The organism is Nocardiopsis eucommiae (genome assembly GCF_965344335.1).
Lineage (GTDB): Bacteria > Actinomycetota > Actinomycetes > Streptosporangiales > Streptosporangiaceae > Nocardiopsis > Nocardiopsis eucommiae.
In genome coordinates, this window is sequence record NZ_CBDRIY010000038.1 from 1 (window position 1) to 57,671 (window position 57,671).

The window sequence follows — 57,671 nt, forward strand, 5'->3', positions numbered from 1 at the left end:
CCCCCCCCCCCCACGGCCCCTTCCTTCTCCATGTCCGAAAAACCGCCGGGAGGGGAAGGCAGGCCTCGGTTAGGAGGGGGGACAGGGCCGCCGCTGAGGGAGGGGGAGACAGCGGTGGTCGGCCCTTGGGTGGTATGGAGTTGTGGCGGATTCCAGGGCCTCGCAGGCCGGGGTCCCGCCGCACAGGTCTACATAAGCAGTGACCGACCGATTTGGCAAGAGGTCCGGTCAAGCCATGGCACTACCCCCAGCCCGCGACAAAGCCCCCTCCTGTCCAGTCGGAGGGGGCTTCCGTACGTTTTCGTCTGCCCGAGCGGGTCAGCGCCCGGCGGCGTACCCTTGCGCGCCCCGGGGATCGGCCGCCGCGCGCAGTTCGCCGCTCTCCGGGTCCCGGGCGACCGCTGCCAGACGGCCCAGTGACCACTCCTGGGCGACCTGCACCCGGTGCCCGCGGCGCCGGAGGTCGTCGACGACCTCTTCGCCCACGCCCGGCTCCACGACCAGGTCGCCCGGGACGGTCTCGCGCGGGTGGAAGGAGCTGGGGAAGGCGTTGGTGTGGAACATGGGGGTGTCCAGGGCCTCCTGGAGGTCGTCCACGCCGTTGAGGACCCGCAGAAGGGCCGTGGTGGTCCACTGGTCCTGCTGGTCACCACCGGGGGTGCCGATGGCCAGGACCGCCTCGCCGTCCTCCCGGGTCACCAGGGTGGGGGAGAGGGTGGTGCGGGGGCGGCGGCGCGGAGCCAGGGCGTTGGGCGAGGCCGGGTCGAGCCAGAACATCTGCGCCCGCGTGCCCAGGGGGAACCCGAGCTCGGGGATGAGCGGCGAGCTGCTGAACCAACCGCCGCTGGGCGTCGCGGAGACCATGGTGCCGTCGGCGTCCACCACGTCCACGTGACAGGTGTCCCCACGCAGGTCGGTGGGGGTCCGCCCGGCGGCGTCGCGGACGGTGGGCTCTCCCGTGGTGCGGTCGCCCGGGGTCTCCCCGGCCAGGTACACGGGCGCCTCGAAGGGGGCGCGACCGCCCGGGGCGCCCGGGTGCGGTTCCAGGCTGGCGCGCTCTCCACTGATCCCGCGCACCCGCTCGGCGGCGTAGTCGGAGCCGAGCAGGTCCTTGAGCGGGACGTCGACGAACTCGGGGTCGCCGTACCACCCCTCGCGGTCCGCGAAGGCGAGCTTGGCGATCTCGGTGCTCCAGTGCACGAAGTCCGAACTCACGCCCTGACGGGCGTCGGTCCCGACCCCGGCCGCCTCGGCCATGCGCAGCTGCTGGAGCATGACGGGACCCTGACCCCAGGGGCCGGTCTTGTGCACGGTGTGGGAACCGTAGGCCGTGCTGACGGTGTCCTCGTAGGTCGCGCTCCAGTCGGCCATGTCCTGCGCGGTCAGCAGGGCCCGCTGGGGCTCGCCGTGACCGTTGGGGACGGGCTCGGAGAGGAAGGCGCCGATCGCCTCCGCGACGAAGCCCTGGTACCAGGAACGGCGGGCCGCCTCGATCTGGGCCTCACGGTCGCCGCCCGCCGCCTCGGCCTCGGAGACCACGCGTCGGTAGGTGGCGGCGAGGGCGGGGTTGCGCAGCCGGGTTCCGGCCGCCGGGGCGGAGCCGTGCGGCAGGTAGACGGCGGCCGAGCCCGCCCAGTGCTGGGAGAACACCGGGGCGAGCGTCTCCAGGGCGGTCGCGATCCTGCCCAGGACGGGGTAGCCGCGTTCGGCCAGGCCGATGGCGTGGTCCAGGACCTCTCGGACGGACATGGTGCCGTGGTCGCGCAGGAGCTGCATCCAGGCGTCGAAGGCACCGGGGACGGTGGCCGCGAGGACGCCGCTGCCGGGGACCCGGTCCAGCCCGAGTCCCTCGAAGGCCCCGATGGTGGCGGCGGCGGGGGAGACGCCCTGGCCGCAGAGCACGCGCGGAGACCCGCCCGGGGCCTGGAAGATGACGGGGACCTCGCCGCCGGGACCGTTCAGGTGGGGCTCGACGACCTGGAGGGTGAAGCCCGCGGCGACCGCCGCGTCGAAGGCGTTGCCACCGCGTTCCAGGACGGACATGCCGGTGGCGCTGGCCAGCCAGTGGGTGGAGGCGACCATGCCGAAGTCGCCGCGGAGCTGGGGTCGGGTGGTGAATCCGGACATGAGCGCAGACCTCCTGCGGACGGGGGAGGGCGGGTTCGCCGCCCGTCTGGGGGTGTCGCTCCGGGGAGGGAGGACGGGGCGCCGACCGGTCCTCGGTGGAAACCGGCCGATCGAGGGTGACGGTACAGCATGAATTGGCACGGATGTCGGGTCATCGGGGGTTCGGGACCTTGGTTGTCGGCCTCGACCCGCAAGGTGTCGGGGGCCGGGGCCCGGGCATGACCGAAGCCCGGCCGTGAACGCGTTCGGCTCACGACCGGGCTTCGGTCGGCACGGGTCGGAAGGTGAGGTCAGGAGTTCTCCACCGGGATGGACCACGGCAGGGAGTCCCAGAGTTCGGCCCATTCCTCGGCGCCCACCGGGTCCGTCACCGCTCCGGCCTCGGCGGCGTCGTGCGTCCTCCGGACCTCGTCCATCGAGCTGGAGACGCTCTGGTCGCGCTCCTGGGCGAGCTCACCGATGAGCCCGGAGACCTCCGCGAGGACCTCCTCCACCTCGGCGGGCTCCATACCGAACCGGTGCGCGCAGTCGTTGGTGGCGGTTTCCTTGGCGGCCTCGTCGCCGTAGTACCAGACCGTGGCCAGCAGGCGGTCGCGCTGGGCGTCGTCGAGGTCGGCGCCGGACAGCGCCCGCTCGACGAGCGCGCCGCTGGTCCCGCTCATTCGCGCGGTGTCGAGCTCGGACTCACCGGAGCCGAAGTCCACGAAGTGCTCGGTGAGGCAGGTCTTGATCTCGCGCGAGGAGACGTTCTCGGGGAGGTCGGCCTGGTCCGGGGACGCGGTGTTCCCGGCCGGGGCCTCGTCGGCGACCGGAGCGGCCTCGGCGGGAGTCTCCTCCGCGGGGGCCTCCTCGATCGGGGTGATCTCGTCGAGCTCGGCGCCGTCGACCACCTCCTCGTCCACGGGGGCCTCCTCGGCGGGAGCCTCCGCGCTGGGGGCTTCCTCGGCCGGGGCCTCCTCGACCGGCGTCTCCACGGGTGCCTCTTCAGCAGGGGCTTCCTCCACCGGAGTCTCCTCGGTGGGAGCCTCGGCGGCCGGGGCTTCCTCGGCGGGTGCTTCCTCGACCGGGGCCTCCTGGGCGGGCGCCTCTTCAGCCGGGGCTTCTTCAGCCGGAGCTTCCTCGGCGGGGGCCTCCTCCACCGGAGCCTCCTCCACCGGAGCCTCCTCCACGGGGGTCTCCGCAGGAGCCTCCTCGGCGGTCGCCACGTCGGCGGCGTCCCCGGCCGGGGGGTCCTCCTCGACCACGACCACGCTCGCGTCCTCGGCCGCCGGTGCCTCCGTCTCGGCCTGCGGTGCCGTCTCCTCGGTGACGCCCTCCGCGAGCCGCACCAGCTCCGCGCGCTCCCAGCGCTCCGGCTGGAGGTGGGTGGCGACGGCGACGCCCGGGCTCTCCACCCAGAAGAGGTCGCCGGTCTCCTCGGACAGGTACGCGCCGTGCCCGAAGGACTCGCCCGCCGGTACCTCCTCCAGGGAGCTCTGCGCGAGGTGGCTGTACCGGCTCTCGCGAACGTCCTCCAGGTCCTGGAGGCGTTCCGAGCGCAGGACGGAGACCCGGCCGTACAACTGGTCCGGGCCCTGCACCCACGAGATCTGGGACTGGCTGTTGCCCTGACGGTCCGTCGTGGACGTGGCGTTGATGCCGTAGCGCTCCAGCCCGTCGGGCAGGTAGGTGATCTCGAACCCGTCGATGCTGAAGGTGGACACCCCCTGTCGCACGACCGGCCAGCTGAGCGCCTTCGCGTCCTCGTCGTCCGCCGCGGCGGGCCCGGCGAGGCCGACCAGCCCCGTCGTGGAGATCGCGGCGGCACTGAAGAGCGCGACCCACCTCGTGTGGTGCTTGCGCATGAGAGTTCCTTCCCATCGACTACTACTCGTGATGTCTACAGGACTCTCCGTGATTATGGAGGGGCCTTACAGTCAAAAACCGGACATGAAGCGATCAATTGCCTACATAGGGTGAGATTGACGGGTGGGGCTCCCGTGGCCCGAGGGGTACGGACCCACCAGAAGATGGGCGTCGGATCACCGGCTGCTCCGCGCGTGGTCACCGTCCGGTCACCAAGCGCACTCACCCTGAGGTAGCAGTCGGCCAGTCCACGCGTACTTGGGAGGCCCGGTGCACCAGCGCATCGGATTCGTAGTCGGAGCCGTATCACTCATGTTGGCCCTGGGATCGAGCTCCGCGCTCGCGGTCCCCGCCAGCGCGTCCTCGGAGGCGGTCGCGGTCACCAAGGCCGCGACGGCGCAGCGGGTGACCCCCGGCGCCAGTGTTCTTCCGTCCCAGCAGTCGTCACGGAACCGCCCCCTCATCGCCGTCGCCCACCGGGGCGCCTCCGGACACGCGCCCGAGAACACCCTCGCGGCGATCGACGAGGCCCACCGCCTCGGCGCGGAGACCGTGGAGGTGGACGTCCAGCTCACCTCCGACGACCAGTTGATCCTCATGCACGACACGCGACTCGACCGCACCACCGACGTCGAGGAGGTCTTCCCGAACCGCGCGCCCTACGACGTCGGTGACTTCACGCTGGCGGAGATCCGCCGCCTCGACGCCGGTTCGTCCTTCGACGACGCGTTCGCCGGGGAACCCGTACCGCTCCTCAGCCAGGCCCTGAACCGCCTGAAGAAGCACCGGATGAACCTCCTCCTGGAGGTCAAGGAGCCGTCCCGGTACCCGGGCATCGAGAACCGGATCGCGGACGAGCTGGCCCGGCACCCGTACTGGCTCATGCCCAACGCGCCCGACCAGCCCTCCCGGCTCGTGGTGCAGAGTTTCGACTGGGAGTCCACGGAACTCTCGAAGGGGATCCTGCCCGCGGTGCCGCACGCGCTGCTCGGCCGGGTCCCCGAAGAGCGGATCCCCGAGTTCGACTGGGCCCACATGATCAACCCGAACCACACGACCGTCGACGCCGACTACGTCGACCGGGTGCACGACGCGGGCCTGGAGATCATGCCCTACACGATCAACGACACCCAGGTGATGGGGCGGGTCCTGGAGATGGGCGTGGACGGCTTCATCACGGACTACCCGGACCGGGGCCAGAAGGCCATCGAGGAGTTCCTCGACTCCACGACCGCGGCCAGGGAACCCGAGTCGGAGTCGGTCGGGGCGCCCGCGGGCGACTGACCCCCACCGCAGCGGCGGACCCGCCCGGCGTGCCGGGCGGGTCCGGCCGTGTCCGTACGCGCGAACCCCGCCCCGGAGGGAGGCGCCCCGACGCCCCCAGTGGGAGGATCGGAGCGAGAACACCCCCATCAGGAAGTGGAGGCCACGTGAGCGAACGGCTGTGCATCCCCCGGGAACACGTCGACTGGCGTACCAAGGGCCTGTGGTGGCCGGGCGAGCCCGTCACCCTGACCGAGTTCGCCGCGCGTGGGGACCACCTGTTCAGCGGCCCCTTCACCTGGCCGCTCATGGTGCTCCGCGCCTCCTCGCTGGACCGCAACATCGCCGCGCTGGCCGAGTTCACGCGCGGCCACGGACTCCTGTTCGCGCCCCACGGCAAGACCGCGATGTCCCCCGTGCTCACCCAGCGCCAGCTCGACGCGGGCGCCTGGGGGATCACCGCCGCCACCGCCAACCAGGTCCTGGACTTCCGCCGGTTCGGGGTGGACCGCGTCCTGCTGGCCAACGAGCTCCTGGACCCCCGGGTCCTGCGCTGGGTGGCGGCGGAGCAGGACGCCGACCCCGACTTCGCGTTCCTCTTCTACGTCGACTCCTCCGAGGGGGTCGCCCTGGCTTCGGAGGCGTCGGGCGACGGCGGCCGACCCCTCCGGGTGATGGTGGAGCGCGGCACGCCGGGCGGTCGCACGGGCTGCCGCACGCGGGAGGCGGTGCTGGCCGTGGCCCGGGAGGTCGTACGGGCTCCGGGCCTGGAGCTGGCCGGAGTGGCCGGGTACGAGGGTTCGCTCAGCGACGCCGAGGGGGTCCGGGGCTTCCTGGGGGACCTCCTCGGGGACGCCGCCGCCCTGGCCTCCGAACACGGCCTGGAGCGTCCGGTTCTCTCGGTGGGTGGCAGCGCGTGGTTCGACGTGGTCGCCCAGGAGATCGGCGGCCGGGAGGACGTCACGCCGATCCTGCGCAGCGGGGCCTACGTCGCCCACGACGACGGCCTGTACCGGCGGACCACGCCGTACAACCGGCTGCCCGAGGGCGGCGACGCGCTGTCCGGGGCCCTGGAGCTGTGGGCGCAGGTCACGTCCACCCCGGAGCGGGGGCGGGCGATCGCCGGGATGGGCCGCCGCGAGGCCAACTTCGACCAGGGATTCCCCGTCCCGCGCGTCCTGCGCAGGCGCGACGGGTCGGTGGTCCCGGCCGAAGGTGTCGAGGTCACCGGCCTCAACGACCACCACGCCTACCTCGACGTGCCCGAGGGTCTGGGAGTGCGCCCCGGCGACCTGGTCTCCTTCGGGATCTCCCACCCGTGCACGGCCTTCGACCGCTGGCAGGTCATTCCGGTGGTGGACGACGACCACCGCGTGGTCGACGCGATCGCCACCTACTTCTGAGGCCGTGCGGCCGTCGGGGCCGACCCCACACGGGACCGGCCCCGACGGGTCGTCTACGCTCCGGCGTGGCCCTGCTCCGGGGCCTCCTGGCCGGGCTGGTAGCCCCAGCCGTAGACGCCGGGGCGGGTCTGCCAGGGGCGCGGGCCGTCGAGCGGACGGTACTCCACGCCCGCCGCGTCGAGCCTGCGCAGGTGGTGGCGCAGACGCGGCTCGAACTCGGTGAAGTCGCGCTCCCCCTCGGACCAGATCTTCTCGGCGAAGGCGGTCAGGCGCGGGAAGACCATGAAGTCGAGCCTGCGCGCGTTGTCGACGTGCTCGCTCCAGAGGTTCACCTGCCCGCCGAGGACGTGCCGGGCCTCCTCTACGGTGAGGTCGGCGGGGACCGGCTCGCCCGCGTACACGTCCTCCACCCGCAGGAGCGTGCCCACCGGAACCGGCTCGTCCGGCCGCTCGGACTGCTTGTAGTCCAGGTAGGACGTGGCGGTGGGGGCCATGATCACGTCGTGTCCGGCGCGGGCCGCCGCGATGCCGCCCTCCTCGCCGCGCCACGACATCACCGTCGCGCCCGACGCGAGGCCGCCCTCCAGGATCTCGTCCCAGCCGAGCAGGCGACGGCCGCGCTGGGTGAGGTGGTCGTCGAGCTGGCGGATGAACCAGCTCTGGAGCTCGTCCTCGTCGGCCAGTCCCTCGTCCCTGATCCGCTTCTGGGCGGAGGCGCTGTTCTTCCACTGGGTCTTGGGGACCTCGTCCCCGCCCACGTGGACGTAGGTGCTCGGGAAGAGCTCGATGATCTCGTCGAAGACGTTCTTGTAGAACTCCAGGACGTTGTCGGTGACGGCGAGGATCTCCTCGAAGACGCCCCACTGGGTGCCCACCGGGATCTGCCCGACCTCACCCAGCTCGGGGTAGGCGTGGATGGCCGCCTGGGAGTGGCCGGGGACGTCGATCTCCGGGACCACCGCGACGTGTCGGGCGTCCGCGTAGGCGACGATCTCGCGGATGTCGTCCTGCGTGAGGAAGCCGCCGTGCGGTCGGTCGTCGAAGGTCGCGGGCTTGGTGGCGCCCAGTTGACTCTCGGTGCGCCAGGAGGCGACCTCGGTCAGTTTCGGGTAGCGGCGGATCTCGACCCGCCAGCCCTGGTCGTCGGTCAGGTGCAGGTGCAGCACGTTGAGCTTGTGCAGCGCGAGCAGGTCGATGAAGCGCAGGATCTCGCGCTTGGGCTGGAAGTGGCGGGCGATGTCCAGCATCGCGCCGCGCCACTGGAAGCGCGGGGCGTCGGTGATGCTCACTGCGGGCAGACGCCACTCGGCGCCGCTCAGGGGGCTGGAGCGGTAGGCGTCGACGGGCAGCAGCTGGCGCAGGGTCTGCACCCCGTAGAACACCCCGGCGGGTTCGTTGCCCACCACGATCGCGCCCTCGGAGTCGATGATCAGGCGGTAGCCCTCCCGGCCGAGTCCCGCGCCCGGATCGACGCTCAGCCGGATCTGGGCGTCCTCCTCGTCGCCGGTGGCCAGGGGCAGGCCGGTGGCCGCGCCGAGCTCGCGCTGGAGCCAGGCCAGCGTGCCCTGGGCTTCGTGGTCCGCGGAGACACGGGTGGCGGAGGTCAGGGTGAGTCCGCCGGAACCGTCGGTGGTCAGCTCCCGGGGCCGGGGAAGCAGGGAAAGGGGATCGGGGTGGGGGTTCTCAGGCACGCGGCACTGCTCCTGTCCGGTCTAGACCAATACCCGGACATAGTGTCACGTCCGGCTACGGCGGCACAGGGTCCCGGGGCAATCGGTCCGGGCGGGCTCCGCTATTCGGGACCACCCAATACCCACTCTTGACCCGCGAGGACTCTTGACGCCCCGGCTTTTGCGGGAGACGTAGGGGAGGGGGACCCGGGCCCGGGCGGTGCCGAAACCGGGGTGGAACCCCGACACGCGTGTGGGTGTGTGCCCGTCCCCGCGAGGTGGGGACGACACTACGAGAAAGACGGGGGGTGGCGTTATCGCCGTAGCACGCCGTCCCTCCGTACTGTTTTGCCCGTGCCCGGTTGCCGGGCGCGGGGAGAACCGAGTGGCGGGGGATGCGGTGATGCGCGGAGCACCGGGGACGACGGGTTCGGCCTCGACGGGGTGGTTCGCCTGATGCCGTTGCACGTACTCATGGCCGTGGCGGGGGCCTTCGCCCTGGCTCTGGGCTCGGCTCTCCAGGAACGCGACGCGGTGCGCGCCCCCGGGCGGAAGGTCGCGCGGGCGGGCTTCCTCCTGCACCTGCTGCGCCAGCCCCGCTGGCTCCTCGGCACCGGGGCGGCGGTGCTGGGGGCCTGCCTCCACCTGCTCGCCCTGAGCGGGGCGCCACTGACCATCATCCAGCCGATCGGCGTCACCGGGCTGCTGTTCGCGATCGTGCTGTCCGCCGTGTTCAACCGGCAGCGGGTCCGCGTCGCGCAGATCCTGGCCGGGGTCGCGGTGATGGTCGGCCTGGTCGGCCTCCTGACGACCTTCCCGCACAGCTCCCATCCGCCGGTCATGTCGACCCAGACCGCGCTGTGGCTGTCCGGCGGGATGATCGCGGCCGGCGGCCTCGTGTACCTGACCGCCCACTGGCTGCCCAGCGGGGTGCGCGCCCTGCTGCTCGCGGCCGCGGGTGGCGCCGCCCTCGGCACCACGTCGGGTCTGGCCCGGGTGATCACCTCCCGCGCCGTGGAGGACCCGGTCAACCTCGTCAGCTGGCTCACCGTCATGGCGGGGGCCACCGCGGTCTTCGGCGCCCTCCTGCTCCAGAACGCCTATCGGACCGGGCACTTCGCCGCCGCGTACGCCACCCTGCTGATCGCCGACCCGGTGGTCGGCGTGGGCATCGGCGCGCTGCTGCTCGGTGAGGGGGTGCCGGACACCCCCGTCGAACAGGTCGGGGCGGTGCTGTTCGCCCTCGTCGCCTTCGCGGGCACCGTCACCCTGGCCCGGTCCCGGCACCGCAACCCGGAGGCGGACAGCGACCCCGGTCCCTCCGCCGCCCCCCAGTAGCCGCACTCGTTGAAACAGGGAGATCCCAGATGGCACAGCCGAACCGTCCACTGCGCGTCCTGATCGCCTCGGACACCTACCCGCCCGACGTCAACGGCGCTGGCTACTTCACGTTCCGCCTGGCGGAGGGGCTGGCCGGACGCGGGCACCGGGTGCACGTCGTGTGCCCCTCCGAGGGGGGCGAACCCCACGTCACGGTCAACGGGAACGTCACCGAGCACCGGCTGCGCTCGGCCCCGATCCCCTTCCAGAGCGCGATGCGGGCGGCCGTCCCCCTGGGGATGGGCGGGCACATCGCCCGGGTCCTGCGGCGACTGGACCCCGACGTCCTCCACGTGCAGAGCCACTTCCCCCTCAGCCGTTCGGCCCTGCGTCGGGGGCGGGCGGAGGGCGTGCCCGTGGTCCTGACCAACCACTTCATGCCGGACAACCTGTACGCGCACGCCCGCGTGCCGCGACCGATGCAGCACGCGGCGGGCTCGCTGGCCTGGCGGGACATGGTCCGCGTGGCCGGGGAGGCCGACCACGTGACCACCCCGACCCCGCGCGCGGCAGAACTCCTGCGCGAGCGGGGGTTCGCCCGGGAGATCGAGGCGATCTCCTGCGGGATCGACCTCGACCGCTTCCACCCCCGGGCCGGGGACCGCGCGGCGGCCAGGGACCGTTTCGGCCTGCCCGAGCGGGACACGGTGGTCTTCGTGGGGCGGCTGGACGAGGAGAAGCGGATCGACGACACGATCCGGGCGCTGGCGATGATCGTCCCCGAGCGCGACGCGCAGCTGGTGCTGGCCGGGACCGGGCAGCGTGAGGCGGAGCTGCGCGCGATCGCCGCCCGGCTCGGCGTGGCGGACCGGGTGTTCTTCCTGGGTTTCGTGCCGGACGAGGACCTGCCGATGGTCTACGCGGCGGCGGACGTCTTCGCCATCGCGAGCGTGGCCGAGCTCCAGAGCATCGCCACGCTGGAGGCGATGTCCACGGGTCTGCCCGTGGTGGCCGCCGACGCGATGGCGCTGCCCCACCTGGTGGAGGAGGGGCGCAACGGCTTCCTGTTCCCGCCGGGCGACCACGTGCGCCTGGCCGACCGTCTGCTGTCGGTGCTCGGCTCGGAAGGGCGACGCGGGGAGCTGGGACGGGCGAGTCGCGAGATCGCCCAGGAGCACGACCACCACCGGTCGCTGGACCGGTTCGAGGCGGTCTACACGCGGCTCCGGGGGAGCGGTCAGGGCCGCTCGGCGTCCGAGCGGGTCATGGTGGCCTAGCCGAGGTTCCGTGTCCAGACATCGGCTCCCAAAAAGTCCGCTTTGAACACTTTCTGCATTCTTTGCGTAGCGATCGGTGATCTCGGGCCGCCACAGGAAAGACCAGAACTGTGTGGTTCGAAGGCATCAGCGGACAGGCCGGCGTCAGCCGGATCGCCAAGGGTGGAAACGTCACCGAAGGTCTCACGGATCGGCTGGTCAGCGCCGAGCGCGAGGCCGGTTTCCACGAACGCGACATGTCGTCGTTCGAACGAGAACGCATCGACCTGGAGCACCGGGTGAACCGGATGGAGGCCGAGCTGGACTCCCTGCGCAAGAGAAGACTGGAAGCCTACGCGCGCTGGTGGAACGCCCGCGACGACCGCGACCGAGCTCGCCACGTCTGTCGCAAGCTCCGCCGCAGGATCGACAAGGCGCGCCGAAGGAGCAACGACGCGTGACCGGTACCCGTACAGGCCACCGGAAGCGACCGACAGAACACCGAACACGGCCCGTCCCCTGAAGGGGCGGGCCGTGTGCGCGCCCGCGCCGTCACCTCGGCCCCTGGACGCGCGGGGAGACCGGGCTGAGCTCCCGCTCCACGCTGCGGGCGGCGTCCCGGAGCGCCGACAGGGTCACCTGCACGGCCGGGCGCCGCAGCGACGCCGGACGCAGCACCGCGTACACGTGCCGCTCCGGTGACGAGGGGAACCGCCGGTACACCAGACCCGCCGGGGCACCCACCATGGCCAGGGCCGGGACCGCCGCGATCCCGATGCCCCGCGAGACCAGGCTGAGGATCGTGCCCAGCCCCTCGAACTCCCACGTCGCCGCGGGCAACCCGCCCACCTCGGCGAACAGCTTCTCCGTGCCGTGCCGCGAGCGCTCGCCCTCCGGCGCCACGATCCACGACTCACCCAGCATCTGGTCCAGCACCAGCGGGACCTCCGGGTCGGCCAGCCGGTGGCCCTCCGGGACCGCCAGCACCATCGGGTCCCGCAGCAGGTGCACGTGGCGCAGGCCGCTGTCGGGGCCCCGGCCCGGGTGCTGCCCCGTCCAGTCGTCCACCAGGGCGATGTCCACCTCGCGGGAGCGCACCTTCTGGGTGCCGGTGGCCAGGAGGGTCTGCCTCAGGACCAGCTGCATGCCCTCGTAGCCGCGCAGCGGCGGCGCCAACAGCGGAGCGAACGCCACGGCGGCGGTCGGGAAGGCCGTGACCGTCACCACCCCCAGGGCGATGTTCGACTGCTCGGCCAGCACGGACTCGGCCGCCTCGACCAGGGCCAGGATCTCCTCGGCCTGGTTCACGAGCAGTTGTCCGGCGTCGGTCAGTTCGGCGCCGCGCGGCGACCGGTCCAGCAGCGCCACCCCCGTCTCGCGTTCGAGCGTGGCGAGCTGTTGGGACACCGCCGAAGGCGTGTATCCCAGGGCGTGCGCGGTCGCGGCGATGGTCCCGCGCGTACTGAACTCGCGGAGGAGCTGGAGTCGTCGAAGGTCAAGCATTAGGTCATCTTATGCTCAGCATCGAAAAGACTCGCTTGTACTGATGGCGGGATCTGGGCAGGCTGGGGTGTGAGAGGCCACCAGCTGGACGAGAGCCCAGCTCAACCGGTGGTCAGCGCCTAACGACAAGCCGGAGATGAGTCATCCATGACCGTCACTGTGTCCGCCACCCTCGCCGTGAACGAAGCCCTCAACGACAAGCGCCGCCAAGGGCTGCGCGTGCTTCCGCTCGGGTTCGGTGAGGCCGGTCTGCCGGTGCACCCGGTCATGCGGGACCAGCTCACGGCGAGCAACGCGGCCAACTCCTACGGGCCCGTCGCCGGTTCCAGCGACCTGCGTGAGGCCGCCGCCGGGTACTGGAACCGCCGGGGCCTGCCCACCGACCCCGACCTGGTCATCGCCGGTCCGGGCAGCAAGCCCCTGCTCTACAGCCTGCTCCTGGAGATCGGCGGGGACACCGCCATCGCCGCGCCCAGCTGGGTCAGCTACGCCGCGCAGAGCCGCCTCGTGGGCCAGCGTCCGGTGATGGTGCCGACCGCCACCGGGCAGGGCGGGGTACCGCAGCCGGACCTGCTGCACGCCGCCGTCACCGCCGCCCGGGAGGAGGGACGCACGGTCAACGCGGTGGTCGTCACCGTCCCGGACAACCCGACCGGCACCGTCGCGCGGGCGGAGACCGTGCGCCGCCTGGCCGAGGTCGCCCGCGAACTCGACCTCGTGATCATCTCCGACGAGATCTACCGGGACCTCGTCCACGTGGACGAGCACGGTCGGGAACGCGCGGAGGTCCACAGCCCGGCCGAGTACGCGCCCGAGCGCACCGTCATCTCCACCGGGCTCAGCAAGAACCTGGCCCTCGGCGGCTGGCGGATCGGCGTCCTGCGCCTGCCCGACTCCGAGATCGGCCACCGCCTGCGCGGCGGCCTCCTGGGTGTGGCCAGCGAGATCTGGTCCAGCCCGGCCGCGCCCGTCCAGCAGGCGGCCGCGTACGCCTTCGGTGAACCGGCCGAGCTGCGTGACCACGTGGACCGCAGCCGTCGCCTGCACGGCGTCGTGGCCCGCGCCGTCGCCGACGTCTTCTCCCGGGCCGGGGCGCTCGTCTCGCCCCCGACGGCGGCCTTCTACCTCTACCCGGACTTCGAACCGGTCCGTGAGCGGCTGTCCGCGCTGCACGGAGTGACCACGGGTCCGGAGCTGACCGGGCACCTCCTGGAGCACTTCGGCATGGGGGTGCTGCCCGCCGTCGAGTTCGGCGAGAGCTCCGCCGCCCTGCGGATGCGGGTGGCCACCAGCCTCCTGTACGGGGACTCCGAGGACAAGCGGTACGCGGCGCTGTCCGCCGAGGACCCCCTGTCCCTGCCGTGGATCCGCTCCCACCTGGACCGGCTCACCGAGGTCCTCGGGGCGCTGCTCTCCGACACCGCGGCCTCCGGCACCCCGTCGCCCAGCACGGTGATCCCGGCTCCGGCGGCGATCGCGCAGCCGGTCCACTGACCGCGCGTCCGCGCCCAGATCGTGCCCGCCTCTCTTATACGGGGTGAGGCGGTCACCACCGACGGGACCCTCCCTCTCTCTCCCAGGGAGGGTCCCGTCACGCCCTTCCCGGCCGATCCGCGCCGCAGTCACACGCCTCCGGCCGTCATCCGCTCCCGGCGGGCGGCCAGCTCGTGGCTCGGGGCGATCACCGCTCTGTAGTGCTCCACCAGCTCCTCGTTGACCGACCGCCACGTGCGGTGCGCCACCGAGGGCCGGGCCCGGGCCGCCATCCGGGCCCGCACCTCCCGGTTGTGGGCCAGCCGCCCCACCGCCACCCGCAGCTCACGGACCGAGTCCGGCCGGTACAGCAGGCCGTTGTGCCCCTCCGTCACCAGGTCCACGGGGCCGCCCGCCGCCGGGACGACCACCGGTACGCCCGAGGCCAGCGCCTCCTGCACGGTCTGGCAGAAGGTCTCGTCCGCACCGGTGTGCACGAACACGTCCAGTGACGCGTACAGCCGTGAGAGGTCCGGGCCGGTCCGCTGCCCCGTGAAGACGGCGTCCGGCAGCAGGCGGCGCAGCCGGGCGCGGTCCGGGCCGTCCCCGACCACCACCAGGCGCATCCCCCGCAGCCTCGCCAGATGGCCCAGCAGGTGCACCCGCTTGTCGCGGGACAGACGGCCCACGTACCCCACGATCACCTCACCGTTCGGTGCCAGCTCGCGACGTAGTTCCTCGGACCGGTGGTCGGGGGAGAAGCGCGCGGCGTCCACACCCCGGCGCCACAGGTCCAGCCGGGGGAACCCCCGACCGGAGAGCGCCTCCAGGGTGGCCGAGGACGGCACCAGCGTGCGGTCCACCGCCGAGTGGACGCGGTGGAGCAGCGACCACAGCGTCCCGGACCCGGGCAGGCCGTAGCGTCCGGCGAACCCGGGCAGGTCGGTCTGGAACGCTGCCACCGTCGGCAGCGCCCACCGGCGGGCCACGTCCACCGCCGTCGCGCCGAACAGCGCGGGGGAGGCCAGGTGCAGCACGTCGGGCGCGAACGCGCGGATCGCGGCGGTCATCGTCCGCCGGGCGGGCAGCCCCATGGAGAAGTCGCGGTACACGGGCAGGGGCAGCGCGGGCGTCCGGACGACCGGGAAGCCGGCGTACGAGGTCGGGCCGTGGCCGGGAGCGAGGACGAGTGCCTGGTGTCCCTCGGCCGCCAGGTGCTCGCTGATCCGGCACACGGAGTTGGTGACCCCGTTGACCTGCGGAAGGAAGGACTCGGTCACGATGGCCACGCGCAGGGGCGGCCGGTGGACGGAGGGCGGGGGTGTGGGGGACATGCGGGGCTCCCAACGCCGAGGTGTCACGCCGAGTGGTGGGTGCCTCCGACGCTAGGGTCGGGGAGTGAACCCGGATCGCCGGGCGGGAGAACCTCGCCCGAAGCGCCGACACGGGTTGGCCGATCAGGTGGTGACGCCGTCCGCACGGTCGACTGACCGGCGGATGACCCCGGTGTGGCCGTGATCGCCGAACGAAACCCGAACGAACACCCAAGGAGCCGTGTGGTGACACTCGTGGAATGGTCCGAACTGGTCCGCGCCGAACTGGAGCTGACCGGGACCGACCCCCTCCGGAAACCCGACGTGGACCGCGTGCTCGACCTCGCGCGCGACGCCGCTCACTCCGTGGCCCGCCCGGCGGCCCCGCTCACGACCTACCTGCTCGGCGTGGCCGTGGGACAGGGGGCGGACCCGGACGAGGCGGCCGAGCTCCTCAGCAGACTCGCCCTGGCCCAGGTGAAGGAGGAGGACGGAAAGGACGGCGAGGGGTAGCCGGGAAGCCCGGGCCCCGGAGTCGGGAGACGCGAGAAGACACGAAAAGATTCCGTAACACGCATTCTGACCTCGCGTGATTTGTTTGTTACGCGTCAGTGCCATTCTTTCCCGATACCGAACAGTATCCACCGGTACCAACGTGTTTCCGAGGGTCCTGGTTCCCCCCAATGACACCGCTGGTTCCCCCCCCACCCCACGTAATCACCGAAAGAGAGGTCCTCCGTGGACCACCTCCTAGAGATGGCCGGCGTCCTGTCGGAGATCATCTGGGGACCGTTCGTCCTCATTCCCCTGCTGTTCCTGACCGGTGTCTACCTCACCGTCCGGCTGCGCCTGATCCAGCTGTTCCGACTGCCGCACGCCCTGTGGCTGGCCTTCGTCCGCCGGAAGGAGGACGAGACGGTCGAGGGCGACATCTCCCACTACCAGGCGTTGAGCACCGCGCTCGCCGCGACGGTCGGCGTCGGCAACATCGCCGGAGCGGCCCTGGCCATCGGGATCGGTGGTCCGGGCGCGCTGTTCTGGATGTGGGTCATGGGCATCTTCGGGATGGCCACCAAGTACAGCGAAGCCCTGATGGGCGTGAAGTACCGCCGCACCGACGCCAAGGGTGAGCAGAGCGGCGGCCCGATGTACTACCTGAAGTACGGGGTCGGCGGGCGCTTCGGGGCCTTCCTCGGCATCTCCTTCGCGGTCTTCGGTGCCATCGCCGCCTTCGGCATCGGCAACGGAACCCAGGCCAACACGGTCGCCCAGCAGATGAACAGCGTCACCGGCGTGGAGACGTGGGTCATCGGGCTGATCCTGATGGTGGGCTCGGGCGCCGTCATCCTCGGCGGTATCAAGAGCATCGGACGCGTCACCTCCGCCCTCGTGCCCGTCATGATCATCGGCTACGTCGGCATCTGCCTCGTGGTCCTGATCGCCAACTGGCAGGCGCTGCTCCCCGCCTTCCAGCTGGTCGTCACCTCGGCGTTCACGGGGACCGCGGCGACCGGCGGATTCGCGGGCGCCGGTGTGCTGCTCGCCATCCAGCTGGGCTTCGCGCGCGGCATCTTCTCCAACGAGTCCGGGCTGGGCACCGGCGGTATCGCGGCCGCTGCGGCCAAGACCACCCAGCCGGTCCGTCAGGCCATGGTCTCCATGACCCAGACCTTCATCGACACCATCATCGTGGTCAGCATGACCTGTCTGGTCATCATCGTGACCGGGGTGTGGCAGGTGGAGGGCGCCGAGGACGGCTCCCTGCTCACCTCGCAGGCCATGACGGAGGGGCTGGGAGCGATCAGCCCCGCGATGGGCTCGGCCGGTGCCGTGATCGTGGCGGTCTCCGTGACGGTGTTCGCCTTCAGCACCCTGCTCGGCTGGTCGTACTACGGTGAGCGTTGCGTGGAGTTCCTGGGCGGCCGCCGCATGGTGCTGCCCTACCGTCTGCTCTTCATCGTGGTCGTCTTCGTGGGCTCGGTCGCCGACCTGGACTCGGTGTGGCTCTTCAGCGACATCGCGAACGGTCTCATGGCGCTGCCCAACCTGGTGGGTCTGATCCTGCTGTCGGGGGTGATCAGCTCGGAGACGCGCAAGTTCTTCGACCACCCGGACTGGCGGAACCCGGACGTGATCATGAAGGACGTCAGCCAGTAGTACACGAGCGGCCGGAGGACCAGTCCCTCGGCCGACGACGAGGGGGGACCGGCCACCGTGGCCGGTCCCCCCTTCGCGTGGTGTCGTCCGTTCACCACCAGGCGTGGAAGTGGTGCACCGGTCCCTGGCCGCCGCCCGCGTGGATCTCGTCGGCGCGGCGCAGGGCCTCGGTGAGGTAGGTCTTGGCGTCGGCCACGGCGGCCACCGTGTCCGGGCGCTGGGGGAGGAGGGCGGCGATCGAGGAGGAGAGCGTGCAGCCCGTGCCGTGGGTGTTGCGGGTGCCCACCCGCCCGGCACGGAACTCGACCGGCTCCGAGACACCGTCGACCAGCAGGTCGACGCTCTCCTCACCGGGCAGGTGCCCGCCCTTGAGCAGGACGCGACGCGGACCGAGTTCGAGGAGGCGTTCGGCCTGTCCCCGCATCTCCTTGAGGCTGGTCGCCTCGGTCTCGCCGAGCAGGTCGGCGGCCTCGGGGAGGTTGGGGGTGAGCAGGTCGGCGCGCGGCAGCAGGACGGTGCGCAGGGCCTCGATCGCGGACCGCTCCAGGAGGCGGTCACCGCTCTTGGCCACCATCACCGGGTCCACGACCACGTTCGGCAGCGCGTAGCGGTCCACAGCGGCCGCGACCGCCTCGGTGACCTCCGACGTGGACAGCATCCCCACCTTGACCGCGTGCACGGTCGCGTCGGTGAACAGGGTGTCCATCTGATCGGTGACGAAGGACGCGGGGACACCGTGCACCCCGGTGACCCCGCGTGTGGACTGGGCGGTCAACGCCGTCACCACGGTCATTCCGAAGACCCCGTGGGCGGAGAACGACTTCAGGTCGGCCTGGACGCCAGCGCCCCCGCTGGGGTCGCTTCCGGCGATGGACACGACGTTGTACGCGCTCATTGGCGTTCCTTCGCTAGTACGAACTAGGGCAGGTTCGACGGGTGTGCTCTCAGCCGGGAGGACTCTCTCCGGCACCCCGCGCCGCCGGGGCCTCGCGGCCCCGGCATCTGTGTTGGTCTGTGGTGGTTCCGACTGTAGTGGACGGTCCGCCGGGGCGGACCGCCCCCTCCGCGCGGTCAGACGGTGACGTTGTGGCGGGTTTCCACCTGCTCCTGCTGGGCGTGCTTGCGCCGCTCCCAGACGATCATGCCGACGACCACCACGAAGCCGCCGACCGCGAAGGCGAGCGTGACGGGGACGTCGGTCATCGGCAGCAGGTCGCGGTTCTCGTCCTGCCACGGCCACAGGGCGCGCAGCGAACCGGCCATCAGCCCGGTGAGCACCACGAGGGTGATGTGGTGGTGGTTCTCCAGCAGGAACTGGAGCACCTTCACGAACAGGGCCAGACCGGTGATCATGCCCAGGACGAAGACGGTGATGTAGGGCAGGTCCGCCGCGCGCAGGGCCGCCATGGTCGGCTCGTACAGGCCGAGGGTCAGCAGGATGAAGGAGCCCGACAGGCCCGGCAGCACCAGGGCGCAGATGGCGACGGCGGCCGCGAGGAAGACCACCACGGGGTGGGTGGGCAGGTTGGCGCCGGGCAGGCCGGTGAGCGTGAACGCGAGCGCGGCGAAGACCAGGGCCACCGCGTAGTGCCAGGCCTTCCACTTCTTGCCCGCACCGGTGTAGGGGATCCAGAGGCAGGCCAGGACCAGGCCGAAGAACAGCGCGTACGCGTACTGCGCGTAGACCTCCACCAGCGGGGCGAGGAAGACGGCGGCCAGGATGAGCGCGACGGCCATGCCGATGAGGGCGGGGACGAGCACCGACCAGTCCACCTGGCGGAACTGCTCCTGGGCGCGCTCCTTGCCGCGGCCCCGGGGCACGTCCGTGACGTAGCGCTTGATGCCGCTGACCACGTGGCCCGCGCCACCGATCAGCTTGTCGTAGAGGCCGACCATCAGTGCGACCGTGCCGCCGCTGATGCCGGGCAGTGCCTCGGAGGTGCCGACGGCCCCGCCGCGCACCGCGTTGAAGATGTAGGAGCCTACTGACTTGGCCATGTTGTCGGGCGCTGGCCCGGGAGGTTCCCGGGAGAGGGCGCCGTCCTCCGTCCTGATGGGGTCGCCGGTCCCGTGCGAACGGTCGACCGGCGGGTCAAAGGGGTGCTGTACCACGCGGGTCATGGAGGCGACCTCCACCGGTTCGATGCTCCGGCCCGCGCGGGATGTGTGCCGCCCGGGCCGTGCGAGGGGGAGGAGAGCCGTCAGGCCCCGGGCCGGGCAGTGCTGATTCTAGCGGCGCCGGACGGGGTGAAGGCGTCTGATCGCCCGGAGAATCCGGGTTTTGGTCAGGTATCAGTCCGCGAGGTCCTTGGTCCGAAAACGGATCGTGACGACGACGGCGTGGAACCCGGTCTCAGATCCGGCGCGAACCGGACAGTGGCGAGGTGGGAACGGCGGGCGCGTCCGGGTCCTCCCCGGCCACCGAGGCGGCCCACCGGTAGTCCTGCTTGCCCACCGCCGTACGCCGCACCCGGTCCACGAAGTGCACCGTCCGAGGCACCTTGAACCCGGCCAGGCGCACCCGGCAGTGCGCCCGCAGCGCGCCCTCGTCCCGAGCCGAACCGGAGGCCAGCGACACCAGGGCCGTCACCTTCTGGCCCAGCCTCTCGTCCGGGGAGGGCACCACGATCACGTCCTCCACCGAGGGGTGCGCCTTGAGCACGGCCTCCACCTCCTCGGGGTAGACCTTCTCCCCGGCGGTGTTGATCACCACGCTGCCCCGGCCCAGCAGCACGATCGAACCGTCACCGGCCCTCGTGCCGTAGTCGCCCGACAGCGCCCAGCGCCGCCCGTCACCGTCCGTGGGGAACGTGCGCGCGGTGGCGATCGGATCGTTGTAGTAGCCCAGCGGGATCCGGCCGGTCCGGGCGATCCGGCCGACCTCGACCGACCCCGGCGGGAGCGGCCGCAGGGAGTCGTCCAGCACGGAGATGCTGCCGCCCATCGTGAAGCTGCGCCGGTCGGCGGAGTCCGCGACACTCGTGTGCTCGTCGGGCGCGGTGGCCGACCCGCACACGCCCGTCTCCGAACCGCCGTAGGCGTCGGCCAGGGCCACGTCCTCGCGCCAGGCCCGCCACAGCCCGCGTACCGAGGGGGTGAGCGGGGTGCCGCCGGAACGCACCGAGGTGAGCTCCGGGCACAGGTCGGGTTCGGTCAACAGGTGCCTGGCCAGCGGACGCGCCATCGCGTCGCCCACCAGCTGCACCGCGTGCACACCCTCGCGGTGCGCCAGCTCCAGCACCCGGTCCGCGCGGAAGCTGCGGTCCGTGGACAGCACCACGCGTTTGCCGCACAGCAGCATGCTCAGCGCGTTCCACTGCCCGGCGGCGTGCATGAGCGGCCCCAGCACCAGCATGCGCAGCGGGAAGCAGCGCGCGGCGCGTTCGGCCACGTCCCGTGTGGACCCGGCGCGCGGGGCGCCCGGGTCGCGTCGCTCCACGGCCGCGCGGAACACGTCGGCCTGGCGCCACAGCACCCCCTTGGGATAGCCGGTGGTGCCGCCGGTGTACAGCAGGTAGTGGTCGTCGCCACTGGTCACGGGCAGTTCGACCGCACCGTCTCCGGAGTCCGGTCCGTGCGCCGCGAGCGCCTCCTCGTAGTCGACGCCGTGCAGCGAGGCGTCGCGCTCGGAGCCGTCCTCCAGCAGGAGCACGTGCCGCAGGCGCGGCAGGTCGGAGCGGACCGCCGCCACCGTCGTGGCCAGGGAGTCCTCCGCGATCAGGGCCACCGCGTGCGCGTCCGAGAGCACGTGTCGGAGCTCGCCCGCCACGTACCGGTAGTTGACGTTGACCGGCACGGCGCCCGCGCGCAGCACGCCCAGGAACGACTCCACCCACTCGGCGCGGTTGAAGGACAGGATCGCGACGTTCTCCCCGGGGCGCACACCGGCCGTGGCCAGGTGCCGGGCCAGCCGGGTGGACCGGTCGTCCAGGGCGCGGTAGGTGAGGCGGCGCGGACCGGCGACCAGCGCGATCCGGTCCGGGACGGCGTCGGCCACCGCCGTCATGAGGTTGGCGAGGGAGAAGGGGGTGTCCGGGGACGCGTGTTGGGGCACGTCGATGACCTCCCTGACGGTCGTGGGCGCCGTCCTCGGCGCGGGGCGCTCGCGGCGGCTGTGGCTGGTTAGAGCGAACGTACCCGTCGGGGCGGCGGCCGATCGCTGTGGGCGCTGTGTACCGCGTCACCTGCGTAACCGTCCCCCGTCACCCTCGTCGGAGGCCCCGCCGGGGGCGTTCAAGCTCAGCGGGGGTGCCGGGGCCGGAGGTGTCGGGGTTTCGGGCCCGGGGGCCGGGCCGGTGATCTTCACCACCCCTTGTGGGCTCACCGGATCATCTGCTCAACTCTTGGAGATCCCGCCGCCGGGCTCTACAGGGCCCCACGGTGGGTATCTACTGTCTGACCATCGGTCAAAGGTGATCGGAGCGGCTAGATGACCACCCAGAATCTGGGACAGCAGGACTCCGTCGGAAACCCCGGCGGACAGGGACTCTCCAGCGCGGACCACATCGAACTCGCACAGTCGAGGTCCGCACACAACTACTCACCCCTGCCCGTCGTGATCGCCGAAGGCCGTGGTGCCTGGGTGACCGACGTGGAGGGCAAGCGCTACCTCGACTGTCTGGCCGGGTACTCGGCCATGAACTTCGGCCACCACAACCCCGACCTCCTGGCCGCCGCGCACGCCCAGATCGACCGGGTGACGCTGACCAGCCGGGCCTTCTACAACGACCAGTTCGGCCCGTGGGTGAGCTCCCTCGCGGACATGGTCGGCAAGGAGAAGGTCCTGCCGATGAACACCGGTGCCGAGGCGGTGGAGACCGGCATCAAGGTGGCCCGCAAGTGGGGCTACGAGGTCAAGGGCGTCCCGGAGAACCAGGCGACCATCGTCGTCGCCGGGGCCAACTTCCACGGCCGGACCACCACGATCATCTCCTTCTCCTCCGACCCCGAGGCGAAGACGGGTTTCGGCCCCTACACGCCCGGCTTCCGCTCGGTGGCCTACGGAGACGCGCGGGCCATCGAGGAGGCCATCGACGACACCACCGTGGCGGTCCTCATCGAGCCGGTGCAGGGCGAGGCCGGCGTGATCGTGCCGTCCGCGGACTACCTGCCCCGCGTCCGGGAGATCTGCGACGCCAACCGGGTGCTGTTCATCGCGGACGAGGTGCAGTCGGGTCTGGGCCGCACGGGCACGATCCGGGCCTGTGAGCACACCGGCGTCGTCCCCGACGCCTACCTGTTCGGCAAGGCGCTGGGCGGCGGAATCCTGCCGGTGTCCGCGATGGTGGCCGACGAGGACGTCCTCGGCGTCATCCAGCCCGGACAGCACGGGAGCACCTTCGGCGGGAACCCGCTCGCCGGGGCGGTGGGCCAGACGGTCGTCCGGATGCTGACCGAGGGGCCCTACCTGGAGAACGCCCGGAAACTGGGCGAGGTGCTCCGGCGCAGGTTGGACGCGTTCGTCGGTGACGGGGTGGTGTCGGCGCGCAGCATCGGCCTGTGGGCGGGCGTGGACGTCGACCCCGCGCTGGCCTCGGGCAAGGAGCTGTGCAAGCGGCTCGCGGAGCACGGTGTCCTGGTCAAGGACACCCACGGTTCGACCGTGCGGATGTCGCCGCCGCTGGTGATCAGTGAGGACGACCTCAACTGGGGCCTGGACCGGTTCGCCGAGGTCATCGCGGAGCTCAGGGCGGAGCGCGGGTAGACGCGACGCCCGTCTCCCGCCCCGGGTGAGGGCGGACCGACGGTGCCCCGTCCCGGACTCCTCCGGGCCGGGGCACCGTGGCCTTCGGCCGCGCGGCCGGGGGAGGGGTCAGGAACCGGCACCGGCCTCGGTGGCGCCGTTCCCCTCCTCGTCCGCTTCCTCCTCGTCGGTGTCGTCGGAGCCGGGAACGGCGTTGACCGGGTCCAGCGGGCCGCCGAGTTCGGTGTGGAGCACCTCGGCGTCGACCTTGTCCAGGGTCTCCCGGGACGTGAACAGCACCCGCTCGGGGCCCTCCTCGATCTGGAGGCGTACGCGCTCGGCGATGGAGCGCTGCCCCTCGGCCGTGGGGTGGAAGCTGGCCCGGTCCACGCGCAGGCCCTCACCCAGCTGCCCGAGGACGATCCCGTTGAGCCAGGCGTCGTCCTCGCTGACCTCGTGGCCCTTCAACGCGGTGAAGACGTTGACGAACTCCACGCTTCCCACCTGGCGGGCTCCGTACACGTCGCCGTCCACCTGGTACGCCGTGTCCCGGATTCGGTCGTTGAACCGCTGGGCCACCGTGTTCAGCCACAGCTGGTCGCTCTGGGAGAGCGTGTAGTACATGCCGGGCGGCTGCTCGGGGAACAGCCGGGGGTAGCCCAGGACCAGCACGCGGGCGTCCGGGGCGCGGTCGCGGATCTCGGTGAGCACCTCGGTGAGGGTGTCCTCGAACGCGTCCATCCGCTCGGTGACCTCCTCCTCCTGGTCCGTGCAGGCGGTCCGCTCCAGCAGCGGCATCCGCATGATGCAGGTGCGCAGGACGGGGATGAAACCGAGGTCGTTGCCGCCGATCCCGACCGTGACCAGCGAGGTGTGCTCGGTGACGCGCTCGATCTGCGACTCGGGGGTGCCGACCTGGCTGAGCATGTCGGAGCCCTTGTGGCTGCTGCACGCGTAGAAGCCCAGCGCGCCGTCGAAGGAGAACTCCTCCTCGATGACCCTGGGGTAGGCGTGCTCGGAGCGCCAGCACTCACCGGGCTCGGCGGTGCCCTCCTCGTACTCGCCCGCGCCGTCTCCGGAGGAGTAGGAGTCGCCCAGGGACACGTAGTTGCCCCACAGCGCGGCGTCCTTCGGGTCCATCCGGACCCGCCAGTCCTCCTCCTCGTCCTCGGTGATGGGAGGCAGTGGTTCGCCGGGGCACACGCCGCCGGTGGCGTCGCACCACAGCCGCAGGAGGGCGTCGCGGCTGGTGGGCACGGCCAGGACCGCCACCAGGGCCAGGACGAGGACGGACACGGTGACGAGGCTGACGCGGCGGCGACGGACCCGACGGGCGCGGACCCCCGCGTCGCCGTCGTCGGGGGCGGTGGACCCGGACGCGTCCGGGTCGGAGGCCTCGGAGGTCTCGGGGGACTCGGCGGTCCCGGAGACCTCGGTCCGGTCCTGTCCGGAGGCCTCGGACGTCTCGGTCCGGTCCTGCTCGGGGCCGCTCACGGGCTCGCCGGAGGCGGAGGTCGCGGCGGGGTCCTCCGGGCCCTCCGGTTCCCGGGGCTCCCGGGGGTCACCATCACGCGCTGACACGATCTCCTACCGCCTCCCAGTTCCGCGGGGCGTGCGGGGTGCGTTCGGAAGGCGCACCCCTGATCCAGTGGCCAGACTACCCGGGGCGGTTTGTCGCGATGACGTCGAGAACACGGCGGATATCGGCGTTGTCCAAGGTGGCGCGGGCGGTCAGCCGGAGCCGGGAGCGGCCGTCCGGCACCGAGGGCGGTCGGAAACAGCCCACCCGGACCCCCGCCTCGTGACAGGCGGCCCGCCAGGCCAGCGCCTCCTCGGGAGAACGGGCCACCACCGACACTACGGCCGCGTCCGGTTCGCTCACCTCCAAGCCGCGTTGGCGGAGCCCCTCGGCCAGCTCCCGGGCGCGGGCCCGGACGGCCTCGGCGCGCTCGGGCTCGGCACGGAGCACGCGCAGGGCCGCCAGGGCCGCTCCCACCGAGGCGGGGGCCAGCCCGGTGTCGAACACGAACGTGCGCGCCGTCTCCACCAGGTGGCGGATCACCCGGCGTGACCCCAGGACGGCGCCGCCCTGGGCTCCGAGCGACTTGGACAGGGTCACCGACACCACCACGTCGTCGGCGGCGGCCAGTTCCGTGCCGCCCACGGCGCCGCGTCCGCCCCGGCCGAGCACCCCGAGCCCGTGGGCGTCGTCCAACAGCAGCGCCGCCCGGTGGTCGCGTGCCGTCCGGGCGAGGGAGGGGAGGTCGGTGAGGTCGCCGTCCACGGAGAACACGGTGTCGCTGAGCAGCAGGCGTCGCCCCGGTGCCTCGGAGAGGAGCGCGTCGGCGTGCCCGGTGTCGCGGTGGCGGAAGACCGCGACGCGGGCGCCGGCGGCACGCGCCAGCCGGGTCGCGTCGATGAGGGAGGCGTGGTTGTACTGGTCGCACACCACCAGTGGCGGTTCGACGTCGTCGGCGGCCGGGGCGACCAGCGACGCCACCATCGCGAGGTTGGCCGCGTACCCGGAGGAGAACACCAGGGCGGCCTCGGCGCCGTGGAAGTCGGCCAGCTCGCGTTCCAGTTCGGCGTGGAGTTCGGTGTCCCCGGTGACCAGCCGCGAACCCCCGGCGCCCGCGCCCCAGGTGTGGACGGCGTCGGCGGCGGCCGCCAGTACGGCGGGGTGCCGCATGAGCCCGAGGTAGTCGTTGCCCGCCAGGTCCAGCAGTCCGTCCGAGGGGGAGCGGGGCACCGTCCGGCGGCTGAGTCCGGCCCGGGCGCGGCGCTCGGCGGCCCGGTCCAGCCAGGCGAGGGGATGGCCCGAGGGCAGCGGGGCGGGCCCCGGACGGGTCGCGCGCAGGGTCCAGGGACGGCGTGTGCGGCGGACGGCGGTGTCGAGGCGTTCCATGCGGAGGGCTCCTCGGGGATCGGTGGTGGGTGCGGTCGCTGGTGCGGCTCCGTGCGTGAGGGGGCGGGGAGGGGCCACGTGTGCGGGTAAAAGCCTTGTGCACGAGGTAATTGCCCGGACCGTGGGGCCGGTGAGAGAGGGCCCTGGGCGGGTCGACCCAGCGGCGGCCAAGCCCGCTGGGGCGACCCGTCCCTCGCGGTGCCAGGGAGGCGTGTACGACTCTGCCGGTTTCCGGCTCCCCGGTCACCGGTGAAAGCCCACAAAGAATCGGTGGGGATTCCTGGCTCACTCGTACGGGGCACCAGTCGCCCCGTGGGCGGAACAATGGGTCACCATGTCGCGAACCAGCACCGAGACGGCCCACCCCGCCCGGGTCCGAGCCGCCGACAGCGCACACCTGTGGCACCCCTACACGACCGTGCCCGCGGCCGAGACGCCCTACGTGGTGACCGGCGCCGAGGGCGCCCACCTGGACCTGTGGGCGGACGGCCGCCACCACCGCGTCGTCGACGGGATGGCGTCCTGGTGGTCGTCCATCCACGGCTACCGCCACCCGCGACTGGACGCGGCGGTGCACGCCCAGGTGGACCGGTTCAGCCACGTGATGTTCGGCGGGCTCACCCACGCGCCCGCCGCCGAGCTGGCCGAGGCACTGGTCCGGATCACCCCCGAGGGCCTCGACCACGTCTTCCTCGCGGACTCCGGGTCGGTGTCGGTGGAGGTCGCGATGAAGATGTGCCTCCAGTACCACCGTTCCACCGGTTCCCCCGCACGCCGCCGGTTCCTCACCTGGCGGGGCGGCTACCACGGCGACACCTTCCACGCCATGAGCGTGTGCGACCCCGACGGCGGGATGCACGCGCTGTGGGGGGACGTCCTGCCCGGTCAGGTGCACGCGCCCGAGCCGCCCGCCGGGTTCGACACCCCGCCCGACCCCGACTACCTCGCGCGGTTCGAGGGGCTGGCCCGCGAGCACGCCGGGGAACTGGCCGCGATCATCGTCGAACCCGTCGTCCAGGGCGCGGGCGGGATGCGCTTCCACCACCCCGACCACCTGCGTGAACTGCGACGGATCGCGGACGCGTACGGGCTGCTGCTGGTCTTCGACGAGATCGCCACCGGGTTCGGGCGCACCGGGGAGATGTTCGCCGCTGACCACGCGGGGGTGGTTCCCGACATCATGTGCCTGGGCAAGGCGCTGACCGGCGGTTACATGACCCTGGCCGCCACCCTGTGCACCGGGAGGGTGGCGCGGGGGATCGCCGGGGGCGAGGTGCCCGTGCTCGCGCACGGCCCCACGTTCATGGGCAACCCGCTGGCCTGCGCCACCGCCCTGGCCTCGGTGGAACTGCTCACCGAGGGCGACTGGCGGGGCGACGTGGCGCGGGTCGGGGCCGGACTCCGCGAGGGACTGGCTCCGGCCGAGGGCCTGCCGGGCGTGCGGGAGGTGCGGGTGCTCGGCGCGATCGGCGTGATCGAACTGGACCGCCCGGTGCGCGTGCGAGAGGCCACCCGCGCGGCGGTCGCGGCCGGTGCGTGGCTGCGGCCCTTCCGACACCACGTGTACGCGATGCCGCCCTACGTCTGCACCGAGGAGGAGGTCGCCACGATCGCCGCCGCGATGGTCGCGGCGGCCGAGGCCTCACTGGAGGGCGGGACGGCCCCGCCCGAGCTTGGGGAGGCGCGGACCCCGTCCGGGCGCGAGGAGGCGCGGACTTCGTTCGGGCCCGGGGAGGCGCGGACCCCGACCGAGCCCGGGGAGACGCGGACCCCGTCCGGGCGCGACGAGGAGGGGAACCTGTGACCGTGCTCGTGGTGACCGGCACCGGAACCGAGGTGGGCAAGACCGTGGCCACGGCGGCGGTCGCCGCCCTCGCGGCGGCCCGGGGGCGCCGCGTGGCCGTGCTCAAGGCCGCCCAGACCGGAGTGGGCCCCGACGAGGAGGGCGACGCCCGCACCGTCGCCCGGCTGGTCCCCGGGGTGACCACCGCCGAGACGGCCCGCTTCCCCGAACCGCTCGCCCCCGCCACGGCCGCCGCGCGTAGCGGTCGGGACGGACCGGCCGCCTGGGAGGTGGCCGACCGCGCGCTCGACCTCGCGCGCGGCCACGACCTCGTGCTGGTGGAGGGCGCCGGGGGGCTCCTGGTCCGGTTGAACAAGGACCGGGAGACCCTGGCCGACGTGGCCGAACTCCTGACCGCCCCGGTGCTCCTGGTGGCCGACCCCCGGTTGGGTACTCTCAACGCGACCGCGCTGACCGCTGAGGCCCTGCGCTCGCGCGGTCTCGTCCCCGCCGGGGTCGTGGTGGGTTCCTGGCCCCGCCAGCCCGACCTGGCCATGCGCTGCAACCTCGTCGACCTGCCCGAGATGGGGGCCGGACCGCTCTCCGGGGTCCTGCCCTCGGGGATGGGAGCCCTGGCCCCGGACGCGTTCACCACGGTGGCGCGGCGGTCCCTGGGCGCGGGACTCGGCGGCACCTGGTCGCCCCCGGAGCCGGGCTGAGGGCCCCGGCGCGCCCCTGGCCGCGCCGCCCCACTGGCGGACCCCTTCAAGGCCGGGGCCGATTCTTTGTGCCGTTCCACGGCAGACGCACCCCACCGCGCGCCGATACGTTGCCACTGCCAGCCCGAACACCGCCTTCCAGGGGACCCCTTGAACCTGCTCATCACCGGCATCACCACGCAGTCCTCCATCGCCTACGCGATCGCGGAGGAGGCCATGAACCAGGGCCACGAGGTGATCCTGACCAACCCGCCCGGCCGCGCCTTCTCCATCTGCGAGCGCATCGCCAAGCGGCTGCCCAAGGAGCCGGTCGCCGTCCTGCCCATGGACGTCACCGACCCCGCGCAGATCGCCACCACGGCCAAGGCGATCGGTGAGCACTGGGACCACGTGGACGGCCTGCTCCACGCCATCGCCTTCGCGCCCGAGAGCGCCCTGGGCGGCAACTTCCTCAACACCGAGTGGGAGGACGTCTCCAAGGCGATCCACATCTCCGGCTACTCGCTCGCCGCGCTCACCGTGGGCATGCGTGACCTCCTCGCCAACGCGCCCGAGGGCGCCGGTGTGGTCTCGCTGACCTTCGACGCCAGCGTCGCCTGGCCGGTCTACGACTGGATGGGGTCGGCCAAGGCCGTCCTGGAGAACTCCGCCCGCTACCTCGCCCGTGACCTGGGCCCGGACGGTATCCGCGTGAACACCATCTCCGCCGGCCCGATCAAGTCCCTCGCGGGAGGTTCGATCCCGGGCTTCGCGCAGATCGCGGACTCCTGGTCGGGTCACGCCCCGCTGGGCTGGGACACCAAGGACACCACCGTGGTGGCCGGACCGGCACTGTTCCTGATGTCGCCCGCCGCGCGCGCCGTCACCGGCACGGTCATGCACGTGGACGGCGGCTACCACGCCATGGGCGCCCCGCTCGCCCCCACCCCCGGTCCCGTCTCCGCCTGATCCCGCACCACGAGGGGCGTGCGGGAGGGGTCGGCGGGCTCGGTCGTCATGGACGGCCGAGCCCGTTCGCGTGCGGGGAGTCCCGCCGGGGGTCCTCAGGCACCACCGGCGCGGGCGGGCGCGGGGACCGGGGAGCCCAGGGTGAAGGCCCCCGGGCCGGGCCCGTGGGCCTTCAGGCGCACCGCTCGCGCCTCCGCCTGCTCCGGGGTGACCGCCGTCGCGGAGCGGGACCACCACAGGGTGCGCTCCACCTCGGGGAAGCGGCCCGCCTCCGCGCGGTAGGCGAGCAGGTCGCCGTGGGCCCGCTCCACGAACGACCGCAGGTCGACGGAGGAGCGCCAGCGGCTCACCGTGCGGACGGAGGCCCCGTCGTCGGAGAAGTGGACCTCACCGAGGTGGCCCGGGTGGACCTCGGCCCGGGCGCGGAACGCGGCGACCAGGGCAGGCAGGTGGCGGGGGTCGCCGGTGACCGTGCGGGACTCCACCAGAATCGTCCCCCGCCCCTGCGGGGCCGGTTCCCCGTGGCCGCGACGCGGCCTCCCTGACACGGCGGAGTGGCGGACGGTGCGAGTGGGAAGGAGGGAGCGCATGCGAACTCCTGTCTCAAGTGGACCCCGATGCAGGGTCCACTCTGGCTCTGGTGCGTCCGGTTGGACTGATGCGAGTATCGGAGTCCGACGCGGACACGAGGAGAGCCAATGGAGCCGAAAATGGACCCTGTTCGACGCACCGACGACCTGGTGGACTCCCTCGGCGCCTGGTCCACCGGGAACGGGGCCCTGCACCGGCGGTTGTCCCACTCCCTGCGTGAACTGGTCGACCAGGGAACCCTCGTCCCCGGCGAGCGCCTGCCCTCCGAACGCGGCCTCGCCGCAGCGCTGCGCGTCAGCCGCACCACCGTGGTCTCCGCCTACGACCACCTGCGTGTGGAGGGAGTCCTGGAGAGCCGTCAGGGCAGCGGTACCCGGGTGTGCGGGTCCCGCGCCCCGGTCCGCTCGGACGGGTGGAGCGCCAACGGCACCGGCGACCCCATCTACCGCAACCTCCTCCAGACCGACGAGAACCTCATCTCCGCCTCGTGCCTGCGCACCCCCGGCCTGGCCGGGGTGGAACAGGCCATCCGCGAGGTCACCGCCGAGGACCTGCCCGCCCTCATGGCCGAGGGCAACTACCACCCGCGCGGGCTCCCCGCCCTGCGCGAGGCGATCGCACGGCACTACGAACACCAGGGCCTGCCCACCCACCCCGACCAGATCGTGGTCACCACCGGTGCCCACCAGGCGGTCGCCCTGGTCGCCCAGCTCTACCTGCGTCAGGGCTCCCTGGTGGTGGCCGAGGACCCGAGCTTCGCGGGCTGCCTCGACCTCTTCCGCGACCGGGGCGCCGGGATCCGTCCCGTCCCCCTGGACGACCAGGGAATCGACCCCAACGGCGTGCGCCGCGCCCTCAGCGAGACCTCGCCGCACCTGCTCTACGTGATGCCCTCGTACCACAACCCCACCGGCACGATGATGTCCTCGGCTCGCCGCCGTGAGCTGGGAGAACTGTCGGCGCGCCACGGGGTGCCGATCCTGGAGGACAGCGCGTACACGGGCCTGCGGGCGCCCGACGAACCCCCGCCCCTGGCGGCCCACGCCCCGCGCGGCGCGGAGGTCGTGACCGTCGACTCCCTCTCCAAGGTGGGGTGGGCGGGCCTGCGCCTGGGCTGGCTGCGGGCGCCCGCCGAGATGGCGCTCCGCCTCAGCCGCCGCAAGGTCCTGGCCGACCTCGCCGGCCCCCTGCTCGACCAGGCGATCGGCGTGCGGCTGCTGGACCGCTACGCCCAGCTCGCGCGGGAGCGCTCCGAGGGGCTCCGCGTGGCGCTCGACCACATGGAGGGCCTGCTCCGCCGGGACCTGCCCGAGTGGCGGTGGCGGACCCCCGAGGGCGGCGCGGCGCTGTGGGTCCAGCTGCCCGGGACCAGCGCCCGCGCCTTCGCCCAGGTCGCGCTCGCCCACGACGTCGAGCTGGTCCCCGGGCCCGTCATGTCGGCGGCGGGCGACGACCGCCACGACGCGTACTTCCGGCTGCCGTTCGCCTACGACAGGGCGACCCGGGAGGAACTGGTGTGGCGCCTGGCCCGCTCCTGGCGTGAGCTGGATCGGCACGGCCCCGTGCAGGACCACCCGGACGCCCTCGTGGTCTGAACCGGAGCTCCGGGGGCCCGGGCAACAGCGAGGGCGGCACCGTGCGGTGCCGCCCTCCGCCGTTCCCGCCGCCCGACCGGTCGTGACCGGTGGGGCGGGGAGTGGAACTAGCCGAGCTGGACCTTGCGGGCCTCGGCGAAGCGCTCCTGGACGTCGGCCCAGTTGACCACGTTCCAGAACGCCTTGACGTACTCGCCCTTGACGTTCTTGTACTGGAGGTAGAAGGCGTGCTCCCACATGTCCAGCATGAGCAGCGGCTGGGTGCCGATGGCGATGTTGGCCTGCTGGTCGAACAGCTGCTCGATGATCAGGCGCTGACCCAGGGCGTCCCACGCCAGGATCGCCCAGCCCGAACCCTGGATCGAGGTGGCCGCGGCGTTGAAGTGCGCGCGGAAGGCGTCGAAGGAACCGAACTGGTCGTCGATGGCGGCGCCGAGCTCACCCTCGGGCTTGTCGCCACCCTCCGGGGAGAGGTTCTTCCAGAAGACGGAGTGGTTGACGTGGCCACCCAGGTGGAACGCGAGGTTCTTCTGGAGCTGGTTCACGGTGCCGAAGTCGTCGGACTCGCGGGCCGCGGCCAGCTGCTCCAAGGCGCTGTTGGCGCCAGCGACGTAGGTGGCGTGGTGCTTGTCGTGGTGCAGCTCCATGATCTGACCGGAGATCCACGGCTCCAGGGCCGCGTAGTCGTAGGGCAGTTCGGGAAGCGAGTATGGCGCAGACATCTCTGACGCACCTTTCCAAATGACGCGATTCTTCGGGCTTACAGCGATGGGATCGCTCTAGTCAGCAAGCTATCAGCCGGGCGGCCGGACACCCGATGTCAGGCTCTTGACACCCGGCTCCGGGAATAAACGGCCACCGGGGCGTCCACGCGACCGGGCCCGTCCTCGTCCTCCGGACACCACCGGTACGACGTCCACGGGGCCCGTGCGCCCTGACCCGCTCCGACCTTCCCCCACCCTTCCCGGGCGCCTGTCACACAAACCATCACCCTTGTTCCCGAACCTCCCGAATAACCTCGGAGCCCGGGTGCGGGCGTTCGTTCGGCCTACCCTGGCCGGGCTGTCCGAGATCCGCCTGCCGGGGTTCCGGAGAACGTTGTTCGGGCGTTGGCCCGCCATTCACCGGGTGGGCATCGGGAACGGCGATGATGCAGCGCCGAATTCGAGAGACGCCACCCGTTCAGACGCCTCGTTCGGCGCACAGTCTCCCTAGCACTTCGAGGCCACCGCCGCTCATGCACTCCTCCACTCCGAAGGCTCCCTTCACGAGGACCACCTCCGTTCCGTCCGTTCCCGACGGCGTGCGCGCCAGGGGCGGTGTCGGGGGTTTCCGCCCCGAGATCGAGGGGCTGCGCGCCGTCGCCGTGCTCCTGGTGGCCGTCTACCACATCTGGCTGGGCCGGGTCTCCGGCGGTGTCGACGTCTTCCTGATGCTCACCGGGTTCCTGATCACCGGGTCCCTGGTCCGGAGCGTCGAGCGCGAGGGGCGCGTCCGATTCGTCGCCTTCTGGACCCGGCTGGTCCGGCGGCTCGTCCCCGCTGTGGCCGTGGTCCTGACGGCGACCATGGCCGCCGTGTACCTGCTGCTGCCCCGCTCACGCTGGGGCGACATCCTGGAGGAGGTCCGCGCGGCCGCGCTCTACCACGAGAACTGGGCCCTGGCCCACGCGGCGGTGGACTACCTGGCCAGGGAGGCCGCGCCCAGCCCGGTCCAGCACTTTTGGTCGCTGTCCATCCAGGGGCAGTTCTACCTGCTGTGGCCGCTGCTGGTCGCCCTCGCCGCGCTGGTGGCCACACGGGCGAGGCTGCCGTTCCGCGCCACGGTCCTGGTCCTGGTCACGGCGGTGTTCGCGCTGTCCCTGAGCTACTCGGTGTCCATCACCGCCCGGGACCAGGCCTGGGCCTACTTCGACACCGGAGCCCGGCTCTGGGAGCTGGCCCTGGGGGCGCTCCTGGCCCTGGTCGTCCACCGCGTGCACCTGCCCGTGCGGCTGCGCGTGTTCCTGGGCTGGTTCGGCCTGGCCGCCCTGGTCTCCTGCGGGGCGCTCCTCTCCGTCTCCACGCTCTTCCCCGGCTACGTGGCCCTGTGGCCGACCACGGCCGCGGTCCTGGTGGTCCTCGCCGGGACCACGGGCAGTCCGCACGGCGCGGACCGCCTGCTCACCTGGAAGCCCCTCACCGAGCTCGGCCGGCTCTCCTACCCCCTCTACCTGTGGCACTGGCCGGTCCTGGTCTGCTATCTGGAGGTCACCGGCCGGTCCCTGGCCACACCGTTGGGCGGACTGGGGATCCTCGGCGCGTCCTTGGTCCTGGCCTGGCTCACGCACCGGTTCGTGGAGGGCGGCCTGGACCGCTTCACCCGGCCCCCCGTCCGCCGTACGCCCGCCTGGTCGCTGGGGATCGCCGCCGCGCTGATCGTCCCGGTCCTGGCCGCCTCGCTGCTCTGGACGGACCGCATCGACCGCGACCGCGCCGAACGCGCCCTGGAACTGGCCGCCCCCGAGAGCTACCCGGGGGCCGGGGTGGTCGCGGACCCAACCACGGTCCTGGCCGACGTCCCGGTCCGGCCGGACCCGGCCGACGCCAGACAGGACCTGTCCTGGCACCACGAGGAGGGCTGCCACGTCACTCTCACCTCCTCCGAACTGGTGGTCTGCGACACCGGGCCCGCCGACGCCGAGCGCACGCTCGCCCTGGTCGGCGCCTCGCGCGTCGCCCACTGGTACCCGGCCGTGCGGGCGGCGGCCGACGCCCGGGGGTGGCGCCTGGTCTCGTTCAGCAAGAGCGGCTGCCAGTTCAGCACCGACACCTCCCACCGGGACGGCGTGGTCTTCGACGAGTGCGAGGTGTGGAAGGCCAGGGCGATGGCCGAACTGGAGGAGCTGCGACCGGACGCCGTGCTGACCTCCTCCACCCGCGCCACGCTCGACGGCGAGCGGGTCCACGACGGCTACCTGGGAATGTGGGAGTGGCTGGACGGGCTGGGCGTCGAGGTGATCGGACTGCGTGACCTGCCCCGGCTGACCTACCAGGGCGCCGAGTGCGTGGAGTCGGGGCCGGTCGACCAGTGCGTGTCGCCGGTCTCGGCCAGCCAGGAGGAGGTGGACCCGGCCACCCTGGTCACGCTGCCGCCCAACGTCACCCTGATGGACCTCACTGACCAGGTGTGCCCCGACGGCTACTGCGAAGCGGTGGTCGGCAACATCCTGGTGTTCTGGGACCACTCACACATCACCGCGACCTACGCGGGCACCCTCGCTCCCGCGATGGAGAAGGCCCTGGTCGAGGCCACCGGCTGGTGAGTCCGGACCGGACGCCACGGGGATCCGGGTCCGCGCCGGGGCGAGCACACCCGCGACGAGGCCCTGGAACGGGCCCGTGCCGGACCTCGCACCTGCCCGCGACACCCGACGGAATGGATTCTTCCACGCGGACGGAGCGGACGGAGAAGTGTCCGGACGTGAAACCACGGTGATGCGCGGGTGAACGCCGGGGGAATTGATTCCTGTTCGGGTTTCGATTTCCCCGGTGAACAACTCGGCGGGCACTTTGAGGAGTTAGTGTCGAAAGTGTCCGGGACTTTCTCGTCAATACCCGGAAATCCCCCCGCATCCCGCTGCCACGCGACCCCCGTGGAGGTCCCCCTTGCGCACGCTCCGCCGTCGAGCCACACCCCTTCTGGTGATCGGTGCCGTCCTCGGCCTGATGGTGCTCACCCTCCCGACGGTTCTGGGGGTTCTGTCCGTGCTGAGCTGGGCGGAGGTCGTCATCGCCACCGCCGTGCTCCTGCTCGGCGGGCTCGTGTGCGTCCTCGGCGCCGGTCTGTGGACACTCCGGCGCTCCCTGCGGGCCCTGGCCACCTCCGTCGACGGGCACACCCAGCGGGTCACCGAGGTGCTCGGCCGGGACCGCCTGGAGATCACCCGTTCCCTGGACGGGGTGGGCGAGCGCCTGTCCCGGCTCCAGGACCACGCCCTGCCCCGGGCCAGCCGGGAGATCCAGCGGGCCGTCACCGTGCAGGGCCGCCACGACTACGAACAGCAGGTCGCCTGGGCCGAACTGCGCGCGTACCTGGACGTCGCCCCCTTCATGCCGCCGCTGCGCGGCTGGGCCGCCTCGCCGGACGTCCTGCGCCTGCTCGTGCGGTTGATCGACCGCCACCGCCCCGAACTCGTCGTGGAGTGCGGCAGCGGCGCCTCCAGCGTGTGGATCGGCTACGCGCTGCGCCGTGCGGGGACCGGCCGCCTGGTCGCGATCGAGCACGAGGAGCGCTACGCGGAGCTCAGCCGCGACCTCGTCGCCGCGCACGGCCTCGACGACGTCGTCGAGGTCCGGCACGCCCCCCTCGCCGAGGTCAAGCCCGAGCTGGCCGGGGCCGCGCCCGACGGCCCGGTCACCTCCCAGCCGCTCTGGTACGACCTCTCCCGCCTGACCGACCTCGACCGCGTCGGCCTGCTGTTCGTGGACGGGCCGCCCCAGGCCACCGGCGTCCAGGCCCGGTACCCGGCGGTCCCGGCACTGCTGCCGCGCTGCACCGACGACGCCGTGGTCGTCCTGGACGACGCCGACCGGCCGGACGAGCGGGCCCTGGGGGACCGCTGGGTCTCCGAGTACCGCCTGCACCGCACCGTGGAACCGTCGGAGAAGGGCGCCCACGTGTTCACCCGCCGGGCCCCCTGAGCCGCACCGGCACTCCGCCCGTCCCCGACACCGCCCGGCAGCCAGCCCCCGGCTGCCGCCCGACCTCGAAGGCCACCCGATGATCACCACCGTCCTTCGGAACGCCCTGCGCGCTCGCGGCAGGGAACCGGCCGTGCTCTGCCACACCGGCGCCGACACCCGGGCCGAGGTGGCCGGACTGCCCACCGTCCCGGGCGACGTGCTCCTGGACCTGGACGCCCGCCCCCACGGCGAGCCCGTCCTCGGAGACGACCGCGTGGCCGGGCTGGTCGCGGTGGTCGCGGCCAGCACCACCGACCTCCACCGGGTGCTCACCGCCGCCGTCCACCTGCCCCGGGCCGTGCACCTGGTGGTGGCGCTGGTCGCCACCCCCGGCCACCAGGAGCCCCCGGTCCCGACCGGCCCCGGCATGGGGCAGTGGCGCGACCTCCAGGAACTCCGGGTCCGCCGGGTGGGCGGCCGGGGCTGGGTGTGCGAGCTGTTCTTCCCCAACGCCATCGAGACCGCCCCAGTCCTGGACGCGGTCCTGCACGGCACCCGGGGCCGCCGTCGGGGACCGGCCGTCACACCCCTGGCCGCCCTGAACGGTGCCGAAGCCGCCCTCTGGCGGCCCGGTGACACGGGCGCCCACGGCGTCGCCCAGGAGGGCCCGGTCCCGCTGCGCCGGGTCACCCCGGTGGGCGACCTCGTCCTGCGCGTCCACGACGCCACGGCCCCGCCCGCCTGGACCGACGACACCGTGCCCCTCCTGGACCGGACCACCACCGGCACCGAGTCCTGGGAGACGCTCACCGGGCCGGACGGCTACGAGCGGGCCCGCTCCGCGCTCCTGGCCACCGACCGGCCCGGCGGAGACCCCGTCCAGCGGATCGCCCCCGTCGACGAGACCACCGTCAACCCCACCGGCTTCACCAAGGCCGAGAAGGGGCCGCTGGCCGACCTCACCCTGCGCGGCGACCGCGCCGTCATCGCGGACGGTCGGAAGGACCTGGTCACGGTCGCCCCCGACGGAACGGTCACGGACGTGGACCTGTCCCGCCTGCGCCACCTGCGCGGCGTGCGGGTGGACTGGTCCGGGCACCGCGGACCGCACGCCGCCGTGCGCGCCGTCGCCTCCCTCGCCGCCGGTGGCGTCCCGCTGGTCAGCGGCCCCGTCCCCACCTGGGCCGCCGGACTCGGTACCCCGCTCACTGCGCTGCTCGACACCGCGACCGAGGCCGACCTGTCCGACCGGCTGGCCCGTGAGGAGCACAGCGTCCGCCTGCGCCGCGCCGCCCTGCGCACGCACGGCGTGCGCTCCCGCTGGCGCGCGTTGGCGGCCGAGGCCGGAGTGCCCGTGCTCCCGCAGCCCCGGGTCTCCGTCATCCTGTGCACCCGCCGCCCCGACATGGTGGGGTTCGCGCTCGCCCAGATCGCCCGCCAACGAGGGGTGGAGACGGAGACCGTCCTCACCCTGCACGGCTTCCCCGCGTCGCTGCCCGAGGTGCGTTCCGCGATCGACGAGTACCGGTCCACCGGCCTTCCCCTGGTCGTCCACGAGGCACCCGCCGACCGGATCTTCGGCGCCGTGCTCAACGACTCCGTCGCCCTGGCCTCCGGCGACCTCATCGCCAAGTGGGACGACGACGACTGGTACGGCCCCGAGCACCTGGCCGACCTGGTCCTGGCCCGCACCTACTCCGGGGCCGAACTGGTCGGCACCGGACAGGACTTCGTCTATCTCCAGGAGATCGACCTCATGGTCTGGCGCAGCCGGGAGTCGGAGACCGCCACCCGCTTCATCGCCGGGGGCACCCTCCTCACCGACCGCGTGGTGCTGGAGGAGACCGGCGGGTTCCGCCCGCTGCCCCGCGCCATCGACACGCAGCTGCTCGTCGCCGTCACCCGGGGCGGCGGTCGCGTCCACCGCACCCACGGGCTGGGCTACGTGCTGCGCCGCACCGGCGGCGGACACACCTGGTCCGAGGACATGGCCTACTTCCTGCACAACTACGCCCGACAGTGGTCCGGCTGGCGGCCCAGCTCCCTCCTGGAGGGTGAGCCCGCTCCGCTGGGGAGCGGCGCCGATGACGGACGGCCGGTCGGGACCACACAGCACACGGGGGGACACCCTTGACCAGTACCGAAGAGCACACCGCCCCGGCCGTGGACCCGGTCCCCGTCACGGGCCCGGCGATCGTGCCCGGAGAGCCGCTGCCGCGAGGCGCGGTGGACTTCGGCGGCCAGCCCCTGCTGCGCCGCAACGACTACGCCCCGCTGGCCCCGCCGCCGGTGGGGGAGTGGACACCGACGCTGTCGGTGAGCGTGGTGATCCCGGCGCACGGTCAGCCCGCGAAACTCGCGCTGGTGCTCGCTTCGCTGGCGGGCCAGAGCTACCCCGCCCACCTCATGGAGGTGGTCGTGGTGGACGACGGCACGCCCGAGCCCCTCACCCTGCCCGAGGTGCGTCCGGAGAACACCCGGCTGATCACCTCCGCTCCGGGCGGCTGGGGTTCGGCGCACGCGGTCAACACGGGAGTCGCGGCCTCCTCGGGCCAGGTGATCCTGCGTCTGGACGCCGACATGCTGGTCTACCGCGAGCACGTGGAGTCCCAGATGCGCTGGCACCACCGGATCGACTACGGGGTCGCCCTCGGCCACAAGATGTTCGTGGACTTCGACCCGGACGCCATGACCCCCGAGCACGTCCGGGACGAGGTGGCCGCCGGACGCGCCGGGGAGCTCTTCGACCGGGAGAGCGCCGACCCGCACTGGGTCGAGCGGCTCATCAACAAGAACGACCGCCTGCGGACCGCCGGGCGCCTGTCCTACAAGGTGTTCGTCGGCGCCACCGGATCGCTGCACCGGAGCCTGTTCGACGCGGCGGGCGGGCTGGACGCGGAGCTCGTCCTCGGCGGCGACACCGAGTTCGCCTACCGGGTGGCCCAGCGCGGCGCGGTGTTCGTCCCGGACCTGGACACCAGCAGCTGGCACCTGGGCCGCTCGCAGATGCAGACCCGGCGCGACGCGGGCACCCGCTACCGGATGCCCTACGTGGCCAACCGGGTCCCCGACTTCCACCTGCGCCGCAAGCAGCCCGAGCGCCAGTGGGAGGTCCCGCTGGTCGACGTCGTGCTCGACGCCGGGGGCCACACCCTGGAGGAGGTCGACGCCACCGTCTCCGCGCTGCTGTCCGGAACCACCCCGGACCTGCGCCTGTGGCTGGTCGGGGCCTGGGAGTCGCTGGACGGGGGCCGCCGCTCGCCCCTCGACGAGGACGCCCTGGACCTGCGCCTGGTCCGGGAGACCTTCCGGGGCGACCCGCGCGTGCGGTTGGTCGAGAGCGTCCCCGACCGCGATCCGCGCGTTCCCTTCCGCCTCACCGTGGGAGCCGGAGCCGTCCCGGCCGCCGACGCCCTGCGCGAACTGGTCAGGGAGATCGACCGGGAGGGTGCCGGACTGCTCTGCGCGCCCCTGCCCGGCGCCACGCGGGGCGACGGCGTCCTCCGGCTCGAACGGACCTCCGCCTACGCCCGCGCCCTGCACCTGGAGCCCCGGGCGACCGGCACGGACCTGGACCGGGTGGTGGAGCGCACCCACGGGACGCACTGGATCCCGGCGGAGGGGTTCGTGGTCGACGCCGAGTCGGCCGGGGCCGAGCCCACGGACAGCCCCGAGGTGATCCAGAAGCGGCTGGACCGCGCCCTGGCCGAGGCCGACCGCCTCCGTGCCCGGGCCGAGCGCGCCGAACGCAAGCTGCGCTGGTTCACCCCCGGGCTGACCAGGAGGGTGCTGCGCAAGCTGGCCCGCTAGGGAGTGGCGCGTGGACGCCTTCGCCGGTGTCGGCGGAGGAGTCCACGGATCGAGTGGCCGTCACCCCGCCGCGTGCCGCCTCGTCGGCTCCGTGGCGCCGCGCGGTGGTCCCGGACCTCGCTCGCGGGCGTGGGTTGGGGGACGCCCCCGGGGTGGTTCTGTCCAGGTGAGGGACACGCCGTGACGGTAAGTCACCATCTGTGACCGGAGTGGCTAGGGTGGGCGGCGTGACCGGTGAGGGCCGGTTCGTGCCTTCACTCACTCCGAACCCCGGGGTCGCCCGATGATCCACTCAGTCCTACGCCAGGCGTTGCGCACACGCGGTGACGAACCAGCGGTCCTCTGCCACACCGGGGACCACGAGTCGACCCTCAAGGCACTCTCCGGGTTGCGGCTGCGACCCGACGACCTCGTGGTCGACCTCGACGCCCACCCGCTCGGTGAACCGTTCGAGGTCGCCCGGGTGGGCGGGGAGGACGAGCCCGAGGCGGTCGGACTCGTCGCGGTGGTGGCCGCCAGCCTCACCGACCTGCGTCGCGTCCTCATCACCGTCAACGCCCTGCCCGCCACCGTCCACCTGGTCGTCGTGGTCGCCGACACCCCCGGGCACCACGGCCCGCTCGTCCCGTGCCCGCCGGGCATCGACGAGTGGAACGACCTCCTGGAGATGCGCGTCCGCCGCCTGGGCAAACGCGGCTGGATCTGCGAGCTGTACTTCCCGAACACCGTCGAGACCGGCCCGGCGCTCGACTGCGTCCTGCACGGGACCACCGGCGGGCGGCGCGGCCTCCGGCCCACACCCCTGGCGGGGGTGCACGGCGGGGGCGGGGCGCGCTGGCGGCCGGGCGACGTCGCCGCCACCGGGGTGAGCGCGACCGGCCCCGTACCGCTGCGCAGGGTCTCGCCCGTGGCCGACCTCGTGGTCCGCACCTCGGACCGGGAGCTCCCGCTGTGGGAGGACGCCGTCGTCCCGCACCTGGACCTCCCGCGCTCCGGGGCCGGAGTCGACGAACCCGACCCCGTCACCGCGCTGGCACCGGTCGACGAGCAGAGCGTGAACCCCATCGGCTTCACCAAAAAGGCCGGCGGTCCCCTGGGCGACCTGTCGGTCCGGGGCGGACGCACCGTCGTCCGCGAGGGGGAGAAGGTGCTGTTCGCCGTCCCCGGGGACGGCACGCTCACCGACCTGGACATCGGCCGCGCCCGCTACCTGCGCGGAGTACGCGTGGACTGGTCCGGGCACGCGAAGCCGGTCACCGTCGTCCGAGCGGTCGTCGCGCTGGCCGCCGGCGGGATACCCGTGGTCAGCGGGCCGGTCCCGGACTGGGCCGCGGGGCTCGGACCGGAACTCACCGCCGTGCTCACCAGCAGGGAGGCCACAGAGCTGGCCGATCCCCTGAGCAGGGAGGAGCACAGCGTTCGGCTGCGCCGCGCCGCTCTGGGCACCCACGGCCAGCTGGCCCGCTGGCGCACCCTGGCCGCTCGGGTGGGGGTCCCGGTGCCGCCGGAACCCCTGGTGTCGGTGATGCTGTGCACCCGGCGGCCCGAGCTCGTGGGGTTTGCGCTGGCCCAGGTGGCCCGGCAGCGCGGGGTGCGGTTCGAGCTGGTCCTGGCCCTGCACGGGTTCTCCGCCGATGTGCCCGAGGTCGGGTCGGCCGTCGCGGAGTTCGCCGCGACGGGTATCCCGGTCACGGTGTACGAAGCTCCGGCGGACCAGGTGTTCGGCTCGGTGCTCAACGACGCGGTGGACCGCACGTCCGGCAGCGTGATCGCCAAGTGGGACGACGACGACTGGTACGGCCCCGACCACCTCGCGGACATGCTCATGGCGCGCACCTACGCCTGCGCCGACCTGGTCGGCGTCACCCAGGACCTGGTGTACCTGGAGGAACTCGACCTCACCGTGTGGCGGAGCTACCAGACGGAGAAGCCCTCCCCGGACGTGGTGGGGAGCACGATCGTGGTCGACCGCTCCGTGCTGCGCGACGTCGGCGGGTTCCGGCCCCTGCCCAGGGCGATCGACAGCCAGCTGCTGCTGGCGGTCCGCCGGAACAGCGGGCGGATCTACCGGACCCACGGCCTCGGCTACCTGCTCCGGCGGGCCGGTCAGGGGCACACCTGGGGCGCCGACATGGGCTACTTCCTTCGCAGGAGCACCCGGCAGTGGTCCGGCTGGCGGCCGAGCGCCCTGCTGGAGGGCGCGCCCGCCCCGCTGGGTCAGCCGGTCCCGGGCCCCGCGCGGACCCTGCTCCGGACCACCGAGTACACGGGAGGACAGTCGTGACCAGTGCGGACAACGTCTCGGAACGTCAGGCGGGGGAACGTCCCGACACGCGGGTGCGGGTCGGGATCCCGGAACAGAGTCAGCCCCGGGGAGGGGAGCGCGAGGTGCCTCCGACAGTGACGCGGAGCCAGCCCCAGGTGTTCCGCAACGACTACGCGCGGCTGGACCCGCCGTCGGTGGGCGAGTGGACGCCGACGCTGTCGGTGAGCGTGGTGATCCCGGCGCACGGTCAGCCCGAGAAGCTGGCACTGGTGCTGGCCTCGCTGGCGGGCCAGAGCTATCCGGCCGACCTCATGGAGGTGGTCGTGGTGGACGACGGGACGCCCGAGCCCCTCGTGCTGCCGCCCGTCCGCCCGGAGAACACCCGGCTGATCACCTCCGATCCCGGCGGTTGGGGTTCGGCGCACGCCGTCAACACGGGGGTCGCGGCTTCGACCGGCCAGGTGATCCTGCGTCTGGACGCCGACATGCTCGTCTACCGCGAGCACGTGGAGTCCCAGATGCGCTGGCACCACGTGGTGGACTACGCCGTGGTCATGGGCCACAAGATGTTCGTGGACTTCGACCCGGCGGCGATGACCCCGGAGCACGTCCGGGACGAGGTCGCCGCCGGACGCGCCGGGGAGCTCTTCGACCGGGACAGCGCGGACCCGCACTGGGTCGAGCGGTTCATCGACCGGCACGACGGGTTGCGCTCGGCCCACCACGAGGCCTTCAAGGTGTACGTGGGGGCGACGGGCTCGCTGCACCGGAGCCTGTTCGACGCGGCGGGCGGTCTGGACCCGGCCATGATCCTGGGCGGGGACAGCGAGTTCGGCCACCGGGTGGCCCAGCGCGGCGCGGTGTTCGTCCCGGACCTGGAGACCAGCAGCTGGCACCTGGGGCGCTCCCAGATGCAGGAGAAGCGGAACGCGGGGACCCGCTATCGGATGCCGTACGTGGCCAACCGGGTCCCCGACTTCCACCTGCGCCGCAAGCAGCCCGAGCGGCAGTGGGAGGTCCCGCTGGTCGACGTCGTGCTGAACGCCGGGGGCCACACCCTGGAGGAGATCGACACCACCGCCAGGGCGCTGCTGGCCGGCTCCACCCCGGACCTGCGTCTGTGGATGGTGGGCCCGTGGAGCGAACTGCACGAGGAGCGTCGCTCTCCGCTGGAGGAGGACGCCCTCGACCTACGGCTGGCCCACGAGAGCTTCCGGGGCGACCCGCGCGTGCGGTTCGTCGAGAGCCAGCCGGGCACGGACCCGCGCGTGCCCTTCCGGCTGTACCTGGAGGCGGGGACGGAACCGTTCCCCAAGGCCCTGGCGGAGATGGTGCGGGCCTGCGACACCCACGCGGTGGGGCTGCTCTGCGCGCCCATGCCGGGCGCGCTCACGGCGGAGGAGGGGATGCTGCGCCTGGAGCGGACCGCCGCCTTCGCCCGCGCCCGCCACCTCGACCCCGAGGCGACCGGCCGGGACCTGGACCGCCTGGTGGAGGAGGTCCACGGCATCCACTGGATGCCCGCGACGGACCTGGTCCACGCCACGGACGAGGAGGAGGCCCGGCTGGAGGCCCCGTCGGCCGCGCGGCCGGAGGAGGACACCGAGCAGGACGTGGCCCGGCTCCTCGCCGAGCTGGAGCAGGCCAGGGCCCGGAGCGACCGCATGCGCCGGAGGGCGGAGCGGGCCGAACGCAAGCTGCGCTGGTTCACGCCCGGGCTGGTCCGCCGCGCCCTGCGACGCGTGGCCCGCTAGGTCGCCGTTGGAGGAGGCCTCGTCCGCTGGTCGGCACCGGACGGGGCCTCCTCCCGTGCCCTGACCCCTGGCTAGGGAACCCAGAGGCCCAGGGCCTCCGCGACCAGGGCCGGGCGCTCCTGCCCCTCGATCTCCACGGTGTGCCCGGTCGAGACCAGGTAGCCCTTCGGAGTCCGCCGCACCTCTCCGAGCGTCACCGCGTCCCGCACCCGCGAGCCCACCGTCACGGGTTGGAGGAAGCGCACCTTGTTGAGGCCGTAGTTGATGGACATCCGCGGCTTCTCGATGAGGGAGAGGATGCTCTGGGAGAAGTGCGCCAGCAGTGACAGCGACAGGTAGCCGTGCGCGATGGTGGCTCCGAAGGGGCCCTCGGCGGCGCGCTCGGCGTCCTGGTGGATCCACTGGTGGTCGTCGGTCGCGTCGGCGAAGAGGTCGACACGGTCCTGGGTGATGGTCAGCCAGTCGGTACGGCCCAGGTGCTCGCCCTGGGCGGCGGCGACCTCATGGACGTCGGCGAATACGCGCACCACGCCTCCACGTGCGTCGTGGTCCGGTGTCGGGGGCCGGACACGGAAGCGCCAGGATACCTAACGGCGTTCGGTTATGGGGTGGTGCCCGGCGTCCGATCCGAACGCGCGTCCAGCACCAGCGTCCTCGCCGTGTACCCGGCCAGTGCCACCCGGTCCACGTCGTGCCCCAGCCCGCTCTCCGTGAGCGGCACCGGCACCACGCCGTCGTGCGCGCGCACGGGGGGAACCACCAGGTCACGACCGCGCGGACCGGAACCGGGCATCTCCACCGGCAGGGTCGACCCGGACAGCGAACCCAGCGCGACCGTCGCCGCGCGGCCCACCCCGGTCACCGCCGAGGAACCGCACCACACCGCCCATCCCGCGTCCACCGCCCGGTCCACGGCGCGGCGCGCCGCCGTCAACCCGCCCAGCCGGGCCGGGTCCACGTTCACCGCGCGCCCCGCCTCGGCCAGGACCGCCTCGCCCAGGTCCTCCACCGAGGACAGCGACCGGTACAGGGCCACGGGGGTGCGCAGCTCGGCCGACAGGCGGGCGTGCGCGCCGAGGTCCCCGGGGGCGAACGGATCCTCGATCGCCAGCAGCCCGAGGGTGTCCAACGACCGCAGCGCGTCCAGGTCGGCGGGGGACTCCGTGTAGCGTCCCCCCGCGTCCACCTGGAGGACCAGGAACGGGAAACTCGTCTGCACGGCCCGGATCACGTCGGTGTCCCAACCCGGTTCGACCTCCAGCCGGATCCGGCGGAACCCCGCCCCGACGCGCCGGTTCACCTCCGTGACCACCGACTCCAGGGTCGCCTGCCGGGGCAGGGTCGCCCCCGCCGTGAGGGCCGTACGCTCCCCGCCCAGGGCGTGCGCCAGCGGGGTGGAGCGCTGACGGCTCCACAGGTCCCAGCAGGCGGTGTCCAGGGCCCCGGTCAGCGCCGGGTCCCAGGGCAGGTCCGCGAAGGCGTCGGCCACCTCGGTCGGGCGCCGCCAGGGATGTTCGAGGAGAGCGGGCGCGAAGTCGCGCGCGAGCGCCTCCCACTGTTCCGGGGTGGCACGGGACACCTCGCCCCAGCCGCTCACCCGACCGTCCGACACCCGGACCAACACCGGAACGGAGCCGTCGGAGCCTCGCCCGGCCAGCGACGGCCGCAGCCGCACCAGTTCGAGCTCGACGATCCGGGTCACCGTTACCGCTCCGGTGTGTGTCACTGCAGTCCCACCTCATGTGTTCGGGCCCCGGTCACGGGCCCCGCCGTCGGAGGGGCCACCCCTCGACGGTACCCCCGCCCGACCGGCCCGACCACCCCGTTCGCGGGCGCGGATTCGACCGTGGACCCAGGTCGCACGGGTGCGTCCAGCCCGGACACCGCTCCGACACCGAGGAGGGGGCCGCCCGTACGGACGACCCCCTCCCCACACGCGTGCCTAGGAGGCGAGCACCTCGGAGAGCTCGCGGTACTTCATCTCGTGCGCCTCGGCCACCGGGGCGTAGACCAGGTCGCCCTCGAAGGTGTTGAGGCCCTCGGCCAGGGCCGGGTCGTCGCGCAGGGCCTGCTTCCACCCCTTCTCCGCCAGGGCCACCGTGTACTTCAGGGTGTCCTTGGTCAGGGCGTGGGTCGAGGTGTTCGGCACCGCGCCCGGCATGTTGGCCACGCAGTAGAACACGGTGTCGTGCACGGCGAAGGTCGGGTCGTCGTGCGTGGTGGGCCGGGAGTCCTCGAAGCAGCCGCCCTGGTCGATGGCGATGTCGACCAGCACCGCGCCGGGACGCATCCGGGAGACGAGCTCGTTGGTGATGAGCTTGGGGGCCTTGGCGCCGGGCACCAGGACCGCGCCGATCACCATGTCGGACTCCAGGACGGACAGCTCCAGCTCGAAGGCGTTGGAGACCACCGTCTTGACCTGCCCCCGGTACAGCGAGTCCACGTGGCGCAGCTTGTCGACGTTCAGGTCCAGCACGGTCACGTTCGCGCCCATGCCGACCGCGATCTGGGTGGCGTTGAGCCCGGACACCCCGGCGCCGATCACGGTGACGTTGGCCGGGCGCACCCCCGGGACTCCGCCCATCAGCACGCCCCGGCCGCCGTTGGGCCGCTGGAGCGTCACCGAACCCACCTGCGAGGCGAGCCTTCCGGCCACCTCGGACATCGGGGCCAGCAGCGGAAGCGAACCGTCGGGCAGCTGCACCGTCTCGTAGGCGATACCGGTGACCCCGCGGTCCAGCAGCGCGTCCGTGCACTCACGGGAGGCGGCCAGGTGCAGGTACGTGAACAGGGTCTGGCCCGGGCGCATGCGGTGGTACTCGGCCGGGACGGGTTCCTTGACCTTGAGGATCAGGTCGCCCGCGGCCCACACCTCGTCGGCGGTGGGCAGGATGCTGGCGCCCGCCGCGAGGTACTCCTCGTTCGTGATGGAGGAACCGAACCCGGCGTCGTGTTCGACGAAGACCTCATGACCCCGACGGGTCAGCTCGTGGACACCCGCAGGGGTGATCGCCACCCGGTACTCGTGGTTCTTGATCTCGCGGGGCACGCCGATGCGCACGATTCCTCCAACTGGTATCGCCATTGATACCTCCCACTGTGACCTGCGAAGGCGCGTCCACGCTATCGCCAATGTGCATAGCCCTCCGTTGCCATGTTGACAGGCTGTAAGCCGGATGTGTGTGGTGTGACACGGGTCTAGCGCTGATGTACTTCGGAGCGGGTCGGGCGCCCCGCGACCCACGTGCGCCGCACTCTCCCGGTGAGGCGCATCCCGGCGTAGGGGCTCGGGTCGCTCCCCGGCACCGCGAGGGTCGTCTGGTCGTCGAAGGCCACCAGGTCGGCGTCGTACCCCTCCTGGACACGGCCCCGAGTGCCCAGCCCCAGCAGCTCCGCGGGAGCCGACGCGGTCCACCGCGCGAGATCCGGCAGTGAGCGACCGCGTCGGCGCGCCGCCGTCCAGAGCGCGGACAGGCTCCACTCCAGGGTGAACAGCCCGATGGCGGGCAGGTGGCCCGAGCCGACGGTGCGGATCGGGGAGTCGGGCTCCAGCAGGGAGCTCCACAGCGCCTTGCGGTTGGCGTCCGAGCGCAACGGGGGACGGCAGGCGTGCGCGGGGGACTCCGGGCCGGGGAACTCCGAGGGCAGGCACAGGTAGTGCGGGCAGGTGTGCGCGGTCAGGCCGACCCCCACCGCGCCCGCGGCCGCCAGCAGGGCCGCGCACTCGGCGGCGGTGAAGGGGGCCACGTGCGTGCGCGCGCCCACCACGCGCGCCGCCGCGATCACCCGCTCCAGGCCCCGCCGCTCGGCCCGGGGAGGACGCTGTTCCGCCGACACCGGCGGGCTCCCGAGCTCGCGGGCGTCCTCGGCGTGCATGATCAGCAGACCGTTGAGGGTGGCGATCTCCGCCATGGCCTTGCGCAGCTGGGCGTCGCCCAGGGCGGCCATGTCCGGTGCGCCGCCGTCCGACAGCGACCCCTGGAAGGCCACCACCCCGCCGGCGTGCAGGTCCGCCAGGTCCAGTGGGCCGGTGCCCTGGGTGACCCCGCCCAGGAAGAGCACCGAGACGTCGGCCCCGGCCGCCGCCCGCTGGTGGACCTGGAGGGAGTCGGCGCAGGTGATCGCCGGGCGGGCCGGAGCGGGGGAGACCACCACACAGGTCACGCCGCCGCGCAGGGCGGCGTCGCTGACCCGCCGGTAGGAGTCCGGTAGCTCCTCGCCGGGGGCGTGCACACCGGTGCCGAGGTCGACGGCGCCGGGCAGCAGGGCGGTGTGGCCGAGCTCGACCACCTCGCGCGCCGACATCCTGGCCGTGTAGGGGCGGATCGCCTCGATACGGCCGTCCCGAACCCCCACACTGGCTGACCTGATCCCGCCGGGGACCACCGTCCGCATGGAACGGATGACACTGTCGAACTCGGGCATCGCCCTCCCCCTTCGTACGCTTCTCGGCGTTCGTGGAACTGGTGGCCGTGGAGGGGGCACGGCGGCGAGGGGCGACGGGCACGAGGGGGCGGTCCGCGACCTCCTGTAGGAGAACGAGCGTATCGCGAAGGCCCTCCGAGGAAGGGGGAAACGTCACTTCTGGTCCGGGCGCGCATGCGCGGCGAAAGGGATTTCCGGCGCAAGGGGGGTGGGCGAGCGGACCCAAGTCCGACACTGTGTAGTAAACGGACTAACCTGGGTCGAGGTGTCCCCTCCGCGCCAGGTCCCCGCCGGAGTCCGACGGACGGCGGTGCGGAGGCCATCGCGGCTGAGGGCGCTGACCTGCAAGTTGACCAACTCGACGACGGAGTGGCGCGTGGCTCCTCCCGCCCAGAACGACACATCCCCCAAGGATCTCCAGGACCAGGCCCCCGGCACCGAGAACGCCCCCGTCTACGCCCTGGCGGCCGTGCTCGTGTGCACGGTGGCGCTGGGCGCCACCCTCATCCTGGGCGGCGCGGTCTTCGCGCAGATCATCCCCGGCATGGAGAGGTTCGACTCCGGCGAGGTGGTCCGCTGGGGCATGCCCATCGCCAAGACGGTCATGGACACCGCCGCCGTCCTGACCATCGGCCTCATGCTCATGGCGGTCGTCCTCCTCGGGTCGGAGAAGGGCCAGCTCTCCCAGCAGGCCGTCGGCTACGTGCGTGCCGGAACCTGGACCGCCCTGGCGTGGGTCCTCGGTGCCGTGGGCACGCTGTACTTCCAGGCCGCCGAGTTCCTCGGCAGGCGCGCGGGCCAGGTGACCATCGACGAGGTCACCGCCTTCGCCGGGTCGGTCGGCTCGGGCGTCGCCCTCATGTTCGTGATCCTCATCGTCACCGGCATCGCGCTGTTCGGCCGCACCGTCACCACGGCCACCGGCGGCCTGTGGCTGCTGGTCGCGTCGCTGGCGGCGGTCACCCCGCCCGCGCTCACCGGCCACGCCGCCTCCTCCGGCGCCCACGAGCTCGCCGTCACCGGGCTGGCGCTGCACCTGATCTCCATCTGCGCGTGGGTCGGTGGGCTGGCCGTGGTCACCTACCACGCCATGCGCAAGGACGCCCAGGAACCGGCCGTCGCCGCGCACCGGTTCAGCCGGATGGCCCTGTGGGCCTACGTCGGCGTGGCGGTCAGCGGTGCCGCCAGCGCCATGGCCCGCCTGTACTCCCTGGACGACCTGTTCGGTACTGACTACGGCCGGATCATCCTCGTCAAGATCGTGCTGTTCGTCGTGCTGGGCTTCCTCGGCAACGCCCACCGCACCCGGGTGCTGACCCGGATCGACGCCGCTCCCGGTGGGAAGGCGGGCTACTCCTTCCGCCGCCGGAGCTTCCTGCGCCTGGCCGGGGCGGAGGTCATGATCATGGCCGCCGTCATCGGCGTGTCCGTGGGCCTGGGGCGCACGCCGCCGCCTTCACCGCCGATCGAGACCACCGTCGACCCGGCCGCCGCGATCCTGGGCTTCGCCATCCCGCCCGCGATGAGCCTGGAGAACGTCCTCACCCTCTGGCGGCCGGACTTGTTCTTCATCATGTTCGTCGTGGTCGCCGCGGTCCTGTACCTCGGGGGTGTGCGGCGCCTGGTCAAGCGCGGGGACAGGTGGCCGATCGGGCGCACCGCCGCCTTCCTCCTGGGGCTGCTGACCATCGTCGCGGTGCAGCTCAGCGGGTTCGCGACCTACGCGATGATCATGTTCTCCATGCACATGATCCAGCACATGGTGCTGGCCATGGTCACGCCGATCCTCCTGGTGCTGGGTGCGCCGGTCACCCTGGCGCTGCGCGCCCTCCGGCCCGTCGAGAAGCGTGGCGACCGGGGGCCGCGCGAGTGGCTCAACGCGTTCCTGAACAGCCGCTTCTCCAAGGCGGTGACCCATCCGGCCGTGGCCGCGCCGATCTTCGTGTTCAGCCCGTACGCGCTGTACTTCACGCCGCTGTTCCCGACCCTGATGAACGACCACCTGGGTCACCTGTTCATGGGTGTGCACTTCCTGGTGTCGGGCTTCCTGTTCTACTGGGTGATCGTCGGCATCGACCCGGCGCCCCGGAAGGTCCCGTTCCTGCTGCGGATCCTGCTCCTGCTCGTGGCGATGGGCTTCCACGCCTTCTTCGGCATCGCGATCATGGAGCAGGCCACGCCGATGGCCATGCAGTACTACGGGCAGTTCGACATCCCGTGGATGACCGACCAGGCCGCCGACCAGTACGCGGGTGGGGGTATCGCCTGGGCGCTGGGTGAGATCCCCACGGTGATGGTGATGCTGGCGCTGGTGGTGCAGTGGTCGCGTGACGACGAGCGCCAGGAGCGCCGCCGTGAGCGGCACAGCCGCCGTGGTGGTTCCGACGATGCTGACATGGACGACTACAACGCCTACCTGGCCGAGCTCGACCGCCGTTCGCGAGCGGCCGCGGGCGGGGGTTCGGCTGGTGGGGGCGGTACTGAGGAAGCCGCCGCTGGTGAGGCCCCGGAGAGTACCGCCAAGGACTGACCGGCCGCAGGTGGGGGAGAAGGTGGGAGGGGCGTGCCCGACTGGGTACGTCCCTCCGTCCGGTCAATGGTGCTTGGTCCAGCCGGTCTTTCGATGCGGAGACACATTGTCCCGCGCCCCGTTGTGTAGGTGTTGACTGCGGAGCGGAGTAGTCGTGAGTGCCGGATGGGCGGTAGAAAGAGCGGGAGAGGTCGCCACGCGGATGGGTGAAATGTCTGTTTCTCAACAACTTGCAGATTTGGCGACTTTCCGCTGACAAACGCGCAGGTCAAAGAGACTGCTCCCCGCGCATGCGGGGATGGACCCACGCCAGAGGGGTATTGGATCGCAGGATCGAACTGCTCCCCGCGCACGCGGGGATGGACCCACCATCCCGCAGTGCTTGCAGGCGTCATCACGCTGCTCCCCGCGCACGCGGGGATGGACCCGCGGGACATGCATCGGGTATGCATGACGAAGACTGCTCCCCGCGCACGCGGGGATGGACCCCACAGAGGCATCGCGCGCCGATTCCGGCGGGCCTGCTCCCCGCGCACGCGGGGATGGACCCAGCGTGGGCACCACCGAGACGTCGTACCGACGGGCTGCTCCCCGCGCACGCGGGGATGGACCCCACTCGTCCGTGGCCTTGATGAACTCGGCCTCCTGCTCCCCGTGCACGCGGGGATGGACCCACTCCGGTCACCTGGACTTCCCACTTGGGGATCTGCTCCCCGCGCACGCGGGGATGGACCCGCCATCAAGCCTGCGGTCAACGGGATCGCAGGCTGCCTCCCGCGCACGCGGGGAGGGGCCAGGCGACGGCTTCGTCGCCCGACCCCGTCTTCTCACCGGTCAGGCCAGGATGCCGATGGCGTGGGTCAGGTTCCGACCCACGGTCTCTAGGGTGGTGAGTCCCAGGAAGAGGGTGGAGCTGATGGCGGTGGCGGGCCATCCCCACCACCGGCAGGGTGCGCGGTGGCGGCCCCTGGGAGGAACGGGTTCTGGTTCGGCTCGAGCGGAGGCATCGGCTTCCCGGGCCTCCCTCGCCCTCTGTTCACGCTGTTGGCGAGCCACGAGCATCCAGTGCGGCACCGGACCGTGTTCGAGCATGTGGGTCACCCGGGGGTTGCCCTGCATTTGGCGCAGCAGGCGTGCGTACCGGTCCTGGGGGGCTTCGACTCGGAGCGGCGGGGGCGCAGGTGACTCCGGTGACGCGGGTGGCCACGGGACGACCCGCAGTGGATGCGCGGCGGTGCGGGGGAAGCGGTGGCCTCGGGGCGCGGTCAGGACCGAGCGCACGCTGGGGTCGAGTTCGTGACCGGTCACAGGGCACCCCCACCAGCGGAGTCCCCGCCGCAGTTCAGCACGGGAAGGGTGAACTCGGCCCAGATGACGGTGCCCAGCCCCGCGCAGAACGGGAAGTCCAGCACCGGCCGGAATCCCCATCGGGTGGCGAGGTGGCCGAGCAGAAGCAGGCCCCGGCCGCGTTCGGCCTGATCCCACTCCTTCCGGGTACGCCTGCGCGGGACCTTCGGGGAGGAGTCCGAGGAGGCATCGGTGCGGGTGCCGTCGTCGATGACCGAGATCCGGACCGTCCTCGGGCGAGGCGTGTCGAGGGTGCGGACCACCCTCCCCTCGGGGTCCTGTCCGGAACGGGAGTGGTCGCAGGCGTTGGCGAACATCTCGCTCACGCACAACACCATGCTCTCCCTCGCTTCGACCGGCAGGGTGAGCAGACTGGCGAGGTCGGTGTGCAGGTCGGTGCGGACCTGACGGGCTTCGGAGAGCTGACCGGGGTAGACGCGACTCTGCCACCGGTGCTCGTTGTCGGGCCGGTTGATCGTGTGGTCCGGGGCGTGGGTGTGCGGCACAATGGCCATGTCGGCAATCTCTTTCTCTTCAAGGGGTTGAGCTGTCGGCCTGCTCTGGGGGTGTTGCTGCACCCGCCAGAGCTTTTTCGTGGAACGGCTTCGGGGCTCAGGCAGCGGGCGGAGGATCCGGATCGCCCCTGTGGACTCCGAGGTGGCGGTGGGCGAGCAGCCGCAGGAGTTCGGTGCGGTTGGGTGCGGTGATGCGCTCGTAGGGGTCGCCGTCACCGGTCCAGCCCAGGGGGCGGCGGGCCACGAAGGTTTCGTTGGGAGCCTGGCCTTCGACGGTCATGTTCCAGTGCTTGTGCAGCAGAGCGCAGAGCACGTGTTCGGGGACCGGGAGCCCGGGATTGGAGTCCTTGTCTTTCGGAACCTTCCCTGCCACGGGCCTGTTGCCGGGTACCCGTGTGGGTGAGGGGTGGTCGTGGATGGCCTGGTCGATCAACCGGACCGCTAGTTCCCCATCGCTGTCCTCCCGCGCGATCCGTAGGGCCTCCAGGATCACCGGGATGCGGTTGCGCAGGGTGTGGTTGTGCCACACATCCACCTGAGCGGGAGTCAGATGAGCGGGGGCGGCCAACGCGTCCTCGGCGGTTGCGAGCAGGTCCCGGGTGTCGATGTCCAACATCAGCACTCCACCTTGTCCTCTGCGGTGTTGGTTTGCGTCCACGGGTTGTGGGTGAGGTCGTAGGAGAGGTGGAACCAGACCTGTCGGAACTTCGGGTTGCCGTTGTCGCCCCACCGGTCCGCCAACGCGTTGACCAGCCCCAGACCCCGGCCGCTGCCGGGACCCGCATCGGGGTCGAGAGTGTCCAGGTCAGCCGCGGTGAACGGCCCAGGCTCCATGGGGTACCGGGCGCCCTGATCCTGGCAGATCAACGTCATCCCGGTCGCACCTCGATCGACGATGAGCGTGAAGGTACTGCCGTGCTCACTCGACAGAGAGTGCGCGATGGAGTTGTTCGCCAACTCCGACCCCAGCAGCGTGAACACGAACCGGAAGTCGAGGGAGCGTTCAGCGGCACTGGTGTCCAGGAACGCCCGCACCAGCGGCATGAGGCAGGGGAGTCCGGCGAAGGAGTACCGGCGTTTGCGGAAGGGTGGGCCCTCGGCGCGGGAGAAGTAGTGAGCGTGGAAGGGCTTGATGAAGCTCGCCAACGGGACCATGGCCTCGCGGTGGGCGAGTTCGGGGGAGAAAACGCCGCTCACGTGGCCACCGCCAACCGTTGCAGCCCGGCCAGGACGAACCCCAGAACCTGCATGGGGACGGAGTCGATCGGCCGCCGGGGCGAGGGGATCACCGGTTCCTGAGATGACTGAGGGGTGCTGCATCGGGCAGGGCTGTGAGTGTTCGCGGTGAAGGCGTGCACCTGGGTGCACGGATCTGAGGACGCTCGGGTGCGCCGCTCTGGTCGGGGTGACAAGTGGTCAGCGTTCATGTTCGACCGGCTCTCCTGAAGGTTGTCGTGAGTTGATGGCGTGAGCTGAGGGCACGGGCTTCGCACAGGGTGCTCAGCCCTCGGTTCTGTTTCTGGGGGTGCCTTGAGCCAGAGGTGACTCGTGTGTCAGCTGAGGTCGAGGACGACCTCGACGGTGGTCTGCTGGATGCGGTGGCCGTCCCAGGTCCACGAGGGGGTCCAGGAGAGGGCGAGGTGGTTGAGGGCTGCCAGTCCGGACGTGCTTGCGCCGGGGTTCAGTTGCGGGTACTGGAGGGAGCCCGGATTCCGTGGCCCCTGGTCAGTGACGTAAAGGTGGGGGAGGAAGGGGCGGGTCTGGTCCAGGACCATGCGGACCGTTCCCCCAGGCAGACCTGAGCGGGAGTGCTGGTGTGCGTTGGTGACGAGGATGCGCGCGATGCGGGCCAGCCGGGTGCCCTCGACCGGCAGCATGTTCCGGCACCAGGAGGAGAGGGCTCGGTATTCGCGGGTGGGTCCGAGCAGGATGCCGTGGCGCGCGGGCTCGGAAAATCGGATTGCGCGGGGGTAACGACCGAAATGGGTGTTTGATGCCCTTTTGCGGTGCCGGATGGATTGCAAATGTCTCACCTCGGTACTTCGGGGTGGCCCCTGCCCCTGGGTGACTCTCGACCTAGGTCACCAGAGTTCTCAGGAGTAGGGAGTTCCTGACGCCTCTCGCATCACGTCATGGATCATTTGTCGCATTATGTCGTGAAAGCGAAAGCTTCAATCTGCTTCGCCAGGCGATGCGATGTGTCCACCTTGAGGGGGGCTAAGGCCGAGCTCAAGCGTGCTCGCCACTTGGCAGTGAGTTGGGATAGTTGGCGAAGTCTCTCAATGCGTGTTCTAATTCATGGTGAGGTCGAAGATTTCCTGGCATACCGATGGTGAGGTGTCATGGCTGAGCGCAAGATTGACCCAGCATGGAGGAGCTTCGGTGAAGTCTTGCGTGAGCGCCGCAAGGCGGCCGGTCTGCGACAACGTGACGTCTTCGAGGGGCTGACCGTTTCGAGTGGTTACTACTCGAACTGGGAGACAGGAAAACGAGCCCCATCGAAGAAGGTTCTTCCTGCACTGGACAAGATCGTGAAGGCGAACGGTCTCGTTATCAAGGCGTGGGAGAGGGCCAAACGCTTGGTCGACGCGCCGATGAGGTTCGTGGAGCTTCCGGACCTCGAAGCTGCGGCCATCAAGATTCGTGAGTTTCAGCCACTGGTGATTCCAGGGCTTGTTCAGACGGAGGACTACGCGCGGGGTGTCTTCAAGGACACCTTCCCTGGGATGAGCAAGCTCAGGATCGACCACTTGGTACAGGCCAGGATGGAACGGCAGAGTCTCCTCGACAATGAGGTCGCGCCCCTGATCATCCTCCTCCTCACGGAGGGCGTCCTCCACCAGCAAGTGGGGAACCTCGGCATGCCCGTACTGCTGGGTCAGTGGCAGAGGCTTCTCGCGGACATCGATGCCGATAAGGTGCGAGCGCAGATCATCCCGACGGGGACCGGCCGTCACTACGGGAACGGGGGCGCGTTCAGGCTCTACACGTTCTCAGACAAGGAACCCGTTGCTTCTGCGGAGTACATGACCGGAGAGATCGTGATCAACGAGCCGGACAGGTATCGGGAGTGCGACACGAACTTCGGCCTTCTCCAAGGGGAGGCGCTCCCGGAAGCGCAGAGTCGCCGAATGCTGAAAGAACTGGTGGACAAATCTCATGATTGAAAAGCATGAGCGCGCGTGGCACAAGGCTAGCCACAGCGGTGGCAGTGGTAGTTGCGTGGAGGTCTCTGAGGGATCGATCACCTTGATCCGAGACACACAGAATCGACACCTTGGGTTCTTGAGTGTCCGCTCAGCCGAGTGGACTGCACTCCTGGATGCGATTCGCGTCAAGTAACGAACCTCGGGCGACGGGCTCCGCCAACCTCGCTGGCGGGGTCCGGTTCGTGTTGTGCCTGTTCAGGCTGCCTGTGGAGCAAGCGCAACTCCAGGACCAAAGCCCTGCAAGTATCGTGCGCAACAATCACCCCATCTGCCTCACCACCACTGCACTCAATGGAGGCCAGAACCCGCTCTTCGCCTCTTCCCCGAGGATCCAAGAGGGTGAGACCGTGGATGAGGCGACCGGGAAGTCAGCGCTGATTTACTGAGTAGACGGTGCGTGGCCCTCTCCCTGGAACGCTGCCAGCGAGGTGATGAAGCGTTCGGCCGCGGCGTCGACCTCGGAGGTCGGGCTCAGCAGCCTTTGCAGCAGCAGCCCTCGCAGGCACGCGGTCGCGATGATGCTCTGCTGCCTGGCATCGGTCTCCGTGGCTCCGTCACGCAGCGCCGCCGCTTCGAGAAGACGCTCCAGGTGGTCGATGTCGACGACGAGCTCCTGGAACGCCTCCCGCTCGTAGACCGCGAGCCCGACCAGGTGGAAGAAGGCATGCGTGCGGTCCTCGTGCGCCGGGTCCGAGTAGAAGCTCCACACGGCCCTGCACAGGGCGACGAACCCGAGTTCGTCGCCGGTCGCGGCGATGACCAGGTTGTCGCGGCGGCGTGCTTCCAGCAGCACGGCACGCAGCAGCCCCGGCCGCGACCCGAAGTGGTACGTCAGCAACGTGTGGTGCACGCCGAGCCGCTCCGCCACCTGCCGCATCGACAGGTTCGGGCTGGGGCCGTTCTGGCCGAACTCCTCGAACAACGCCTCCAGGAGACGCTGCTTCCCTTCCCCGACCGGCGCTCTCACGTTGCCTCCTTTGACAGTTTCACCACTGTTGAGTACGTTAGCGCACATCCAATTCACCACTGTTGAGTTCGACGGTGCGGGTGTTCGCGGCGGGACGTCCGGAGACTGACACGGGCGTCGTTCACCAGTGGCGACGCCGACATCCTCGGTTCGAGCGAGACGAGCGCAAGGGCCCGCGTCGGGGATGCCGGTCGACGGGCCGCCCAACGGCGGGACCGCTCCACGGCCCCGGGGTGTTCGCTGATCCAGACCCGGCCGACCTCGTCGTCGGGACGGTCACATGACGAAGGGAAGACCCGATGAGCGGGTTGCTGCACGGCTGTCTGCAGGACACGGAGTACCTGGAGGTGACCGCGAAGTCGGGGCGCCGCTACGCCGTCTGGGTGACCACACCCCCCGGCTACGCGGACTCCACGGAACCCCTGCCGCTCCTCTACGTGCTGGACGGCAACTGGACCGTCGGGTTCACCGCGCCCCTCATCGTCGCCCAGGCGGACCCCTACCTGACCATCGCCCCGTACATCCAGGTGAGCATCGGGTACGCGGGCGAGGAGGCCGAGAACTGGGCGCAGATTCGCAACCGCGACCTCGTGCCGCCCGGGGAACCCGCCGGGGACACCATGCTGGCGA

At 71.8% G+C, this 57,671-nt stretch carries 44 protein-coding genes, 1 CRISPR repeat array and 1 riboswitch (1 of these 46 running past the window's edge); of the genes, 23 read left to right on the plus strand and 21 right to left on the minus strand.

The window, feature by feature from the left end:
* Positions 1 to 318: 318 nt before the first annotated feature.
* Both ACRWK8_RS21235 and ACRWK8_RS21240 read right to left on the minus strand, forming a co-directional pair.
* Positions 319 to 2,127 carry a gamma-glutamyltransferase family protein gene (locus ACRWK8_RS21235; RefSeq protein ID WP_378737224.1) on the minus strand — a complete coding sequence of 603 codons (1,809 nt, stop codon included), beginning with the start codon at positions 2,125 to 2,127 and terminating at the stop codon, positions 319 to 321.
* 290 nt (positions 2,128 to 2,417) lie between these two features.
* On the minus strand, positions 2,418 to 3,971 hold the full coding sequence (locus ACRWK8_RS21240) for a hypothetical protein (RefSeq protein WP_431872412.1): 1,554 nt from the start codon (positions 3,969 to 3,971) through the stop codon (positions 2,418 to 2,420).
* 313 nt (positions 3,972 to 4,284) lie between these two features.
* Between ACRWK8_RS21240 and ACRWK8_RS21245 the strand changes: the two genes are divergently transcribed.
* Both ACRWK8_RS21245 and ACRWK8_RS21250 read left to right on the plus strand, forming a co-directional pair.
* Positions 4,285 to 5,256, plus strand: a complete 972-nt coding sequence (locus tag ACRWK8_RS21245; protein ID WP_378737220.1) for a glycerophosphodiester phosphodiesterase — start codon at positions 4,285 to 4,287, stop codon at positions 5,254 to 5,256.
* 146 nt (positions 5,257 to 5,402) lie between these two features.
* Positions 5,403 to 6,638, plus strand: a complete 1,236-nt coding sequence (locus ACRWK8_RS21250) for an alanine racemase (protein WP_431872414.1) — start codon at positions 5,403 to 5,405, stop codon at positions 6,636 to 6,638.
* Positions 6,639 to 6,691: 53 nt separating this feature from the next.
* Here the strand turns inward: ACRWK8_RS21250 and ACRWK8_RS21255 are convergent, their stop codons facing one another.
* Positions 6,692 to 8,329: a beta-N-acetylhexosaminidase gene (locus ACRWK8_RS21255; protein ID WP_378737216.1), complete on the minus strand. Its 1,638-nt coding sequence runs from the start codon at positions 8,327 to 8,329 to the stop codon at positions 6,692 to 6,694.
* Positions 8,330 to 8,764: 435 nt separating this feature from the next.
* On the opposite strand from ACRWK8_RS21255, the gene ACRWK8_RS21260 reads away from it, so the two are divergent.
* The 3 genes from ACRWK8_RS21260 (at position 8,765) to ACRWK8_RS21270 (ending at position 11,345) form a co-directional block, all read left to right on the plus strand.
* Entirely contained in the window at positions 8,765 to 9,646 is an 882-nt protein-coding gene (locus tag ACRWK8_RS21260) for a DMT family transporter (protein WP_352388023.1), read from the plus strand.
* A 29-nt stretch (positions 9,647 to 9,675) separates the two neighbouring features.
* Complete coding sequence (locus ACRWK8_RS21265; RefSeq protein WP_431872417.1) at positions 9,676 to 10,905, plus strand: glycosyltransferase; 1,230 nt, start codon at positions 9,676 to 9,678, stop codon at positions 10,903 to 10,905.
* Positions 10,906 to 11,015: 110 nt separating this feature from the next.
* The gene (locus tag ACRWK8_RS21270) at positions 11,016 to 11,345 is read left to right on the plus strand and encodes a hypothetical protein (RefSeq protein ID WP_431872419.1); all 330 of its coding nucleotides are present in this window, start codon (positions 11,016 to 11,018) and stop codon (positions 11,343 to 11,345) included.
* A gap of 91 nt (positions 11,346 to 11,436) precedes the next feature.
* On the opposite strand, the gene ACRWK8_RS21275 is transcribed toward ACRWK8_RS21270, so the two are convergent.
* On the minus strand, positions 11,437 to 12,387 hold the full coding sequence (locus ACRWK8_RS21275; protein ID WP_352387775.1) for a LysR family transcriptional regulator: 951 nt from the start codon (positions 12,385 to 12,387) through the stop codon (positions 11,437 to 11,439).
* Between the two features lie 147 nt (positions 12,388 to 12,534).
* Between ACRWK8_RS21275 and ACRWK8_RS21280 the strand changes: the two genes are divergently transcribed.
* Complete coding sequence (locus tag ACRWK8_RS21280) at positions 12,535 to 13,881, plus strand: pyridoxal phosphate-dependent aminotransferase (protein ID WP_378737204.1); 1,347 nt, start codon at positions 12,535 to 12,537, stop codon at positions 13,879 to 13,881.
* Between the two features lie 128 nt (positions 13,882 to 14,009).
* Here the strand turns inward: ACRWK8_RS21280 and ACRWK8_RS21285 are convergent, their stop codons facing one another.
* Positions 14,010 to 15,194 carry a glycosyltransferase family 4 protein gene (locus tag ACRWK8_RS21285; protein ID WP_431872422.1) on the minus strand — a complete coding sequence of 395 codons (1,185 nt, stop codon included), beginning with the start codon at positions 15,192 to 15,194 and terminating at the stop codon, positions 14,010 to 14,012.
* 225 nt (positions 15,195 to 15,419) lie between these two features.
* On the opposite strand from ACRWK8_RS21285, the gene ACRWK8_RS21290 reads away from it, so the two are divergent.
* Complete coding sequence (locus ACRWK8_RS21290) at positions 15,420 to 15,686, plus strand: DUF6457 domain-containing protein (protein WP_431872424.1); 267 nt, start codon at positions 15,420 to 15,422, stop codon at positions 15,684 to 15,686.
* Between the two features lie 225 nt (positions 15,687 to 15,911).
* Positions 15,912 to 17,330 (plus strand): alanine/glycine:cation symporter family protein, encoded by a 1,419-nt coding sequence (locus tag ACRWK8_RS21295; protein ID WP_431872426.1) that lies wholly within the window; start codon positions 15,912 to 15,914, stop codon positions 17,328 to 17,330.
* A 91-nt stretch (positions 17,331 to 17,421) separates the two neighbouring features.
* On the opposite strand, the gene thiD is transcribed toward ACRWK8_RS21295, so the two are convergent.
* The 3 genes from thiD to ACRWK8_RS21310 form a co-directional block, all read right to left on the minus strand.
* Positions 17,422 to 18,225, minus strand: coding sequence for a bifunctional hydroxymethylpyrimidine kinase/phosphomethylpyrimidine kinase (thiD, locus tag ACRWK8_RS21300; protein ID WP_431872428.1), 804 nt, complete (start codon positions 18,223 to 18,225; stop codon positions 17,422 to 17,424).
* Positions 18,214 to 18,314: riboswitch (TPP riboswitch) on the minus strand. (Overlaps the previous gene by 12 nt.)
* Positions 18,315 to 18,401: 87 nt before the next feature.
* Entirely contained in the window at positions 18,402 to 19,328 is a 927-nt protein-coding gene (locus tag ACRWK8_RS21305) for a DUF368 domain-containing protein (protein ID WP_431872477.1), read from the minus strand.
* A gap of 355 nt (positions 19,329 to 19,683) precedes the next feature.
* Entirely contained in the window at positions 19,684 to 21,384 is a 1,701-nt protein-coding gene (locus ACRWK8_RS21310) for an acyl-CoA synthetase (protein WP_431872430.1), read from the minus strand.
* 375 nt (positions 21,385 to 21,759) lie between these two features.
* Here ACRWK8_RS21310 and rocD point away from each other — a divergent pair, with 375 nt between their 5' ends.
* Entirely contained in the window at positions 21,760 to 23,034 is a 1,275-nt protein-coding gene (gene rocD, locus ACRWK8_RS21315; protein ID WP_378737190.1) for an ornithine--oxo-acid transaminase, read from the plus strand.
* Positions 23,035 to 23,142: 108 nt separating this feature from the next.
* Here rocD and ACRWK8_RS21320 read toward each other — a convergent pair whose 3' ends face one another.
* Both ACRWK8_RS21320 and ACRWK8_RS21325 read right to left on the minus strand, forming a co-directional pair.
* Positions 23,143 to 24,594 (minus strand): SGNH/GDSL hydrolase family protein, encoded by a 1,452-nt coding sequence (locus tag ACRWK8_RS21320; protein ID WP_431872432.1) that lies wholly within the window; start codon positions 24,592 to 24,594, stop codon positions 23,143 to 23,145.
* Positions 24,595 to 24,670: 76 nt separating this feature from the next.
* Positions 24,671 to 25,918 (minus strand): 8-amino-7-oxononanoate synthase, encoded by a 1,248-nt coding sequence (locus ACRWK8_RS21325; protein ID WP_431872434.1) that lies wholly within the window; start codon positions 25,916 to 25,918, stop codon positions 24,671 to 24,673.
* Positions 25,919 to 26,252: 334 nt separating this feature from the next.
* Here ACRWK8_RS21325 and ACRWK8_RS21330 point away from each other — a divergent pair, with 334 nt between their 5' ends.
* The 3 genes from ACRWK8_RS21330 (at position 26,253) to fabI (ending at position 29,368) form a co-directional block, all read left to right on the plus strand.
* Positions 26,253 to 27,722, plus strand: coding sequence for an adenosylmethionine--8-amino-7-oxononanoate transaminase (locus ACRWK8_RS21330; RefSeq protein WP_378737184.1), 1,470 nt, complete (start codon positions 26,253 to 26,255; stop codon positions 27,720 to 27,722).
* The gene (bioD, locus tag ACRWK8_RS21335) at positions 27,719 to 28,420 is read left to right on the plus strand and encodes a dethiobiotin synthase (RefSeq protein WP_431872436.1); all 702 of its coding nucleotides are present in this window, start codon (positions 27,719 to 27,721) and stop codon (positions 28,418 to 28,420) included. The genes ACRWK8_RS21330 and bioD overlap by 4 nt, the downstream gene beginning before the upstream one ends.
* Before the next feature lie 150 nt (positions 28,421 to 28,570).
* Positions 28,571 to 29,368 carry an enoyl-ACP reductase FabI gene (fabI, locus tag ACRWK8_RS21340; protein WP_378737178.1) on the plus strand — a complete coding sequence of 266 codons (798 nt, stop codon included), beginning with the start codon at positions 28,571 to 28,573 and terminating at the stop codon, positions 29,366 to 29,368.
* Positions 29,369 to 29,463: 95 nt separating this feature from the next.
* On the opposite strand, the gene ACRWK8_RS21345 is transcribed toward fabI, so the two are convergent.
* Positions 29,464 to 29,853, minus strand: coding sequence for a DUF3291 domain-containing protein (locus tag ACRWK8_RS21345; protein WP_431872438.1), 390 nt, complete (start codon positions 29,851 to 29,853; stop codon positions 29,464 to 29,466).
* A gap of 225 nt (positions 29,854 to 30,078) precedes the next feature.
* On the opposite strand from ACRWK8_RS21345, the gene ACRWK8_RS21350 reads away from it, so the two are divergent.
* Positions 30,079 to 31,554, plus strand: a complete 1,476-nt coding sequence (locus ACRWK8_RS21350) for an aminotransferase-like domain-containing protein (protein WP_431872440.1) — start codon at positions 30,079 to 30,081, stop codon at positions 31,552 to 31,554.
* 107 nt (positions 31,555 to 31,661) lie between these two features.
* Here the strand turns inward: ACRWK8_RS21350 and ACRWK8_RS21355 are convergent, their stop codons facing one another.
* Complete coding sequence (locus ACRWK8_RS21355) at positions 31,662 to 32,276, minus strand: superoxide dismutase (RefSeq protein ID WP_378737172.1); 615 nt, start codon at positions 32,274 to 32,276, stop codon at positions 31,662 to 31,664.
* Between the two features lie 515 nt (positions 32,277 to 32,791).
* On the opposite strand from ACRWK8_RS21355, the gene ACRWK8_RS21360 reads away from it, so the two are divergent.
* From ACRWK8_RS21360 to ACRWK8_RS21385, 6 genes are all read left to right on the plus strand, one after another.
* Positions 32,792 to 34,858 (plus strand): acyltransferase family protein, encoded by a 2,067-nt coding sequence (locus tag ACRWK8_RS21360; RefSeq protein WP_431872443.1) that lies wholly within the window; start codon positions 32,792 to 32,794, stop codon positions 34,856 to 34,858.
* 343 nt (positions 34,859 to 35,201) lie between these two features.
* Positions 35,202 to 36,236 carry a class I SAM-dependent methyltransferase gene (locus tag ACRWK8_RS21365; RefSeq protein WP_431872445.1) on the plus strand — a complete coding sequence of 345 codons (1,035 nt, stop codon included), beginning with the start codon at positions 35,202 to 35,204 and terminating at the stop codon, positions 36,234 to 36,236.
* A gap of 79 nt (positions 36,237 to 36,315) precedes the next feature.
* Positions 36,316 to 38,352 carry a glycosyltransferase family 2 protein gene (locus ACRWK8_RS21370; RefSeq protein WP_431872447.1) on the plus strand — a complete coding sequence of 679 codons (2,037 nt, stop codon included), beginning with the start codon at positions 36,316 to 36,318 and terminating at the stop codon, positions 38,350 to 38,352.
* On the plus strand, positions 38,349 to 40,028 hold the full coding sequence (locus tag ACRWK8_RS21375; RefSeq protein WP_431872449.1) for a glycosyltransferase family 2 protein: 1,680 nt from the start codon (positions 38,349 to 38,351) through the stop codon (positions 40,026 to 40,028). Before ACRWK8_RS21370 ends, ACRWK8_RS21375 begins: the two co-directional genes overlap by 4 nt.
* A gap of 283 nt (positions 40,029 to 40,311) precedes the next feature.
* Positions 40,312 to 42,312 carry a glycosyltransferase family 2 protein gene (locus tag ACRWK8_RS21380; protein ID WP_378737162.1) on the plus strand — a complete coding sequence of 667 codons (2,001 nt, stop codon included), beginning with the start codon at positions 40,312 to 40,314 and terminating at the stop codon, positions 42,310 to 42,312.
* A gap of 104 nt (positions 42,313 to 42,416) precedes the next feature.
* A complete protein-coding gene (locus ACRWK8_RS21385) occupies positions 42,417 to 44,048 on the plus strand; it encodes a glycosyltransferase family 2 protein (RefSeq protein ID WP_431872452.1) in 1,632 nt (543 codons plus the stop codon).
* Between the two features lie 71 nt (positions 44,049 to 44,119).
* Here ACRWK8_RS21385 and ACRWK8_RS21390 read toward each other — a convergent pair whose 3' ends face one another.
* From ACRWK8_RS21390 to ACRWK8_RS21405, 4 genes are all read right to left on the minus strand, one after another.
* The gene (locus ACRWK8_RS21390; RefSeq protein ID WP_378737613.1) at positions 44,120 to 44,575 is read right to left on the minus strand and encodes a MaoC family dehydratase; all 456 of its coding nucleotides are present in this window, start codon (positions 44,573 to 44,575) and stop codon (positions 44,120 to 44,122) included.
* 74 nt (positions 44,576 to 44,649) lie between these two features.
* Complete coding sequence (locus ACRWK8_RS21395) at positions 44,650 to 45,774, minus strand: enolase C-terminal domain-like protein (RefSeq protein WP_378737157.1); 1,125 nt, start codon at positions 45,772 to 45,774, stop codon at positions 44,650 to 44,652.
* A 216-nt stretch (positions 45,775 to 45,990) separates the two neighbouring features.
* Positions 45,991 to 47,109 (minus strand): alanine dehydrogenase, encoded by a 1,119-nt coding sequence (gene ald, locus ACRWK8_RS21400; protein ID WP_378737611.1) that lies wholly within the window; start codon positions 47,107 to 47,109, stop codon positions 45,991 to 45,993.
* Between the two features lie 137 nt (positions 47,110 to 47,246).
* Positions 47,247 to 48,473: a dihydroorotase gene (locus tag ACRWK8_RS21405; RefSeq protein ID WP_378737155.1), complete on the minus strand. Its 1,227-nt coding sequence runs from the start codon at positions 48,471 to 48,473 to the stop codon at positions 47,247 to 47,249.
* 376 nt (positions 48,474 to 48,849) lie between these two features.
* On the opposite strand from ACRWK8_RS21405, the gene ACRWK8_RS21410 reads away from it, so the two are divergent.
* Positions 48,850 to 51,003: a bifunctional copper resistance protein CopD/cytochrome c oxidase assembly protein gene (locus ACRWK8_RS21410; RefSeq protein WP_431872455.1), complete on the plus strand. Its 2,154-nt coding sequence runs from the start codon at positions 48,850 to 48,852 to the stop codon at positions 51,001 to 51,003.
* A 277-nt stretch (positions 51,004 to 51,280) separates the two neighbouring features.
* Positions 51,281 to 51,799: a CRISPR direct-repeat array (repeat unit 29 nt; unit sequence CTGCTCCCCGCGCACGCGGGGATGGACCC).
* Between the two features lie 508 nt (positions 51,800 to 52,307).
* On the opposite strand, the gene ACRWK8_RS21415 is transcribed toward ACRWK8_RS21410, so the two are convergent.
* The 4 genes from ACRWK8_RS21415 to ACRWK8_RS21430 all read right to left on the minus strand — a co-directional run bounded on the left by ACRWK8_RS21415 (position 52,308) and on the right by ACRWK8_RS21430 (position 54,742).
* Positions 52,308 to 52,865, minus strand: coding sequence for an ATP-binding protein (locus tag ACRWK8_RS21415; protein WP_431872457.1), 558 nt, complete (start codon positions 52,863 to 52,865; stop codon positions 52,308 to 52,310).
* A gap of 97 nt (positions 52,866 to 52,962) precedes the next feature.
* Positions 52,963 to 53,481 (minus strand): hypothetical protein, encoded by a 519-nt coding sequence (locus tag ACRWK8_RS21420; RefSeq protein ID WP_431872459.1) that lies wholly within the window; start codon positions 53,479 to 53,481, stop codon positions 52,963 to 52,965.
* Positions 53,481 to 54,020: an ATP-binding protein gene (locus tag ACRWK8_RS21425; RefSeq protein WP_431872479.1), complete on the minus strand. Its 540-nt coding sequence runs from the start codon at positions 54,018 to 54,020 to the stop codon at positions 53,481 to 53,483. Before ACRWK8_RS21425 ends, ACRWK8_RS21420 begins: the two co-directional genes overlap by 1 nt.
* A 398-nt stretch (positions 54,021 to 54,418) precedes the next feature.
* Entirely contained in the window at positions 54,419 to 54,742 is a 324-nt protein-coding gene (locus ACRWK8_RS21430; protein ID WP_431872461.1) for an ATP-binding protein, read from the minus strand.
* Positions 54,743 to 55,207: 465 nt separating this feature from the next.
* On the opposite strand from ACRWK8_RS21430, the gene ACRWK8_RS21435 reads away from it, so the two are divergent.
* The gene (locus ACRWK8_RS21435; RefSeq protein WP_431872463.1) at positions 55,208 to 56,032 is read left to right on the plus strand and encodes a helix-turn-helix domain-containing protein; all 825 of its coding nucleotides are present in this window, start codon (positions 55,208 to 55,210) and stop codon (positions 56,030 to 56,032) included.
* The gene (locus ACRWK8_RS21440) at positions 56,025 to 56,207 is read left to right on the plus strand and encodes a DUF397 domain-containing protein (protein ID WP_431872465.1); all 183 of its coding nucleotides are present in this window, start codon (positions 56,025 to 56,027) and stop codon (positions 56,205 to 56,207) included. The genes ACRWK8_RS21435 and ACRWK8_RS21440 overlap by 8 nt, the downstream gene beginning before the upstream one ends.
* A 246-nt stretch (positions 56,208 to 56,453) precedes the next feature.
* On the opposite strand, the gene ACRWK8_RS21445 is transcribed toward ACRWK8_RS21440, so the two are convergent.
* Positions 56,454 to 57,041 (minus strand): TetR/AcrR family transcriptional regulator, encoded by a 588-nt coding sequence (locus ACRWK8_RS21445; RefSeq protein WP_431872467.1) that lies wholly within the window; start codon positions 57,039 to 57,041, stop codon positions 56,454 to 56,456.
* A 299-nt stretch (positions 57,042 to 57,340) separates the two neighbouring features.
* On the opposite strand from ACRWK8_RS21445, the gene ACRWK8_RS21450 reads away from it, so the two are divergent.
* Positions 57,341 to 57,671 carry the start of an alpha/beta hydrolase gene (locus tag ACRWK8_RS21450; protein ID WP_431872469.1) on the plus strand. 539 nt of this gene lie beyond the right edge of the window, so 331 of the gene's 870 nt are visible here — the first part of the coding sequence; the start codon lies at positions 57,341 to 57,343; its stop codon lies off the right edge, out of view.

Bases quoted from the DNA above. Each gene is read 5' to 3' on its own strand.
- ACRWK8_RS21260 (WP_352388023.1), top strand. From the start codon at position 8,765: ATGCCGTTGCACGTACTCATGGCCGTGGCGGGGGCCTTCGCCCTGGCT.
- ACRWK8_RS21405 (WP_378737155.1), bottom strand. From the start codon at position 48,473: ATGCCCGAGTTCGACAGTGTCATCCGTTCCATGCGGACGGTGGTCCCC.
- ACRWK8_RS21275 (WP_352387775.1), bottom strand. From the start codon at position 12,387: ATGCTTGACCTTCGACGACTCCAGCTCCTCCGCGAGTTCAGTACGCGC.
- ACRWK8_RS21440 (WP_431872465.1), top strand. From the start codon at position 56,025: ATGATTGAAAAGCATGAGCGCGCGTGGCACAAGGCTAGCCACAGCGGT.
- ACRWK8_RS21370 (WP_431872447.1), top strand. From the start codon at position 36,316: ATGATCACCACCGTCCTTCGGAACGCCCTGCGCGCTCGCGGCAGGGAA.
- ACRWK8_RS21245 (WP_378737220.1), top strand. From the start codon at position 4,285: ATGTTGGCCCTGGGATCGAGCTCCGCGCTCGCGGTCCCCGCCAGCGCG.
- ACRWK8_RS21280 (WP_378737204.1), top strand. From the start codon at position 12,535: ATGACCGTCACTGTGTCCGCCACCCTCGCCGTGAACGAAGCCCTCAAC.
- ACRWK8_RS21305 (WP_431872477.1), bottom strand. From the start codon at position 19,328: ATGGCCAAGTCAGTAGGCTCCTACATCTTCAACGCGGTGCGCGGCGGG.
- rocD (WP_378737190.1), top strand. From the start codon at position 21,760: ATGACCACCCAGAATCTGGGACAGCAGGACTCCGTCGGAAACCCCGGC.
- ACRWK8_RS21325 (WP_431872434.1), bottom strand. From the start codon at position 25,918: ATGGAACGCCTCGACACCGCCGTCCGCCGCACACGCCGTCCCTGGACC.
- ACRWK8_RS21415 (WP_431872457.1), bottom strand. From the start codon at position 52,865: ATGGCCATTGTGCCGCACACCCACGCCCCGGACCACACGATCAACCGG.
- ACRWK8_RS21420 (WP_431872459.1), bottom strand. From the start codon at position 53,481: ATGTTGGACATCGACACCCGGGACCTGCTCGCAACCGCCGAGGACGCG.
- ACRWK8_RS21360 (WP_431872443.1), top strand. From the start codon at position 32,792: ATGCACTCCTCCACTCCGAAGGCTCCCTTCACGAGGACCACCTCCGTT.
- ACRWK8_RS21425 (WP_431872479.1), bottom strand. From the start codon at position 54,020: ATGGTCCCGTTGGCGAGCTTCATCAAGCCCTTCCACGCTCACTACTTC.
- ACRWK8_RS21350 (WP_431872440.1), top strand. From the start codon at position 30,079: ATGGACCCTGTTCGACGCACCGACGACCTGGTGGACTCCCTCGGCGCC.
- ACRWK8_RS21435 (WP_431872463.1), top strand. From the start codon at position 55,208: ATGGCTGAGCGCAAGATTGACCCAGCATGGAGGAGCTTCGGTGAAGTC.
- ACRWK8_RS21380 (WP_378737162.1), top strand. From the start codon at position 40,312: ATGATCCACTCAGTCCTACGCCAGGCGTTGCGCACACGCGGTGACGAA.
- ACRWK8_RS21430 (WP_431872461.1), bottom strand. From the start codon at position 54,742: ATGCTGCCGGTCGAGGGCACCCGGCTGGCCCGCATCGCGCGCATCCTC.
- ACRWK8_RS21355 (WP_378737172.1), bottom strand. From the start codon at position 32,276: ATGTCTGCGCCATACTCGCTTCCCGAACTGCCCTACGACTACGCGGCC.
- ACRWK8_RS21240 (WP_431872412.1), bottom strand. From the start codon at position 3,971: ATGCGCAAGCACCACACGAGGTGGGTCGCGCTCTTCAGTGCCGCCGCG.
- ACRWK8_RS21285 (WP_431872422.1), bottom strand. From the start codon at position 15,194: ATGTCCCCCACACCCCCGCCCTCCGTCCACCGGCCGCCCCTGCGCGTG.
- ACRWK8_RS21265 (WP_431872417.1), top strand. From the start codon at position 9,676: ATGGCACAGCCGAACCGTCCACTGCGCGTCCTGATCGCCTCGGACACC.
- ACRWK8_RS21235 (WP_378737224.1), bottom strand. From the start codon at position 2,127: ATGTCCGGATTCACCACCCGACCCCAGCTCCGCGGCGACTTCGGCATG.
- ACRWK8_RS21330 (WP_378737184.1), top strand. From the start codon at position 26,253: ATGTCGCGAACCAGCACCGAGACGGCCCACCCCGCCCGGGTCCGAGCC.
- thiD (WP_431872428.1), bottom strand. From the start codon at position 18,225: ATGAGCGCGTACAACGTCGTGTCCATCGCCGGAAGCGACCCCAGCGGG.